The sequence below is a fragment of the Fictibacillus aquaticus genome (assembly GCF_002245695.1).
GTDB lineage: Bacteria > Bacillota > Bacilli > Bacillales > Fictibacillaceae > Fictibacillus > Fictibacillus aquaticus.
The window spans coordinates 339,636-397,306 of the sequence record NZ_NOII01000002.1 but is presented as its reverse complement, the minus strand read 5'-3'; the positions used below and the strand labels follow the sequence as shown (position 1 = coordinate 397,306).

Here is a 57,671-nt window from a genome sequence, read left to right as displayed (position 1 = left end):
CAAGAAAAGGAGAGATAGCCATGACAGCAACAAGAGGTTTAGAGGGAGTAGTCGCTACAACGTCTTCGGTCAGCTCCATTATTGATGATGTGCTGACTTATCGCGGATACAGCATCGACGACCTTGCAGAGCATGCAACATTCGAAGAAGTAATTTACTTGCTCTGGAACGGAAAACTTCCGAATGAACAAGAATTGAACAGCTTAAAAGAGGAACTATCAAAAGCATCAGCATTGCCGGCAGAATTGCTTCAACAAATGAAATCGCTTCCTTTGTCTGAAGCTCATCCGATGACAGTTCTTCGTACAATCGTATCCATGCTTGCTATGTATGATGAAGATTCAGAGGACATGTCAGTCGAAGGCAATTACAGAAAGGCTGTTCGTTTGCAGGCCCAGATGTCCACTCTTGTCACAGCGTTCTCAAGAATAAGAGATGGCAAAGAACCAGTCGCTCCTAAAAAGGAACTTGGTTTTGCCGCTAACTTCTTATATATGCTGACAGGCAGCGAACCTGACGAGATTTCTGAAAACGCTTTTAATCAGGCGCTTGTCCTGCACGCAGACCACGAACTGAATGCTTCTACGTTCACGGCACGTGTTTGTGTAGCGACACTTTCTGATATGTACTCCGGCATTACGGCCGCGATTGGTGCACTAAAAGGACCGCTGCACGGGGGCGCAAACGAGCAAGTAATGAAGATGCTTTCTGAAATCGGATCTGAAGAAAATGTGGAAAGCTACTTAAAGAATGCTATAGAAAACAAAAAGAAAATTATGGGCTTCGGCCACAGAGTATATAAAAACGGAGACCCGCGCGCTAAGCATCTTCGTGAAATGTCGAAGCAGCTGACGACTATCACAGGCGAAGAAAAATGGTACACGATGAGTGTCCAGCTTGAAGAAACATTGAAAGCAGAAAAAGGTCTGCTTCCAAACGTGGATTTCTATTCAGCAAGTGTGTACCACAGCCTTGGCATTCCTCATGATCTGTTCACACCGATCTTCGCTGTGTCCCGCGTTTCCGGCTGGATCGCACATATTCTTGAGCAGTATGAGAACAACCGCCTGATCCGTCCGCGCGCCGATTACATCGGGCCAGACATGCAGACATTCGTACCGCTTGAACAGCGTTAATTTGAAATAGGGAAGTGATTTGCTTCTCTTCCTGTATGTTTTTTTAGTAGACTGATAAAGTAAGTGTGCAGTGCCAATAGAGATAGGAGGAAATCATAATGACAGTAAATGGAGAGCGTATTACAGTTGACAACGGTGTATTAAACGTGCCGAACAATCCGGTAATCCCTTTTATCGAAGGTGACGGAACAGGCCCTGATATTTGGGCAGCAGCATCCCGCGTATTGGAAGCAGCGGTTGAGAAAGCTTATAACGGTGAAAAATCAATCGTCTGGAAGGAAGTATTGGCTGGGGAAAAAGCGTTTAACCAGACAGGAGAATGGCTTCCGGAAGAGACACTTGATGTAATCCGTGATTATATCATCGCGATCAAGGGACCTCTTACAACTCCGGTCGGCGGCGGAATCCGTTCATTGAACGTTGCACTTCGTCAGGAGCTGGATCTTTTCACGTGTCTTCGCCCGGTTCGTTACTTCCAAGGAGTACCTTCACCGGTTAAGCGTCCGGAAGACACAGATATGGTGATTTTCCGTGAAAATACAGAAGACATCTACGCTGGTATCGAGTACGCGAGCGGTTCTGATGAAGTAAAGAAAGTGATTCAATTCCTTCAGGAAGAAATGGGTGTAAAGAAAATACGATTCCCTGAAACGTCTGGAATCGGTATCAAACCTGTATCTTCTGAAGGTACAAAGCGTCTTGTACGTGCAGCTCTTGAATATACGATCAATGAAGGGCGCAAGAGCTTAACGCTTGTACACAAAGGAAACATCATGAAATTTACAGAAGGCGCATTTAAAAACTGGGGCTATGAGCTTGCAGAAGAAGAGTTCGGCGACAAAGTATTTACTTGGGCACAATATGACCGTATTGCTGAGCAGGAAGGCAAGGATGCTGCGAATAAAGCGCAGGCTGAAGCAGAAGCTGCTGGCAAGATCATTGTAAAAGATTCTATCGCTGATATCTTCCTTCAGCAGATCCTGACACGTCCAGCTGAATTTGATGTTGTTGCGACAATGAACCTGAATGGTGATTACATCTCAGATGCACTTGCTGCACAAGTAGGCGGTATCGGAATCGCACCAGGAGCAAACATCAACTACGAGACTGGCCACGCGATCTTTGAAGCGACTCACGGAACAGCTCCGAAATATGCAGGACTTGATAAAGTAAACCCATCATCTGTTATCCTTTCAGGCGTATTAATGCTTGAGCACTTAGGATGGCATGAAGCGGCTAAACTTGTCGTATCTTCTATGGAAAAATCGATCTCAAGCAAGGTCGTAACTTATGACTTCGCACGCCTCATGGATGGCGCTACTGAAGTGAAATGCTCTGAATTTGCAGATGAACTGATCAAAAATATGTAATAGCTGCACTATAAAGGAACTGTTGACCCCAGTTCCTTTAGTTTTAATAGACCTTCACAGCAACCAATACGTTACATCTCAAAACAGGAGGCGTTTTATATGGCTAACAAGCGAAAAAAAATCTCCGTAATCGGTGCGGGATTCACTGGAGCAACAACGGCATTTATCATAGGACAAAAAGAACTTGGTGATGTAGTGCTTGTCGACATTCCGCAGCTAGAGAATCCTACAAAAGGCAAAGCACTCGACATGCTTGAAGCAAGCCCTGTTCAAGGGTTTGATGCAAACATCCTCGGAACAAGTGATTATGCGGATACTGCTGATTCTGATGTTGTTGTAATTACTGCCGGTATCGCTCGTAAACCTGGTATGAGCCGTGATGATCTAGTTAACACAAATGCTGGCATCATGAAAAGTGTAACGAAAGAAATCGCGAAATATTCTCCAAACAGTACGATTATCGTACTTACAAACCCGGTAGATGCGATGACCTATACGGTGCTAAAGGAATCAGGTTTCCCGAAAAACCGTGTTATCGGACAGTCCGGCATCCTGGATACAGCCCGCTTCCGTACGTTTGTTGCACAAGAACTGAACCTTTCAGTTAAAGATGTTACAGGCTTCGTTCTCGGCGGTCACGGAGATGACATGGTACCGCTTGTGCGCTATTCTTATGCTGGCGGTATCCCGCTTGAAAAGCTTATCTCTAAAGACCGTCTTGATGCGATTGTAGAACGCACACGCAAAGGCGGCGGTGAGATTGTGAACCTGCTTGGAAACGGAAGCGCGTATTATGCTCCTGCAGCATCACTCGTTGAAATGGTAGAAGCTGTTCTTAAGGATCAGCGCCGAGTATTGCCAAGTATCGCTTATCTTGAGGGTGAGTATGGCTATGATGGGATCTGCCTTGGTGTTCCAACGATTGTTGGAGGAAACGGGCTTGAAGAGATTATCATCCTTGATCTAACAGAAGAAGAAAAAGCAGCGCTTGATCAGTCGGCAGCCGCTGTCAAAAATGTAATGAATGTTTTAGCGTAATAATAAATCGAAGGGAAGATTCGGGGGACGCCCCGGATTTTTTCTTCTATATAATATGTAAGCGCTTACTAAAAAGGGGTGGCCTTCATGCTAATCGGAAAGAAACGAAAGCTTGGAAGAAAAATCAATGAAATCCAGCCAGGCGAGAAACTGGAGTTTACGGAAACCATTGAAGACAAGGACCTTCTGCTATACCTGGGACTTTCAAATGATAATAACCCTTTATTTATACAGCATGATTACGCATCGTTGACGCCATATAAAAAACCGATCGTTCCACAAGTCATGGTCATCGGCATGATCACTTCCGCTGTTTCGAAATATTTGCCTGGACCAGGCAGTTCGGTACTAAAGACAGACCTGTCTTTTCCGAATCCTGTCTATCATTATGAAAAACTCTCTTTTTATTTAGAGGTTCAGGAAGTGAAAAAAGATAAGCACACTATCGGCATAAGTGTCTCTGTATTAAACCCTGACGGAAAAACGGTTGCTGAAGGCAGACTCGAAGTTTGTCCGCCGTATCCTCCAAAACCAATCACAACAAGAACGATGGAAAACTTTTAACTCGTATTAAAAACACGTTTCTAAAAATGGAAACGTGTTTTTTTGTTGTCCAAAAATCTTCAAAGTTAATTTTTTGTAAATCAAAAGTAAAAGAAGTGTAAAATATATCAAAGAAGAGTAAGCAGCTTTTGTGTACACCTGCAAAAAATAGTATGATTTATATAAGAGCCGAAATGAAAGCAGGGATTGTATGAGCCAAAAAATTCTAGTAGTAGAAGACGAACTATCTATTATGACACTGCTTCAATTTAACCTTGAACAGGCAGGTTTTCAAGTCGTTACAGCGATGGACGGCAGGGAAGGTCTTGAAAAGGCAGAATCTGAACAGCCTGATTTATTGATTCTTGACTTGATGCTTCCTGAACTTGACGGCCTGGAAGTATGTAAATCACTTCGGCAAAAACAACTGTTTATCCCTATCCTTATGCTCACAGCAAAGGATGATGAATTTGACAAAGTGCTCGGACTTGAGCTGGGTGCTGATGATTACATGACAAAACCTTTCAGCCCAAGAGAGGTGGTAGCGAGGGTGAAAGCCATCCTGCGAAGAAGCCAGCAGCAAGCTCATGCGCTTGAAACGAAAACAAAAAGTGACAGTGAACATCTTGGGGTAGGAGAAGTAGAGGTATATCCAGAAAACTATGAGGCCTATTTTCAGGGAAATGCGCTTGAACTGACGCCAAAGGAGTTTGAGCTTCTCGTATACCTTGTGCGACATAAAAACAGAGTGCTGACGAGAGAACAGCTCCTTTCTGCTGTATGGAACTATGATTTTGTAGGAGATACAAGGATCGTTGATGTTCATATCAGCCATCTGCGGGAAAAGATTGAAGAGAATACACGAAAGCCAATCTATATTAAAACCATACGAGGCCTCGGTTATAAGCTTGAGGAACCCGCTATAAATGGCTGATTTTAAAAACAGGGTCCTGACACTTTTCCTGTTCGGGATCATGCTTGTCTTTACACTTCTTGCCTTGATTGTCGGAAACATCATTCACCATAATGTAAAAGAAAATAGAATCAGCACGTACGAAAAGAATTTGAATTTAATCGCCTATGTCTTAAGGGTAGATAGCGGCAGTATAGCTGTCAAAGGGCTGCTGGAACAAACAGCAGATGATCTGGGTGTGACGGTTTCTATATTGAACCCAAAAGGTGAAACGGTAGAAACCTCTTCAAAATCGGAAGAAGCGGAAAGATTTCCTGTTCAGGTGCTGAAAAATAAATTAAGCGGCACGTCAATTTATGGATCAACGATCAGCGGAAAAGATTATTATACGATTCCTGTACGGGAAACAAGAGCAGGCGGGTACGTGCAGCTATCTGTTAAAGCAGGTGCTGATGAAGATGCCGAGCGATCACTTTGGCTGATGATGGCTGCGGGATTCCTTGTCTGCTTTATGATTATATTGATCGTGTCGGTAAAAATCATTCAAAGGATCGTCCGGCCGGTGGATGAGGCAACATTTACTGCGAAAGAACTGGCAAGAGGAAACTTCAAGGTGAGGACTTATGAATATAGGGGAGAAGATATCGGCGAACTGAATTATTCTCTGAATGTACTCGCACGCAATCTAGAAAAGATGACTAAATCCCACGAATCACAGCAGGACAGGCTGAAAACTCTCATAGAAAACATGGGCAGCGGCCTCATACTGATTGATTCTAACGGATATATCAATCTTGTAAACAGAGCATTTAAAGAATATTTTAAAGAGCATGCTGACTCGTGGACAGGACATTTGTTTTATGAAGTTTTTCCTCATGCCGTCATTAAAGAAGTTGTAAAAGAAACATATCTGACAGAAAAAAATGTACGGAGAAACGTGCTTCTCCCCATCCATATCGAACGGAAGCATTTCAGCGTAGATAGTGTCCCGATCCTTGATGTTAATGGCAAGCTAAGAGGGATAGTCTTAGTGTTTCATGATATAACTGAGCTGAAAAAACTGGAGCAGATGAGGAAAGACTTTGTAGCGAATGTCTCTCATGAGCTGAAGACACCGATTACGTCATTAAAAGGGTTTGCGGAGACGCTCCTTGACGGTGCAGGAGAAAACCCTGAATACAGACGGAAATTCCTTTCCATTATACTCAATGAAAGCGAAAGGCTTCAGAGCCTCATTCAGGACCTGCTGGATCTTTCTAAAACAGAGCAGGGATTTAACCTCGATTGGCAGAAACTTGAACTATCACAGCTCGTCCAAGAAACAATGGAGATGCTAGAGAAAAAAGCGAGGGATAAGGATATACAGCTTTCGCTTGATATCTCCGGGAGCACGTTGATGGATGGGGACGCGCCGCGGCTGAAGCAGATTATTATTAACCTGATCAGCAACAGTTTAACCTATACTCCGGCCGGCGGGAACGTATCCATTAAAGTGGAAGAAGATAAAAAGAACGTGCTGCTCAGTGTGACAGATACAGGTATTGGCATATCAAAAGAAGAAATTCCAAGGATTTTTGAACGCTTCTATCGTGTAGACAAAGCACGAAGCCGAAATTCAGGCGGGACCGGACTGGGGCTTGCAATCGTTAAGCATCTAGTAGAAGCACATCATGGAACGATTAATGTGAAGAGCAAGGTCGGCAAGGGTTCGGAGTTTACTATCCGGTTCAAGAAAAAACAGGAAGAAGTGTGAATTTTACAAATCCTTTACACAACATACGAATTAGCTTAATAGTCTTTGGCTAATATAAAGATATCCTTTTTCAGTACCCCCTTTACACGAGAGCAATATGTTCTCGTGCTTTTTTTTGTATTCTTTTAAGCCTTCTCTGAATTTCTCATTCAAACAGCCGCATGATACAATATGGAGAGATATTTGGACTTCAGGAGGTCATATTGTGACAAAAAAACTCGTTCTCATCGACGGAAACAGTATTGCGTACCGCGCATTTTTTGCGCTTCCGCTTTTAAACAATGATAAAGGCGTATATACGAATGCGGTTTACGGATTTACGATGATGCTTATGAAAATACTTGAAGATGAAAAGCCCTCACATATGCTCGTGGCTTTTGATGCGGGCAAGACAACGTTCCGCCATAAAACTTTTACCGAATATAAAGGAGGGCGTCAGAAAACTCCGCCTGAACTGTCTGAGCAGTTCCCTTTCATCCGCCAGCTCCTTGACGCATTTGGCATTAAAAGGTACGAGCTTGAGAACTTTGAAGCGGATGATATTATCGGCACGCTGTCAAAGAGCGCTGCAGGCGGCGACTGGGAAGTAAAGGTATTTACAGGTGATAAGGATCTGCTGCAGCTCGTCACAGAAGACGTTGAAGTCGTTCTTACAAGAAAAGGAATTACCGAAGTAGAGTCTTATAATTTAGAAAAGGTGGAAGAACGCTACGGCCTGACACCCGATCAAATCATTGATATGAAAGGACTCATGGGAGACCCTTCCGATAATATCCCTGGTGTGCCGGGAGTCGGCGAAAAGACGGCAATCAAATTGATCAAACAGTTTGGAACTCTTGAACAGGTGCTCGAACAGATTGACAACGTTTCAGGTGCTAAGCTTAAAGAAAAATTGAGCGACAACAAACAGCAGGCTATTATGAGCAAGGAACTGGCTACCATCACACACGAAGCGCCTATCGAGATTACCATCGAGGATACAGGTTACGCTGGTTATGAAGCAGCATCAGTTCTCCCGCTGTTTAAAGAACTTGGTTTCACGACACTTATTGAGCGTGTCGGCGGCGAGCCTATGGAGCAATCGGAAGAAGAGAAAGAAGAAGTTCCGTTTGTACATGCCTCCAGCATCACGGAAGAAATGCTGTCTTCAACTTCAGCACTTATTGTAGAAACATCGCACGACTCATACCGCCGTCCAGCTATTCTTGGCATCGGTATTGCAAATGACAGCGGCATCTATTATGTGCCGGGAGAAGCAGCTCTGCAGTCTGATTTGTTCAAAAAATGGGCATCTTCACAAGACAAATCGAAGATATTATTTGATGCCAAAAGGGCATATACCGCTTTGGCTGGATCTGGCGTCATTCTCGAAGGCGTTATCTTTGATGCGATGATTGCGTCCTACATTCTCAATCCATCTGACTCTTCTGAAGAAATTGCAGGAGTAGCTTCTATATACGGGCTGCCGCCTCTTGACAGTGACGAGATTGTTTACGGCAAAGGGGCTAAGAGGAAAGTCCCTTCGGAAGACGAGCTAGCCGAGCATCTGGCAAGAAAAGCGCAAACTGTCTTTAAGCTAGAGAAGCTTCTGAGCAGAAAACTGGAAGAAAATGAGCAGAAAGAGCTTTTTTATGAGCTGGAGCTGCCGTTGTCGCTCGTGCTGGGGAAGATGGAAACAACGGGAATAAAAGTAGACCCGGAAAGGCTTCGTAAAATGGGAGCTGAACTTCAAGCGCAGCTGGAGCTTCTGGAAACTGACATTCATGAGCTTGCGGGTACTTCTTTTAATATCAATTCTCCAAAACAGCTTGGCGAAATTTTATTTGAAAAACTGGGGCTGCCAGCTGTTAAAAAAACAAAAACAGGTTATTCCACTTCTGTTGATGTGCTGGAAAAACTTGAGAGCAAGCATGAGATTATCAGCAAAATCCTAATCTACCGCCAGCTTGGAAAGCTGAACTCGACATATATTGAAGGCCTGTTGAAAGTAATTGATAATGAAACTGAAAGAATTCATACCCGCTTCAATCAGGCGCTTACTCAAACAGGAAGATTAAGCTCAACTGAACCGAATCTGCAAAACATACCAATCAGGCTTGAAGCAGGAAGAAAGATCAGAGAGGCATTCGTTCCTACTAAGCCAGGGTGGAAAATTCTTGCGGCGGACTATTCGCAGATCGAGCTTCGCGTGCTCGCTCATATTTCCCGGGATGAAAACTTGATGGAAGCGTTCAGAAACGAGATGGATGTCCACACGAAGACAGCAAGCGATGTATTTGGTGTAGAGCCCGCTGATGTGACTTCTGAAATGAGGCGCCGGGCAAAGGCGGTAAACTTCGGCATCGTGTATGGCATCTCAGATTATGGACTGTCTCAAAGTCTGAACATTACTAGAAAAGAAGCGGCTGAATTTATTGATGCGTATTTAGAAAGCTTCCCTGGAGTCAAAGAATATATGGACTCCATCGTCCAGCAGGCGAAGCAAGATGGTTTTGTATCCACACTGCTGCACAGAAGAAGGTATTTGCCGGAAATTACTAGCCGGAATTTTAATCTTAGAAGCTTCGCAGAGCGGACCGCGATGAACACACCAATCCAGGGAACAGCTGCTGATATTATAAAAAAAGCGATGGTAGACATGGATGAGAGGCTAGAGAAAGAAAACATGCAGTGCAAGATGCTTCTGCAGGTACACGATGAATTGATTTTTGAGGCGCCTGAAGAGGAGATTGACAAGCTTTGCACGATAGTTGCAGAAGTGATGGAAGGTGCTGTGTCCTTGGATGTACCGCTGAAAGTCGATGTGAATTACGGCAGAACATGGTATGAGGCAAAATAAACACGGCAGCCTGTTAAGGGCTGTCTTTCTTTAATGGGTTTTAAAGGCTTTTTTCTAAAAGTTTTAGTTGAATAAGTAAGTAAAAAGAAAGCACTCTTGATAAGCTATTTAAGGCGGCTCTTTGCTTGAAAGTGTGAGATGAAAGGAGGACTGCTAAAGTGCCTGAACTACCAGAAGTAGAAAACGTGAAAAATACACTCTCAAGACTAATAATTGGAAAAACAATTAAACAGGTAGAAATAAGATGGGAAAACATTATAAAGCTGCCGGAACCTGAAGAATTTATTACCCGTCTTAAAGGACAGACTGTAGAAAGAATCGAACGGCGGGGCAAATTTTTAAAAATCATTTGCAGCGAGGACACGATCGTATCCCATCTGAGAATGGAAGGGAGATACGGTTTATTTCAAAAAGAGGAGCCAGCGGATAAGCATACGCATGTTTTCTTTGAATTTGAAGATGGCACAGAGCTGAGGTATCGTGATGTCAGGAAGTTCGGAACGATGCATCTGTTTCCAAAAGGAACAGAAGATCAGTTCTTGCCGCTGTCCAAGCTGGGAGCGGAGCCTTTGTCTGAAGAATTTACGCCAAAGCTCATGAAACAGTCATTTCAAAAAACGAACCGTTCAATTAAAGCAGTTCTGCTCGATCAGCAATATATTACGGGTCTTGGGAACATTTATGTGGATGAAGCGCTCCATCGGGCAGGTATTCACCCTGAAACGCCTGCGTCCAAACTTTCTCTTCACCGCCTGAAAAAGCTGCATCATTATATTGTGGCTATTTTAAGCGAAGCGGTTGAAAAAGGAGGAAGCACGATCCGCTCCTACGTTAATTCCGTTGGAGAGCAAGGAAGTTTTCAGCTGACACTCTATGTATACGGCCGTGCCGGACAGAGCTGCAGGAGCTGCGGGAGAGAAATTGTCAGAACTGTTGTAGCAGGAAGAGGAACTCATATTTGCCAAGCCTGCCAGAAATAACGCTTTAAGCGTCCTTTTCATATACTACGTTACCTTGTATATGGAAAGGAGATAAACGCCATGCCATCTGCATCATTATGGCTGCTCGGACTGGCGGTGAGCCTTGACAGTTTTGGGGCAGGTTTGACTTATGGAATAAAAGAAATCAAGATTCCGTTCCGTTCCATCTTTATCATTTCAATCTGCTCGGCAGCTACTCTCTTTTTTTCAATGGCTGTCGGCCACGGAATCGAGCAATTTCTTTCACCTGATACTGGCCAGCTGCTTGGAGGGTTTATATTAATAGCGATCGGAATCTGTTTTTTATGGCAGGTCATGTTTAAAAAAGAGGAAAAGGCTGAAACGGAAACTAAATCTGTATTAAATCTTGAAATTAAGTCGATTGGCCTAGTCATTAAAATTTTAAAAAAGCCTGTGATCGCAGACTTTGACAGGTCAGGCAGCATTACAGGCATTGAAGCGGTCTTGCTGGGCATCGCATTATCACTAGATGCGTTCGGTGCAGGAGTAGGGGCAGCACTGATTGATCTGCCGCCTGTACTGACCGCGGGCGTCTCTGCTGCGATGAGCTGCTTGTTTTTATGGTCCGGAATGGCGTGCGGCATGCTCGTTTCAAAGTATAGATGGATGCAAAAACTCTCTCTTTTGCCAGGCATGCTCCTGATAATTATCGGGCTTATGAAATTGTAAGGAGGAAATTGGGTTGAAAATCGGATTAACCGGAGGAATCGCAAGTGGAAAGAGCACGGCCTCCAACTATTTAAGAGAAAAAGGAATTCCGGTCGTAGATGCCGATTTAATTGCACGGCAGGCTGTGGAAAAAGGGATGCCTGCTTATACTGAAATAATAAAGGCTTTTGGTGAAAGTATCCTGAATCCGGATCATACCATCAACCGTTCATACTTAGGAGATATCATCTTTAAGGATGAAGAAAAAAGAAAAGTATTAAACAGCATCGTCCATCCTGCAGTACGTAAGGAAATGAACCGGCAGGCGGAAACCTATCTTAATGGAGGAAGTCGTTCAGTTGTACTGGATATACCTTTGCTGTTTGAAAGCCAGCTCACCCACATGGTAGATAAAACCCTTCTTGTATTTGTTTCTCCGCAAGTACAGATGCAAAGGCTGATCAGCCGAGATCCTTTAACGGAGGAGCAAGCTGCAGCGAGAATTTCTTCCCAGATGCCTCTGGAAGATAAAATAAAACTTTCAGATGCTGTCATTCGCAATGACGGTACAAAAGATGAACTTTACCGGCAAATCGACGGCATTTTAAGAGAATGGAACATAATATAAGGCACGCCAGTAATGGCAGATGCCTTTTTTTGCGCCTTTTTTCACAAAAATATGTTCTTTTCGAACTCAATTATGATATACTAATTACAGATAAACACAGTAATAAGTATAACATAATTGGAAGGGGCAGCTTCATGAAGGCTAAAGTAGCGATTAACGGATTAGGACGTATCGGAAGAATGGTATTCCGTAAAATAATGGAGAGCGGTGAAATGGACGTTGTGGCGATCAACGCCAGTTATTCTCCTGAAACGCTCGCGCATATGATAAAATACGACAGCATCCATGGTGTATTTATGGGGGAAGTTGTTCCACAAGAAGATTCGCTGCTTGTGAACGGAAAGAAAGTTTTGCTCGTAAACTCCAGAGACCCGAGAGAATTGCCATGGAAAGAGCTTGGAATTGATATTGTGATCGAAGCCACCGGCAAGTTTAAAACAAAGGAAACAGCTGGCTACCATCTTGAAGCTGGCGCTAAAAAGGTAATCATAACAGCACCTGGGAAAGACGAAGACTTAACGATTGTTATGGGTGTAAATGAAAGCGAATACAATCCGGATCAGCATCATATTCTGTCCAATGCATCTTGTACAACAAACTGTCTTGCACCAGTTGTGAAAGTTCTTGATGACCAGTTCGGTGTCGTTTCAGGCATGATGACAACCATTCACGCATATACAAATGATCAGAAAAATATTGATAATCCGCATAAAGATCTTAGAAGAGCACGTGCCTGCGGCCAGTCAATCATCCCGACCTCTACTGGAGCCGCAAAAGCAATCGCGAAGGTTCTGCCGCATCTTGAAGGGAAATTGAACGGAATGGCGTTAAGGGTTCCGACTCCTAACGTTTCATTGGTCGATTTAGTGGTAGAGCTAAAGTCAGACGTAACGGTCGATCAAGTGAACCATGCCTTCATGTCAGCATCAGAAGGATCTATGAACGGTGTTCTTGCATACAGCGATCTTCCGCTTGTGTCTATTGATTACAACCATAACGAGAATTCCTCGATCGTTGACGGTCTTTCTACGATGGTCATGGAAGACAGGAAAGTAAAAGTGCTTGCATGGTATGACAACGAGTGGGGCTACTCATGCCGAGTAGTAGACCTTGCGAAGCTTGTGGCTACCCAGTTGAACGTTTCAGCAAACATTTCAGCTTAAGCTTAATAGAAGAATGCCGGCTGTTCCCGATCCAGGGACAGCCGTTTTTTTATTGTGTATCGCTGGGGGTCCGGTACAACAGAAACAGTCTGCTGCTGCAGCGCAAAAATTTCTTATTGGTACCGGACCCCATAGAAGATCTCGCTAAGTAAAAAGGTTTAAATTATGCCTAATTTTTTTTCAAAGTATTTATTGCAAAAAAAAATCAAAAGAAGTATACTATGATTCGTGAACTTCAATTAAAGCAAACCAAGGCGTTGGATACTACTTAAAGGGTTAGGACCTCTCTGGACTAACTTTCCCCCGTGGTAGATGTTCAATACCGCATGCTTGAAGGCATGACATTTTTATAAGGGGGACTATGCTAATGGATACAATGGGAAGACACGTTATTGCTGAATTATGGGGTTGTGACTCTGAAAAGTTAAACGATATGAAGTTTATTGAAGAAACGTTTGTGGATGCTGCACTAAAAGCTGGTGCTGAAATCCGTGAAGTTGCTTTTCATAAGTTTGCACCGCATGGAGTAAGCGGTGTGGTTATCATTTCTGAATCACACTTAACGATTCACAGCTTTCCTGAGCATGGTTATGCCAGCATCGATGTTTATACTTGCGGCGATCGTATTGATCCAAATGTAGCTGCTGATTACATTTCTGAAGCACTTGGCGCAAAAACGCGTGAAAACCTTGAAGTGCCTCGCGGAATGGGTCCAATTAAAGCAGTGGCTAAAACTAAAGTTTCAGCTCAATAATAACGGTATGAAGAAGGAGGTGTGCATACACCTCCTTTAATTGTGTTTATAGAGAGAAATATAGAGTAACCTCCTATGAAAGGGTATAATAACGGCATCAAGATATTTCGGAGGTAGATTATGTTTAGCAAGCTTCAGAGTTTAATGAACAGTCAGGCCGAGACAAGCGAAGACCATTCCAATCCTCTGCTCCGTACACATTATTTCAAAGGTTCAAAAGAGGCGATCATTGCGTATCTTGCCGAAATAGTGAAAGAAGATAAAAATTACCGTGCTCTTGGAGATTCTGCCGAACGCGGAGAAATTACCTTTGACATTCTTTACCCGAAAAAGGCGTTTGCTGTCATCACCGCTGTAACGTTTCAGGGCCGCCACACTGCGGTTGACATCAACGTTACGGCAGAATCAGCCCTTCCATTTCAGTACGCACACTGCGAAAGAATGGCCGTCACCATTTATCAATTGCTCAAAGAAAAATTTGAGCTCATCGGCACAGGGTTAGCCGAAAATTATCAATAAACTGCTTGTCACATCCTCCCCTTTTCTTTAAGATATTATTAGGATTAAAAATAACGTACGGGGTTGATTGATTTGCGCTGTCCTTCTTGCCAGCATAACGGAACAAAAGTGCTCGATTCGCGGCCTGTCCACACAGGACGCTCTATAAGACGAAGACGAGAATGCGAATCATGCAACTACCGTTTTACGACGTTTGAAACGGTTGAGCAGACACCGCTCATTATTGTAAAAAAGGATGGCACGAGAGAAGAGTTCTCGCGTGAGAAAATCCTTCGAGGCTTGATCCGGGCTTGTGAAAAGCGGCCTGTTGCGCTTGAAAAGCTTGAGCACATTGTAGACAGCATCGAAAAAGATCTGCGTAATTCTGGTGTTCCTGAAGTGCCGAGCACTGAAGTCGGAGAAAAAGTGATGGAGTACCTTTCCATGACAGATGAAGTGGCATACGTCCGCTTTGCGTCTGTATATCGCCAGTTTAAAGACATCAATGTGTTTATACAGGAATTGAAAGAGCTAATTAAAAAAGAAGAGCGTTAAGCGGATCGGACACATGCTTAGACGCTCTTTCCTTTTTTGAAGAATATATTTTTTTATAATCAATCTTGGGAATTTGGTGAGTAGCATGAACGGTCATTTTAAAGAAGTGATACCAGTAGATATGTATGCTGTGCAAGTCAACGGGCTCTTGCAGGAACATGATAAGAAAGTGATGACCCTCTTGTATCAGCCGCTTGTCGGTGCATTCGCCTATAGTCTATACATGACCTGGTGGCAAGAAGCGGACGGCTATAAAAGAAGCAGCCATCAGCATCTCATGAACATCACTCAGTTTTCTCTTAAGGACATTTGGCAGGCAAGAAAGAAGCTTGAGGCAATCGGGCTGCTGAAAGTGTTTAAGAAAGAGACAGAGCATGCGAGAGAATTTCTTTATGAATTGCAGCGGCCGCTGAACCCGCATGATTTTTTTACGGACGGCTTTCTTAATATCTATTTGTTTAACCGGCTTGGACATAAAAAGTTTATGGAGATTAAACAGTCTTTCCTCATGAGCAAAGAAGAAACAGAAGGGTTTGAAGAAATAACTGCTTCATTCAGTGATGTGTTTACTTCTCTTCATCCTTCTGAAATGGTGGCGAAAAGCTACTCTGAAATTTCGGAGAGCTCGGCTGACCATCTTCTTGAAGGAAGCCATGAGCATCACGAGCTTAATCTTGGTTCCTTCTCGTTTGATATGGACCTATTGATGGCTGACTTATCTTCCATCATTATGCCGAAAAATGAGATTACCCCTGAACTAAGGGAAGCGATACTTAAAATAGCCTACATCTACAGGATGAACCCGCTTGAAATGAGCGCACAGGTACAGAACGCCTATCACCTTCACGGGAAGCTGACGGCAGAAAATATCCGTAAAGAAGTGCAGAAATGGTACCGTTTTGAGCATCAAGACGGTCTTCCATCACTGGCGATGCGGACACAGCCTTTGCCTCTTAAAGCACTGCATGGGAAAGAGCCGGCGACCGAAGAAGAGAAAACAATTAAATTCTTTGAGGAAGTTTCGCCTTATCAGATGCTCGAACTGTACAGCGGGACGAAGCCGATTGAAGCTGATCTTGGAATTGTTGTGTACTTAATGGTGGATCAGAAACTTCCGTCCGGAGTGGTGAATGTACTGCTAGATTATGTAATGCGAATCAATGATCTGAACCTTGCAAAAGGACTCGTCGAAAAGATCGCGTCACACTGGGCGCGAAAAAAGATCAAGACGGTTCCTGAAGCGATAAGTCTCGCCAAGTCTGAGAAAAAGAAGTACAGTGAATGGCAGGAAAAGAAGACCTCTGCTCCAAGTAAGGGAAGGCGTAGGATGGCTAATGACAGCAAACGGCTGCCCGACTGGCTGAACGATGAGCAAAAAAGCTCAGCCGAAAAAGCAGGACAGCCAGAAGAGCATGAAAATAAAAAATGGCTCAGCGAGCTTTTAAAAGGATTATAGAGAGGAGGATCACCGATGGAATCAATTCAGGATGCGATGAAACAATGGCAGGGCAGCAAAAACTTTCAGGAACAGTTCGACACATTGAAAAACAAGGTGCTAAACGACAAGTATGTGTCAGAGTTCCTTTCTCTTCATCCGGAAGTTACCGAGAACGCAGCCATCAAATCGCTTTCTTCTCTTTATTCATTCTGCAATGAAAGAAAAACGTGTGACGCATGCCCTGGTCTGGAAGCCTGTCCGAATATGATGCAAGGCTACCAGCCGTCATTGAACCTTGTGAGAGGGACGATTGAAGTTACTTACGGAAAATGTCCGCTGAAGCTGAAAGAAGACCGGCAAAAGGCGCTGACCACTCTCATGAAAAGCTATTTTATTCCGCAAGAAATTCTGCAGGCGAGCTTTGAAAGACTTTATACAGTGGACAGCGGACGTAATGAAGCGATCCAGCATGCCGTTGATTTTGTGAAAGCTGTATCGTCAGGACTTCCTGCGAAGGGACTATATTTTCACGGTAAGTTCGGCACCGGAAAAACGTATCTGCTTGGAGCGATCGCGAACTCACTTGCAGAAAAGGGAGTAGAATCTCTGCTCGTGCATACACCAGAATTTTTGCATGAAATGAAAAGCTCACTGAATAATGGAACATTTTCGCAAAAAATGGATATGCTCAAAAAAGTACCGGTGCTTATGCTTGATGATATTGGGGCTGAGCATCTGACACACTGGGTGCGCGACGAGATAATCGGTGTTATACTTCAGCACCGTATGATGGAGAAGCTTCCGACTCTCTACAGTTCAAACTATACGCTGGATCTTCTGGCCGAACATCTTGCTTTTGATCAGAAGGGCGGCATGGAAAAAATGAAGGCGCTGCGCATCATGGAGAGAATCCGGCATTTAAGCATTCCTGTTTTTATGGGCGGCGAGATCAACTATCGTTTATAGGATCTTCTAAATGCGGACAGGCAGTGAGCCTGTCCGTTAATTGTGAATTGTGGTACGATAGATTCATAACCGCAAGAAGTTGGACGACTGGAGGTTTAGGCAATGAGCATTGATTCTATTCTTAAAAAAGCGATTGATGGTGAACGGCTTACGACTGAAGATGCTGTTAAGCTGTATGAAAGCGATGAAGTAGAACGAATGGGAGAAGCTGCTGATATTATCATGAAAAGGTGGCACCCTGATCCGGTTACAACATTTGTTATCGGAAGAAATGTCAATTATACGAACGTGTGTGATACATACTGCCGCTTTTGCGCATTTTACAGAGCGCCAGGCAGTAATGAAGGTTACGTGCTGGATAACGATATTATTTTTCAAAAGATACAGGAAACCATTGATGTCGGCGGCACTGAAATCTTGATGCAAGGCGGAACTAATCCGAATCTTCCATTCTCATACTATACGGATTTGCTGCGAGCCATTAAAGAACGCTTTGACATTACGATGCATTCCTTCTCTCCAGCCGAGATATGGAAGATGGTCGAAGTATCTGGTCTGTCATTGCAGCAAGTTCTGCGTGAGCTGAAAGAAGCTGGACTCGACTCCCTTCCAGGCGGAGGGGCTGAGATTCTAGATGACCGTACAAGAAAGCGCATCAGCCGTCTGAAAGGATCTTGGACTGAATGGATTGAATGCATGAAGGAAGCAAAAAAAGCGGGGCTGCATTCTACGGCGACAATGGTAATCGGCTTTGGAGAGACATTTGAAGAGCGCGCTTTGCACCTTCAGCGAGTCAGGGATGCCCAAGATGAAACAAATTGTTTCCTGGCGTTCATCTCGTGGACGTTCCAGCCTGACAACACGAACATGAAGGCGGAAAAAACAACTCCAAGAGAATATTTGAAGAACGTTGCGATCTCTCGCCTGTTCTTAGATAACATCCCGAACTTCCAATCTTCATGGGTAACGATGGGCCCGGAAGTAGGAAAAAAATCCCTTCATTATGGATGCAATGATTTTGGCAGCACAATGATGGAGGAAAACGTCGTTTCAGCCGCTGGAACGACACATAAAGTCAATACAAACCTTACGCTGCGTCTTATCCGTGAAGCAGGAAAGATTCCTGCACAGCGCAATACGAAATACGAAGTGCTTCGTGTCTTTGACAATGAAGAAACTGCAGAAAAAGATTTTGTCATGCAAAACTAAAAGTAACAGCCGTCTGCACCGGGCAGGCGGCTGTTTTTTATGCGGTCTCTCCTTAAAGGGGTCCGGTACCATTCTCGAACAGTGCTGCTATGGCAGCCGTCATGGAAAATGGTACCGGACCCCAATTTTTTTTCTATATGATTAATGTCACAGCGAAGCGAAGGTACGAGGGCGTATGATTCAGTTGTAGACATTGAAGGAGGGGATCTAAAGATGCCTCAGCTTGAAACAAACAAGCCGAAGAAGCTGAAAAAAGCTGAAAAGGAACAAGATTTAAAAGGGACGCTTCTGTCTGTCATGCTGCTAGGGTTATTTATCATTTTATCTTGGGGTGCTGTTTACGCATTATATTTATCCCGATAAGGAGGATTCACGATGCACATTCACAAATATGAAAAAATTTGGCTATGGTTTGGGGCTGTCTGCCTTGTAGGGTTTCTTTCAATCGTAGGGGTGTCAGCGTACGCCATGGGCAACCAGCCGCCGAGCCATATGGAAACACTGGATCCTAAGACTGCGACTGCCACAGCGCCATTTGATAAGCCTGGTCTTTTCAAAAAAGGCAGCAAAGAATACGAGGCAGTCATGCTGGCACAAGCCTTTACTTTCACACCGCAGAAATTGTCAGTACCGGTTGGGTCGACAGTTACATTTAAAGTGACAAGCACAGATGTGGTGCACGGTTTCCAGATTCCCGCGACAAATGTAAACATGATGATTACGCCAGGCTATGTTAGCACGATCACACAGACCTTCACGAAGCCGGGGAAATATTTAATTCTTTGCAATGAATATTGCGGAACAGGCCACCAGGTCATGGCGGTCACGCTGGAGGTGACAGCATGATTAATGAAAAGGATACACGTTTAAGCAAAGCTTTTATTACAGTAAGTTTTATCGCTTTATTTTTAGGCGCTACCGCGGGATTGCTGCAGACCCTCGTACGAGGAGGAGTTATTGAACTTCCCGCAGGAATCGGATATTATCAGCTGCTGACAGCTCATGGAGTGTTGCTTGCACTTATTTTTACGACTTATTTTATTATGGGCTTCCTGTATGCTGGAATCAGCAAAACGCTCGGAACTTTGTATGAAGTGCCGCTTAAAACCGGCTGGCTCGGCTTCTGGATGATGACGTTCGGCACCGGACTTGCAACAGTGTTTATCCTGCTGAATAAAGCGACCGTCCTTTACACATTTTATGCTCCTCTGCAGGCGTCGCCTTGGTTTTATATCGCTCTCGTACATGTAATTGTTGGCAGCTGGATGTGCGCTTTCTCAATGTGGAGGCAGTATTATATCTGGAAACAGATCACAAAGAAAAAACTATCGCCGCTGTTCAGTTTCATGGCTGTCATGACGATGGCGATGTGGTTCATCGCAACTCTAGGTGTGGCTGCAGCCGTTATCTTTCAATTCATTCCTTGGTCATTCGGGTGGGTCGAGAAGATCGATATCTTGATCAGCCGTACATTGTTTTGGTACTTCGGACATCCGCTCGTGTATTTTTGGCTGCTTCCTGCCTATATGTGCTGGTATGTGGTCATCCCTAAGATTATCGGAGGAAAAATATTCAGCGATGCGCTGGCGAGACTTTCGTTTGTTCTATTCCTTCTTTTTAGTATTCCAGTCGGCTTCCACCATCAGCTGCTTGAGCCGGGTATCTCACACTCTTGGAAGTTCTTTCAGGTAGTGCTCACGTTCATGGTCATCATTCCATCTCTCATGACAGCGTTCTCTATGTTTGCCGTCTTTGAAACGACAGGAAGAAGAAAAGGGGCTAAAGGACTTCTTGGCTGGCTGAAAGTTCTCCCATGGAGTGACGTCCGTTTCTTTGCACCGATGGTAGGGATGCTGATTTTTATTCCTGCAGGAGCAGGCGGGATCATCAACGCAAGTCATCAGCTGAACCAAGTTGTCCATAACACACTGTGGGTGACAGGGCATTTCCATTTAACAGTTGCTTCTTCTGTTACGTTGACATTCTTCGGCATCAGCTACTGGCTGATCCCTTATCTGTCTGGCCGAACACTGACTAAAAAAATGCATAAACTCGGCATCATCCAGACAGTAATGTGGGCAGTCGGCATGTTCCTGATGTCAGGGGCGATGCACCTTGTGGGCTTGTTTGGAGCACCGCGCCGGACAGCATACACGACATACAGCGATCATCCGCAGGCGGCAGAATGGATTCCTTATCAAGCTGTTATGGCTGTAGGAGGCACAATCCTGTTTCTAGCTATCTTGCTCGTACTATATATCGCTTACTATCTAGCGTTCAGGGCACCTAAAGGAGAGACCGAGTTTCCTATAGGAGAAGTGGAGGCTGCGGCTGTACAGACTCCTATAATTCTCGAAAACTGGAAGCTATGGGTCGGCATTAGTGCCATGCTGATCTTGATCGCCTACACATTGCCGTTCTGGCATATGATCGAGCATGCTCCTCCAGGTTCACAAGGCTATAAATTCTGGTAGTTAAGAAATGGGGTACGGTACCTTTTTCGGCTTCCGCTGCTATAGCAGGCAGGAAGGAAAAAGGTACCGTACCCCTTAATAATTATGCTGCCGGCGATCATCGCCGGCAGCATAATTTTTGTCTATTCAACTGCATGAGAGTTTTGGGCTTGCTTTCGGCGGTATGTTGGCTGCGCAAAGCAGGCAACCCGCAGGAGATCATTGATTCGTGAGTTCGTGTAATGAGCCTCTGCAATCATCGGAAGAAGCATTTTATCATATATTCCATAATAAGGAGAGCTGCAGCTTCCAAAAGGCAGGATGAGATTCGGGTTTCGCAATTTCCGTTTTTCATGCTGCAGGTGTTTTAGAAGCCTTAGAGGCGGCAGCTTAATATTTTCGTGAAGAAGCCATATATCTTTTTCTTTGCAGAGTGTAAGTGCAGTGTGCAGCCCAGAGAGCACACTGCCTTCATGCTTGTAATAGCTGAGGATCCGCGCCGATGATTTTACGAAAGGCAAGTAGTCCATCGGCGAGTCGGAAATAATGATGATTTCAGGTGTGATTTTTTTTAATTGCTGAACATAGTTCAGGATGACAGGCTTGTTGTTTTCAAGCGCGACACCCGCGTGACGGTCAGTCAAAATGACAGCAGAAGTCATGAAATTCACCTCCTTGTTTTTATCTTACTGAAGGAGGAAAGAACAGGCTGTATCATTTCTCACACGTTTGACACATTATGTGTGATAAAAATCACACCAAGAATGGGGAACGTGGATTATAATGGAAACATGAAAGCGGGGAGGGAAACTCAAATGGGTGCCTGCAAAGAACAAAATTACTGTGCGTATCAAAACACAGATGTTTTTACAGATGAAACATTTCAGCTGTTGAAAGACATTATGTACAGCCAGAAGATAGAAAAAGACCAATACCTTTTTCTTGATGATGATACAGCCAATAAGCTATATTACGTAAAGCATGGACAGATAAAAATAACAAAAATGAATGAAGAGGGAAAAGAACTTGTCCTGTACATCTTTCAGGATGGAGATCTGATCGGGGAGCTTGCAAACAGCGGAGAGGCTCGATACAGCTTCAGTGCTAAAGCAGCGCGTGATACTGAAGTCGGCGTCATCCAGCAGAAGGACCTTGAAACACTCATATGGCAGCACGGCAATGTAGCAGTGGAGTTCATGCGCTGGATGGGCATCATGCACAAAATTACAAGATCTAAGTTTCGCGACCTTATGCTGTACGGTAAGAACGGAGCACTATGCTCGACGCTTATCAGGCTTTCCAACTCTTACGGCAGGATGACCGCGGACGGCATCGTACTTTCCAATAAATTCACAAATACAGAGCTGGCTGAACTTGTCGGTACTTCAAGAGAGACCGTCAACCGTATGCTGAGCCAGCTCAAAAAAGAGAACGTTATTAAGACGAATAAAGACGGCACTATCGTGATCGCAGATTTAGCGTTTTTGAAGGAAGCTTGCCATTGCGAGGATTGTCCTAAAGAAATTTGCCGGGTTTAATAGAGTGTTAAAGTCCGTTCAAAAACAAGCGCTGAAAAAGTGCTTGTTTTTTTTATCATAAAATATTTTTAGAATTTTCTTATTTTACAGAAAAGTTATGTATAATGTTAATAGATTCTAAAAAAGAGGGGGATACATATGAGAAAAAAGAAAGTATTCACATTAATGACGGTCCTGGCCATGCTCCTTCTGGCAGCATGCTCGGACAGCGGAAGCGGAAAAGTAATTGTTGCAACGGACGCAGCTTACGCCCCGTTTGAGTACTTGAAGGATGGGAAAATGACGGGCTTTGACATCGAACTGCTCGAAGCGGTCATGAAAGAAGCGGGAGTAGAATATGAAGTGAAGAACACAGGCTGGGAACCGCTCTTTACCTCATTGAACAATGAAGAAGTACAAGCTGGTATTTCTGCCATCACTATTAATGACAAACGCAAGAAAACGTATGACTTTTCTGATCCTTATTTTGAATCAGTTAACATGATCATGACAAAAGAAGAATCAAGTGTTGCATCCGCTAAAGATCTTGATGGCAAAAAAGTAGGCGTGCAGACGGGTACGACCGGTCAGGAAGCGCTTGAGAAATTGTTCGGTAAAAACAATGAAAATATCAAGAAGTATGAAAGCAATGTCCTGGCGATCCAGGCGCTTTTGAACGGAGAAGTAGAAGCCGTCGTAGCTGATAATGGGGTGCTTCAGGAATACGTGAAGAACAATCCTGATAAGAAGGTCAAGGCTATCGAGGATAAAGAAAACTTTGAAAGCGAGTATTACGGCATCATTTTCCCGAAAAAGTCAGAGCATGTTAAAGACATAAACAAAGGCTTGAAAAAGGTAATCGACAGCGGAAAATACGCAGAAATCTACAAAAAATGGTTCGGTGAAGAGCCGAATGTTGACGTACTGAAGCAATAAGGCGATAGGGGGAACAACATGGAAGAGTCATTTAAGCTGATCGCCAATTATTTGCCGTTCTTTTTAAAAGGGGCAGGCTATACAATCATCATTTCGCTGTTAAGCATCATTTTCGGAACAATTCTCGGCCTCTTTATCGGTCTGGGTAAAATGTCTCCGAAATGGCACATAAGGACTCCGTTCAACTGGTATGTTACGTTTTTCAGAGGGACGCCGCTGCTTGTGCAGATCCTGCTGATTCATGCGGCTGTAATGCCGATATTCATCAGCCCGCCGAATGTTTTCCTTTCTGTTGTTGTTGCATTGTCACTCAATGCAGGAGCTTATATTGCAGAAATTTTCCGTGCGGGTATCCAATCGATTGATAAAGGACAGATGGAAGCAGCGAGAACTCTTGGGATGACACACCGCCAGGCGATGAGGCATATCATCCTCCCGCAGGCGTCAAAGAGGATGATCCCTCCGCTTGGAAATGAATTTATTGTGTTAATAAAAGAGTCTTCTCTTGCATCTGTGCTTGCTCTTCCTGAACTTATGTACTGGGGAAGAGCCATGATGGCAGAATACTATAAGCCTTGGGAGCCTTATTTAACTGTTGCGTTCATCTATTTGCTCCTTACGCTTGGACTTGCCTTTATATTGGGCAAAGTGGAAAGAAAATTTGTGGCTGAATAAGCAGCTTCACCCAGGACTTTTAACAGTCCTGGGTGTTTTTTTATGGCTCGGACAAGAATCATTCATGTTTCAGGACCAGGTCCCATATATTGTAGCAGAAGCGGTTGGGAGGGACTTGAGTGACGATTACGATTTATTTCCATCAATACGAAGAAGCAGAATCTGCTATCTATACAATCAATGGCAATATGAGAAGGCTTTCGATAAAGCCGGCTGCAGTCATAAAGCAAGGTTATCCTCCTTGGAGCATTTCAATTCCCATGACAATGAAAACGGAAATAGAGAGTCTGGCTCAAAAAATGGCTGCGGCAACACGTGATATCGTGGAAAAAAAGAAACTGATGCATATTATTAAGCATCACTTTTTGTACGATGAGGAAGAGTCACAGCTGATCGCAGCGGTTGCAGCAAGCCTGATTTCTGGGGAAATTGCCGGAGTACCTGAAGTTCAGCAGCTGCCTTGTCTTGATGAGCATGTGCTTCACGCCTGGCGCAGCTTTTTCAGACAGCCCCCGGAGGAGTTCAGCTTTGAATCCTTTGTGACGTTCCGGCTGAAGCACTATGAACATATTTTAAAAAATTATGTTGAATGCGCCATCGATGAGTATAAAATGGAGTTGGAGTATCAGATGTTTATCGATCATATCCGGCGCTGTGTGGACAGACAGCCGCCTGCAGCGGATCATGTGACGGTGGTTTATAATGGAGAGTTCATATTATTTGACAGCATGATGCAGCCTTTTACGAAGGAACAGATCGGCGGGCTTTACGAAAAATCGCTCCTGATTACTAAAGAAATTGATCTTGATGAGCGGGTACTTGGGCCGCTTGTAGCGTTATCGCCGGAAAAAATCTCCGTTTATACAGAAACGTTCGATCATGCCTTGCTTCACACCATCCAGAATATCTTTGAAGAAAAGATATCACTCAACCACCTTTCTAGCCTTCCAAAAAAGAAAAAGCGTATAAACATCAGAAAAAAGTCATAAACTGTCATCCATACACTTGATTTTCTTACTTTTCGTGCATATAATGTTTGTATCAATCTAATCTTTTATCAGTTTAGATAAGGACATGAAGCATTTTTACGGTTCATAGAGAGGGAAGCCTTGGCTGAAAGCTTCCTAACACGAAAAATGACTTTACCCCCTTTGAACTTCAGCGGTGAACGTATGATTAGTAATCGCTGACGGATGCAGGCCGTTATCCTGTCCGAGTGCCGCACAGTATTATACTTGCGGAACAAGGGTGGAACCGCGAGATTTACACTCGTCCCTTCTTTTGGGACGGGTGTTTTTTATTTTTAGGAGAAAAAGGAGAGAGCAAAGATGTCAATTCAATTGACTTTCCCGGACAACTCAGTCCGTGAATTCCCTGCAGGCGTAACGCCTGAACAAGTGGCTGAAAGCATCAGCCCGAGCTTAAAAAAGAAAGCTGTAGCCGGCAAGATTGATGGTGAACTGTATGATTTCGCCCGTCCGATTGAGCGTGATGCAGCTATTGAGATCGTGATGCACGATTCTAAAGAAGGACTTGAGATGACACGCCATACGAACGCACACGTGCTGGCGCAGGCATTAAAACGCCTGTATCCTGATGTGAAGCTCGGCATCGGCCCAGTCATCGAAAACGGCTTCTATTATGATGTAGATATGGAGCACACATTAACACCTGAGGATCTGCCGTTAATTGAAAAAGAGATGAAGAAAATCGTAAACGAGAACCTTCCACTGCAGCGTAAGGAAGTGAGCCGTGATGAAGCGATTGCCATATTCGAAGGAATCAATGACCACTTAAAGCTTGAACTGATCCGCGATCTTCCTGAAGATGCAGTGATCACGATTTATGAGCAAGGAGAATTCTTTGACCTTTGCCGCGGACCGCACGTTCCGTCAACAGGAAAAGTAAAAGCGTTCAAGCTGATGAGCACTTCTGGTGCATATTGGAGAGGCAGCAGCGACAACCAGATGCTGCAGCGCATTTATGGCATCTCATTCTTGAACCAGAAAGAACTGGATGAGCATCTTCATTTTATTGAAGAAGCGCAAAAACGCGACCATCGCAAACTCGGAAAAGAACTTGAACTTTTCATGTTCTCTGAGGAAGCGCCTGGAATGCCTTTCTACCTTCCTAACGGTCAGATCATCCGTACAGAACTTGAAAGCTTCTCCCGCAAGCTGCAAATGAAAGCAGACTATGACGAGGTTCGTACACCGTTCATGATGAACCAGCGTTTGTGGGAGCAGTCGGGACACTGGGATCACTACCATGAAAACATGTACTTCTCAGAAGTTGACGATACTAAATTCGCGATGAAGCCGATGAACTGCCCAGGCCACATGCTAATCTTCAAGAACAAGCTTCATTCATACCGTGATCTGCCTGTAAGGATGGCTGAGTTCGGGCAGGTGCACCGCCACGAGTATTCTGGCGCACTGAACGGTATGATCCGTGTACGTACATTCTGTCAGGATGACGCGCACATTTTCGTGACACCGTCTCAGATCGAAAGCGAGATCAAGAGCGTGTTCAGGCTTATCGATAAAATCTACAGCACGTTCGGCTTCGAGTATTCTGTTGAACTTTCAACTCGCCCAGAAGATTCTATGGGAGACGACAGGCTATGGGATCAGGCAGAGGGAGCTCTCAAGAACGTACTTGAAGACCTTGGCATGAACTATCACCTGAACGAAGGCGATGGCGCGTTCTACGGGCCAAAGATCGACTTCCACATCAAGGATGCGCTTAAGCGCAGCCACCAGTGTGCGACAATCCAGCTTGATTTCCAGATGCCTGAGAAGTTTGACCTTACGTATGTGGATGAAAACAACCAAAAAGTCCGTCCGGTCGTTATCCACCGTGCGATCTACGGTTCGATCGACCGTTTCCTTGGCATTCTTGTTGAGCACTTTGCTGGAGCATTCCCAGCATGGCTTGCACCAGTTCAAGTGAAGCTGATCCCTGTATCAGACGTGCACAATGAATATGCTGAGAAGCTTCAAGCTGAACTCAAGGAAGCTGGCATCCGTGTGGACATTGATCAACGCAACGAGAAAATGGGGTACAAGATCCGTGAAGCACAGATGAAAAAAATACCTTATATGCTCGTCCTTGGCGACCAGGAAATCGCTGATAACGCTGTAAACGTAAGAAAATACGGCGAGCAGAAATCCGAAACAATGTCTTTCGATCAGTTCAAGAACATGGTAATGGAAGTTATTGCACAGAAAAAATAAATAATTATGGGACCGCCATTCATTGAATGGCGGTTTTTTTTTTGGTTGGTTTGGTTCTTGGGCTTAGTTTTGGCTAACATCTTCTTTGAAGCATACGAGTGCTGAGCGGCAAAAAAAAAGTATTGCATTATCGAAAGAAGTTTCGTACAATTAATCTCGTTGTGAAAGTAATGTATTGTTCCATTGACAGGTTGCCATTCCAAATGGTATAGTATGTTTTGTTATAAATAAAATAAGCAACTGTTTCAAGCAGAAGCACCCGCTTCTCACCTGATTGGCGCCATTTATGGCAGCTGCCGGGTAAGATAACGTTAAAAGGCTATTGAGGCCGATTATTCGTGTGGGTGGATTATGCGCCGACGCTTTTTTTATTTGCATACATTGGATGCTTACGTATCCAGGAAATAATTTGGAGGTGACTTACTATTAGTAAGGACATGTCTGTCAATGATGGAATTCGTGCACGCGAAGTCAGACTAATTGGTGCGGATGGAAGCCAGCTTGGCATCAAATCCCGCCAGGAAGCTCTTGAGATAGCGGCAAACGCAAATCTTGACCTTGTACTTGTGGCAGCTGCCGCAAAGCCGCCTGTATGCCGTATCATGGACTATGGAAAGTTCAAGTACGAGCAGCAGCGTAAAGATCGTGAAGCGCGTAAAAATCAGAAAATCATTACGACAAAAGAAATTCGTCTAAGCCCGACAATCGAAGATAACGATTTTAATACGAAGCTTAGAAACGCCCGCAAGTTCCTTGAAAAAGGGGACAAAGTGAAGGCGAGCATCCGTTTCCGCGGACGTGCGATCACGCACTCGCAGATCGGGAAAACGGTTTTGGAAAAATTAGCGAAGGAATGCGGAGATATTTCGACGGTGGAACAGCACCCGAAAATGGAAGGCCGCAGCATGTTCCTAATACTAGCACCTAAAGCCGAAAAATAATTTTACCAGGGAGGAATCCAATCATGCCTAAAATGAAAACTCATAAAGGTGCTGCTAAGCGCTTTAAAAAGACAGGATCAGGTAAATTGAAGCGTGCGCGTGCGTACACTTCCCACTTGTTTGCGAACAAGTCTACAAAAGCAAAGCGTAAGCTTCGTAAAGCGAAACTTGTGCACAGCGGTGACTACAAGCGCATCCGCACATTGCTTACTTACAAGAAAAGATAATCGTACTTAAATAATAGGAGGTTTTCACTATGCCAAGAGTAAAAGGTGGCTACGTAACACGCCGTCGTCGTAAAAAAGTATTGAAATTAGCTAAAGGTTATTTCGGTTCCAAGCATAAATTATTTAAAGTTGCTCAACAGCAAGTTTTCAAATCATTAATGTATGCTTACCGTGACCGCCGCCAGAAGAAGCGCGACTTCCGCAAGCTTTGGATCACGCGTATCAACGCTGCTGCACGCACAAACGGTCTTTCTTACAGCCGTCTAATGCACGGTCTTAAGGTTGCTGGGATCGACATCAACCGTAAGATGCTTTCTGAAATCGCTATTTCTGACAGCAAAGCTTTCGCTGAACTTGCTTCTAAAGCAAAAGAAAGCCTAAAAGCTTAAGTATTATTAAAAAAGAGATCATTCATAAGAATGGTCTCTTTTTTTCCACTAAAATGTATCCGATAAAAGATGGAGTGATACGATGCGGCCGCCTGACACGGTGGATCCTCACTTTACACTCTAATCAGCTTTATCAAGGATATATTTTAAGCAACAGAGAATGCAATCCGGAAAACTCGGTTCAAGTGCTGTCAATCCGGCACGTAAGTAGCCGTTGCCGGAGCTTTTAACGATGAAGGGAAATGAAATTGTGCTGTACCTTTACTTGATTATCATTAACACTCTATCTTACCGGATTATGAAAAAAGATAAAGAAGCCGCCCAGAACGGTGAATGGAGAACCCCTGAAGCGGCTTTGTGGATGTTTGCTTTGATTGGCGGTGCACCTGGGATGTGGCTTTGCATGAAAAAGCGGCGCCACAAGACAAAACACGCTTCTTTCAAGACGGGGATCCCGCTGCTTAGTTTTATTACTGCATTCGTGGCTGGCTTATTTTTATAAATTATTCCTGCTGCAAATAACGCTTGTCCTTAAGGAACAGGCGCCAGAAGATATAAAAGCCTGGTGTGAGAATCGCTAAGCCCACTCCATACATAATCATCAATGAATAAAACGTTTCTTTTGCGGTGAAAGCTTCATAAATGGTCAAATCGGGATACACGATATATGGCAGGTGAGCCATTCCGTATCCATAGCTCGCAAGACCATACTGAAGAACAACACCGAGAAGCGCGAATCGAGGCCGGCCTATGCCCGGCCTTTTTCCTTTTGGCCACCATAAGGAGCCGTAGGATATGAGAAAAACAATAAAAGATAAAATAAACCATATTTTCTGCTTGTACAGGTTATCCACGAGCCATTTTGCTTCCGGACTCATGAATAAAAGGGTGATGACTGCGGCGATAAGGGTGAGGGGTCCGAGAAGGATTGCGTTTTCCCGGTAAAGACGGTAAGCTTTTTCGTTGTTGGAAACACGTGAATAGTCAGCAAGAAACAGTGATGATAAAAAAAGCTCAGAAGCAAGGCCGAACAGAACGTACATGTACAGGGAGGGGCTGGAGAATAGTTCAGCCAGCATTAAAGATTCCTTGCCTCCGGATCGTTCGATGAAACCACCCTGGCTGATCGGCAGCACAGCGATCAGCAGGGAGGGGATTAGAAGGCCCGATATTCCTGAAATGATAAACATCGCCCTTCTGTAGCCTTGAACGGAATAAGAGAACACCATAAACGCACTGCGTATGGCAAGAAAAAACAAAATCAAGCTGACCGGCACAAGCATAACTGTTCCAAGCGTGTAGGCACCTTTAGGGAAAAAACCGACAAACGCCACGACAAGCAGGACGAGAAAAACATTCGTTACCTCCCATGTTGGAGATAAAAACCGGTTGGCGATTTTTCCGGCCATGCTCGAATGCCTGTTATAAACCATCGCCCAAAATCCTGAGCCAAAGTCAATAGATCCGAAGATGCTGTAAACAAAAATAAAGGTCCACATGATCAGGATGGCTAAAACTTGTTCACTCATAGAGCTGCCTCCTTTCTAATAAGAACTTAGCTTCTCCAGGTCCTTTGATACCGGGTTCCGCTTAAAATACGCTTTAAGAATCAATATGGTAAGGATGCCTAAAGTAATATACAAAAGGAGAAATAGTGCAAAAAGCGGACCAAGATCGGAAGCTTTAGTGGCTGCTTCCCCAGTTGTCTGAACCCTGTAAATGGTCCACGGCTGTCTCCCGCTGCAGCTGAATACCCAGCCAAACTCTATGCACAGCATAGAGAGCGGTCCCGAAAACACAAGTGTCCACAGCATCCATTTCGGAAAGCGGCTCCCTTTTTTACGGACAAAAAACCACCAATACAGCAGGACGGCACCTGCAACTGCAAGCAGCAGGCTTCCGATCCCGACCATCAGGTTAAACAAGGTGTGCACGTAAAAAGGAGGCCAAGTTTCACGAGGGAACTCATAAAGCCCCTTTACTTCTGTATCAAAAGTACCGCCAGCAAGCCAGCTGAGAAGCCAAGGGATCTCGATGCCGTACTTGACTTCCTCTGTTTCAGGGTCTGTATAGCCGCCGATTGCGAGCGGTGCGTACGTGGTAGTCTCGAACAGCCCTTCTGCAGCTGCAAGCTTCTCAGGTGAGTATTCATGCAGGATTTGAGCTGAATGATGACCAGTTATGCTCGACAGGAAACTCATAGAAAAAGCGACCATAAGAGAAAGCAGAAGTCCTTTCCGGTGATAAGCTGCTTCATCCTCACTCTGCTTTTTCATCAGCTTAAAAGCTGCGACAGATGCAACAGCAAACGCGCCTGTCATGTAGGCGGTTATGGCAACATGCATTGCTGATGATACAAAACTTGGATTGAAGAATGCATCCCACGGTCTCACATCGTAAATGGTTCCATCAGGTTTGATCTTAAAGCCATCCGGTGTATTCATCCAAGTGTTGACTGCAGTAATAAGGATGGCAGATGCCACAGCACCAAAGGCTACGAAAATAACGGTTATAATCCGGAAATAGCGAGGAAGCCGGTCAGCTGCATACACATAGATGGACATGAAAAGTGCTTCAATGAAAAAGGCGAAGATTTCGATTTGAAACGGCAGAGAGATTACTTTTCCGACGATCTCCATAAAACCTGGCCAAAGAAGGGAAAGCTGCACTCCAACAATCGTACCGGAGGGGATAGCGACTCCAAGAAGAACAGCAAATGCTTTTGTCCATCTTTTTGCCATAATGGAATAATGTTTGTCTTTTTTAGTAAGATGAAGGATTTCAGCGATGACAATCATCAATGGCAGACCGACCCCAAGAGTAGCAAAAATAATGTGAAAACCGAGAGATGTCCCGAAAAAAGATCGTGCTAATATGACAGTATCCATATGTATCCTCCAGCATGGCAGCGTTTTGCTGTATTGTTAACCTATGTATAACTTGTCAAAAGAAGGTATTTATTATTCGTTTTATTTTGCATATACTGCCCGTCTGCTGTCATAAAATCACGTAAAGGGGTGAGTGATTTGATGCATGAAGCGATGGACAGCATCATGCATGCTGTCAAGTGGAGCGGAGTTTTTGCTCCGGCAGTTTTTATACTTATTCAGGCATTTCGCCAGTTCTTCTTCATCCCGGTGGGAGTTCTCTGTCTTGCAGGGGGATTGGTTTTCGGCGCAGCCCAAGGGACGCTTTATTCCATCATAGGAATCAGCTTATCGAGCCTGTTATTCTATATCATGCTGCAATGCCTGCCTGCGTGGCTGAAGAAAGTAAGAACTCTCAGGGTAAAGTGGGTAGGAAAGCAGGTGCCTTTTTCGGTAAGCCAGATTGCTATATTAAAGCTGGTGCCGTTCGTGCATTTTCACTTACTGTCGTTATGTTTGTTCGAGATGACGGGGAATGTTAAGGAATATACGAAAGTGAGTATATTGTCCAACATCCCGCTTGCTGTCCTTTATTCTTCGATGGGCACGGTTATCGCTTCTTTATCGGTATTGACCGCTGCAGCATTGCTCATATTTCTCGCCGTCTTGTTCTATATGGTCCGAAAAAAAGAGTGGGTCATGAAGTGGGAAGAATTCTTTGAAAAGGAAGCTGCCTAAGAAGTAAGCAGGAGGAAAAAGATAAAGGGGGGTCCGGTACCCTCTTAGGAACACCGCCTATTGGCAGTGTTCCTAAGAGCATGGTACCGGACCCCCTGTTTGCTTCTTTTATTTAACTGAGAGGACAGCTTTATAGGCGTTTACATAGCCAGAGCCTGTTTCGTGATACTCGTATCCCGCCATCGGGTCTGCTGTGCTCTGCAAGGATTGTAATACTTGATCAGGAGTCAGTGAGCTGTTAGCTTCAAGCATCAGAGCGGCTACGCCTGAGATATGAGGAGTCGCCATGCTTGTCCCGCTTGCTGTCGTATAATACGGAAGATGCTCAGGTGCAATATAGTCTGCGTCTGAGACGGTTCCAAGTGCATTCATCACTAGACCTGTCTTAGACTTTGTCGACACGATATCCTGTCCTGGGGCTGTGATATCAGGATGCAGAAGAGGATCTCCCTTTACACCACGCGATGAGAAATCTGCGAGCTGTCTATCTTTTGTGCCTGCAGCGACCGAGATAACCCATGGTGCAGCAGAATAGGGGTTAAGGGTGTTGTCATCGGGTCCTTCGTTGCCTGCCGCGAATGTGACGACCATGCCGGCGTCGTGAGCTGTTTTTGAGGCCACATTAATCGGGTCTTTAGCGGAATACTCACCCGTTGTCCCCCATGAATTGCTGATTACATCGATGCCGTACTTATCCTGATTTTCGATGGCGTAATCGAATGCTTCCAGCGCCCAAAAGATATTGATCCCCTCGCCTGTGCTTAGACCGACGAGCTTCGCATCAGGAGCCACGCCTTTATAAAGTCCGTCACTGGACGTGCCGAGTCCTGCAATAGTCCCTGCTACATGTGTTCCGTGGCCGGAGGAGGTATCTGTATTCTGGACGTTTTCGAGGAACAGCGCATCAGAAGAAGATTCCGAGAAAATTGAAGAGCCGACAAGGAACTTGACGTTTTGGATGACCTTTTCTCCGAATGGAAGGTCAGTATGTGTCGCATCAATCCCGGAATCTATAACAGCCACAGTCGTTCCTTTGCCAGTATAGCCAAGTTCATTCCAGACTCTTTCGGCACCGATCAAAGCGCGGGTATCCTTCATCTTATATTGAAGATCTTTGTTTAAGTATATGGACTCCGCTCCAAGAGACGCTCCAAGTAAAGAAAGTATCTCCAGTTTTGTTCCTCTGACGGCGGCCATTGGAAGCTCATCAAATGTTTTTGTTTGAACGCCCAGTTCTTTCAGCTGTGATATGTTCTGCAAAGATGGCATTGATGGATAGGTGACAACTGCCTCGATAGTATTGGTGTCTCCCACCTTTGATAAAACGGATTGTAAAGCTGGGTCTACTTCAAGTGTTGAGGCGGCAGAAGCTTGCTGTCCGGGCGGAGCGCCGGCAATAATTGAAGATGCAATAGTAAAAGCAAGTACAGCTGACCAAATTTTTTTCATAATCATTCCCCTTCGCTGAAAATTCTGACTTTTTATTAGTGTAAAGAATAAAAACGCTGTTGAATATCAAGCGATAGGAGTATTTTAACGAGTGAATAGTCTATAGGGTGATGACGTAAAGGCGTATAACCATACAACTTTTGTTATAGCGCAGATAAGCTGGTGATCCCGCAAATGCTGGACTGGTTTTGTTATAATACGGAGGAAAGGATGTGGGAGAAGTGGATGTAAAAAAACTGCTGTACATGCAGCGTCAACTAAACGAGCGGATCGTAAGGGAACATACATTGAACAATGAGGAACTTTATAATAAAAGGCTGCTCGCTTTCTTAGTGGAGCTAGGTGAACTTGCAAATGAGACAAGAAGTTTTAAATATTGGAGTACAAAAGGGCCTTCACCGGATGAAGTGATTCTTGAAGAATATGTGGATGGACTTCATTTTGTCCTTTCCATCTGCCTCGATCTGGGGGCAGAAGAGCTGCAGGTCCCCTTGGAAAAACTTGAACAAGAGGATAGTGACAGTATAACAAGTCGGTTTATCACGCTTTGCCGGCAAGCGTCCTCTCTGGCAGACGACCGTAAACGTGAAAGAGTGATGCTGCTGTTTGAAGAATATTTACTGCTTGGACAGGCTCTCGGGTTTACATTCAGCCAGATTGAAGAAGGGTATTTAAAGAAAAACGAAGTGAACCACACAAGGCAGGACAGCGGTTATTAAATAAAAGATGGGGTCCGGTACCCTTTTCGTACAGGAAGCTGTTTGCCGCCTGTTTTCGAAAAGGGTACCGGACCCCGTGTCTTATTCCTTCAGCCCGTCAGACATGATTCCGAGCATTTCATCTTTTTTCTTTTCGTCTGCATTATTCCAAAGGACTTCGAAAAGAACGCCAAGTCCAGGAAGCATTTTTTCTTCCCCGCTTTGAATGGCGTCGACGATGGTATCTTGAAGCTGCTGTTTATCGTTGCCTGATACGTTATGAAGTACTGCTTTTCTCAAATTAAGATCCATTTCATTCACTCCTCGAATATCGTTACACTTTAAGATGTGCTATCCTTTATTTTTTAATACCGTCTCTTGGTTTATGCACCATTTTGCAGATATAATAAGAAAAGCATGAAAAAGGAGTAACGATAATAATGAAACGAATTGAATCAGACTCAAATCCTTCCGTAAAACAGTGGAAAAAACTGCTGACTAAAAAGGAACGAGAAAAGACCGGCACATTTTTAATAGAGGGACCTCATCTAGTGGAAGAAGCCCTTTCTTATAACGCAGACATTCATCACCTGATCATTGAAGAAAACTTTCAGATCCCAGGCAGCTGGGACAAAGGCCGCATTCCTGTCTGGCAAGTGACAGAAAAAATCATGAAGTCATTAAGCGAGACAGAAAAGCCTCAAGGTGTTATGGCTGTCTGTGGAATGGCAGACAGTGATTCGGTCGTTTTTGCACCGGGAAAAAAGTTTGTTTTGATCGATGGCGTTCAGGACCCAGGCAACCTCGGGACAATAATACGCACAGCAGACAGCGCGGGTGTGGATGCTGTTATTTTAGGCGAAGGTACAGTAGATGTTTATAACGGAAAAGTAATGCGCTCTGCACAAGGATCTGTCTTTCACTTGCCTGTTGTGAAGATGGACCTTAAAGAGGCAGTTGAAGGGTGCAAAAATAACGGCATTACTCTTTATGCAACTTCGTTAAAAGAAGCTTCAGACATGAGAGAAGCAAGCCCGAATCATGGTTTTGCCCTTTTGGTCGGGAATGAAGGAAGCGGTGTAAAAGAAGAGTGGCTGAAAGCGGCAGACGAAAAGCTGATCATCCCTATTTTCGGCAAAGCGGAGTCGCTGAACGTTGCGGTTGCGACAGGGATTCTTTTATATGAGCTGCAGAGAACTCGAAAATAACGAGGGAAATTCTCTTATAGCGTTGCATTTGACAAATATATTCATATATAATAAATACGCAAATAAATATTGTAAACAAGCTGAGATGGAGAGCAGTACACAGCCTGCATAAGCCAATACAGGGATGAGATGCCATGACTGGAAGCATTTCTTTGGCCGAGCTGTCGAATTCACTCCTGAGCTGATGCCTGAACTCATAGTAGGGCAGACCGGCTGAACGCCGTTAACGCATGAAAGTGAACAGTGAATGCTTAGCTGTTAATTTGGGTGGTACCGCGATATCCTCGTCCCTTAGCCGGACGGGGATTTTTTATGTTCTTCGCCAGATAACAGCAGCGCCAAAAGGAGGATTTTACAGATGAAAGACCGGTTAGAGGCTTTAAAGGTTGAGGCACTTGAAAAGATCAGTGCGGCAGCAGACTTAAAAGAGCTGCAGAACATTAAAGTAGCCTATCTAGGAAAAAAAGGACCCATCACAGAGGTTCTGAAAGGAATGGGCAAGCTTTCAGCAGAAGAGAGGCCTGTTGTAGGCGCTTTTGCCAATGAAGTGAGAGATGGAATCCAGCAGGGACTTGATGCAAAAAGTACACAGCTGGAAGAAGCTGAGATCAGCAAGCGTCTTGCCGAGGAAACGATCGATGTGTCACTTCCTGGACGCCCAGCGAAGAAGGGAAGCGCTCATCCGCTGACAAGTGTTGTTGAAGAAATCGAGGATCTGTTCTTAAGTATGGGCTTCACCATTGCAGAAGGACCAGAGGTAGAAACGGACTTTTATAACTTTGAAGCACTAAACCTGCCGAAAGACCATCCGGCAAGGGATATGCAGGATTCTTTCTTCATCACCGAGGAATTTTTGCTCCGCACACAGACTTCTCCAGTCCAGGCAAGAACGATGGAAAAGCATGAAGGACAAGGACCGGTCAAGATCATCTCGCCGGGGAAAGTTTACAGACGCGATAACGATGACGCGACACACTCTCACCAGTTCATGCAGATCGAAGGACTTGTCGTTGACAAAAACGTCCGCCTCAGCGATTTGAAAGGTGTTCTTGAAACCTTTGCGAAAAAGATGTTCGGCGAGGAACGTAAAATCCGCCTTCGTCCTAGCTTTTTCCCGTTCACTGAACCGTCAGTAGAGATGGACATCTCATGTTTCAAATGCAGCGGAAAAGGCTGCTCGATCTGTAAACATACTGGCTGGATCGAGATTCTAGGCGCAGGAATGGTCCATCCAAACGTGCTCGAGATGGCAGGCTTTGATTCAAAAGAATATACAGGCTTTGCGTTCGGGATGGGTCCAGAACGAATAGCGATGCTTAAGTATGGAATAGATGATATCCGTCATTTTTATGCGAACGATATCCGGTTTTTAAAGCAGTTCAGAAATGTTTAAGGAGGGTGCAGCATGCTGTTATCGTATAATTGGCTGAAAGATTATGTAAACGTGACGGTATCTCCATCAGAACTTGGAGATAAGATCACAAAGAGCGGAATAGAAGTGGAAATCGTTGAAAACTTGAATAAAGGCGTTTCAGGTGTGATTGTCGGACATGTGAAAGAATGTGTCCAGCATCCTAATGCAGATAAGCTAAGAGTGTGCCAGGTAGACATCGGTGCTGGTGAGTTGTCTCAAATTGTCTGCGGCGCACCAAATGTAGCCGCTGGCCAAAAAGTGGCTGTTGCTGCACCAGGAGCCGTACTGCCGGGTAATTTCAAAATCAAAAAAGCAAAGCTTCGCGGTGAAGAATCCAACGGAATGATCTGCTCGCTGCAAGAACTCGGTGTTGAGACAAAGCTTGTGCCAAAAGAGTATCAGAGCGGTATATTCGTGATGCCTTCGGATGCAGTGCCTGGATCAGATGCGCTTGAATACTTAAATTTACATGACCATGTACTTGAGTTGGGGCTGACGCCAAACCGCGCTGACTGCCTTAACATGATCGGCATCGCTTATGAAGTGGCTGCAATCCTGCAGGAAGACATCAAGATTCCTGAAGTTTCTTACACAGTAAGTGAAAAAAGCGCTGCAGATTTTGTTTCAGTAAACATTGAAAGCAAAGAAGATAACCCGTATTATGCAGCTTACGTTATCGAGAATGTAACGGTTGCACCGTCTCCTCTCTGGATGCAGAACAGGCTGATGGCAGCAGGAATTCGCCCGATCAACAACGTGGTTGATATTACGAACTATGTGCTGCTAGAATACGGCCAGCCATTGCATGCGTTCGATTATGACCGTTTTGATTCAAAAGAAGTTCTTATCCGCAGAGCGCATGAAGGGGAGACCATTAAAACTCTTGATGAACAGACACGCACGTTAAAGGACACGCATCTTGTGATCACAAACGGCACTGTGCCTGTTGCGGTTGCAGGAGTGATGGGCGGGGCGGATTCAGAAGTGCAGGATGATACGAAAACAATCTTGCTTGAGGCCGCTTATTTTGACGGCAAACGTGTACGTGCCGCTTCAAAAGATCTTGGCCTTCGAAGCGAAGCGAGCAGCCGATATGAGAAAGGAATCGACCGCAACCGTGTCGTTCAGGCAGCTGAGCGGGCAGTTGCGTTAATGTCCCAATATGCTGGCGGAACACCAGCTGGCGGAAAAGCCGAAGCAGGAGAAAAAACTGCTCCGCTGTACCATGTCAGTGTCACTTTGGAACGCATCAACAAATTGCTCGGAACGGCTATTACAACTGAGGAAACATGCAAGATTTTCAGCAGGCTTGGATTTGAGTACGAGGAGAATGGCGGAACATTCACTGTGACCGTTCCGTCAAGACGGCCAGATATCACGATCGACGCTGATCTCGTGGAAGAAGTCGGCCGAATTTATGGATATGACCGCATTCCAACAACATTTCTTATGTCAGAAGCGCGTCCTGGCGGTTTAACTCCTCTCCAGTCAGGCCGCCGAAAGATTCGTGCTTACATGGAAGGTGCAGGGCTTTATCAAGCGATCACCTATTCTTTAACGACGCTTGAAAAATCAACAGGATTTTCAATGAATAAAGAAGAGGTTTATCCAGTTTCTGTTGCTCATCCGATGAGCGAGGAACGCAGTACGCTTCGAATGACGCTGATTCCACAGCTGCTAGAGGTTATCCAATACAATCAAAACCGGAACATGACAGATGTGGCAGTTTATGAAACGGGCTCTGTCTATATCAATAAACAGGAATCTTTAACCGTCCTGCCAGAAGAAAAACTATTTTTGTCCGGTGCGATGACTGGAGTTTACCAGGAACATTTGTGGCAGGGCGAGAAAAAGAAAACAGACTTTTATCTTGTAAAAGGAATCTTAGAGGGTCTGTTTGAAGAGCTAGGGCTCGAAAGCAGAATTACCTATGAGCAGGAAACTGTCGATGGGATGCATCCTGGAAGGACTGCCGCAGTAAAGCTGGACGGAATCGTGATCGGTTTTGTTGGACAGATTCATCCTGCAGTGCAAAAAGAGAGAGATCTGGCAGAAACTTTTGTGTTTGAATTAAACGCGACGGCACTGCTGACAGCAGAAACAGAACAGATGGTGTATCAGTCTCTGCCGCGCTATCCATCTATCACAAGAGATATTGCTCTTTTAGTAGATGAGAAAATGCCGGCGGGAGACTTGTATACAGTAATCCAGGAGTCAGGCGGAGCTTTGCTGAAGGAAGTCACGCTGTTTGACCTGTATCAAGGTGACAGAATGGAAGAAGGAAAGAAATCACTCGCCTTCTCGCTTAAATTCTTCGATCCAGAACGTACGCTTACAGACGAAGAAGTGACGAAAAGCTATGAGCGCGTTCTCAAGAGCCTTGAAGAAAGATTCGGCGCTGAGCTAAGGAAATAGTCTAAAGTAAATCCAACTGCTATCAGCGAGGGATTGAAAAAGTTGTTTATCACAAGTTTGGTGCGGTGATCTCCGCTCCAGGGTGCTGAGCTTTCCGCGGGGCGTGCGGTGAGCCCCTTTGCCGCTGCGCGACCTAAAGGGTCTCACCTTCCCGCTCGTCCCGCTGGACAAGGAAGGCTCCGGCAGCGATATATCGCACGAGGAAAATGTGTAGTTCATTTTCGAGGAGTCTCGCACCCTTCCGCTCCAATCACAACAAATTCTGCTTGCAAATGAATAGAATCCAAGAACAAAAAAGGGTAAAACCAACTCGTGTTGCCGAGGCGGTTTTACCCTTTCTTATGTATAATAAAGCATTAAATACTCGTCGGTGATTTAAAGGAATCAAAAAGGACATCGCATTCCCTTGAACATCTTGAATCCATCATTGATAAGGTTGATCGGAGTGTAAGGTGCCGACTCCGGCGGGATGAGTGAGAAGGTGAGACCTTCCAATGGCGCGTGCGACGGAAGGGCTCACTTGTCCAGCAGAGAACAGCTAGCCACTCGAGGTCAAAAGTTCAAGAGTCCAATAAGTCAAAGAGCGACTTACCGGCCTCTTGCCCTTTTGCTTGTCGTGGCTGAGCGAGCCGTTTCTGCTTTTCGCTATCACCCCGCGGAAAGCGTGCACTTGAAACGGAGATCAACCTCTTCTCTGATTTCTAATAGCAGCAGTGTGTATTGTTGCATCAGCCTTTTTTCTTCTGAAGAAGAGCCTGTGCTTTTTTAGTATTGGCGAAGTGGGTTTTGGCTAGATTGTTTAATACAGCCGAACCGTGCTTTTGTAGCAGTTCTGCTGCTTTTACGTCGACCAATGCACCAGCGCCTTTAGGCAGCACCGTATTGATAGAAGCTCCAAGCTTATCCATCTCTTTTAAAAAGCTGTACCGTGCCAAAATGGAAGCAGCGGCTACAGCAAGATGGACAGACTCGCCTTTTGTAGAAAAGTAAATTTTGTCCCTGAGCTGATCTCGTTCGTTTCTTATATGAGAAAAATAGATATCTGGCTCACAAAACTGGTCAATGAGGATGCCGTCATAAGCTCCCCCTTCTAGCTTGTTCAACACGTTTTGGAGTGCTCTGTTATGGAGAATCGCCTTCATTTTGCCTTGAGTCATGCCTTTGCTTTGCATTTGATTGTATTTATCATTATGCAGAATAAGAAGGCTGTATGGGATGCTATGTATTAGATCCTTAGCAATGGCGATGATCTGCTTGTCGTTCAGGTTTTTAGAATCCTTCACGCCTATTTCTTTTAAAAGTGCGAATTGGTCTGGGTGGACAAAGGCAGCAGCGACAGTTATCGGTCCAAAATAATCGCCCGTGCCTACTTCATCGCTTCCAATGATCGCCAGATCGGCAATGTTTGATGGCGGAGCGAATCGGTGAGGTTTTTTCGGAGCGGACGATTTTTTAGCTGCAGGTGATGCTGTGCCGTCCCATTTAACTGCTTCAGCTTCTGCATTTTTCCCTTGAAAAAGTACTTTTCCCGATTTGTAGGCGGTAATCGTGCAGCCTGGAATCTTTGCTGAAAAAACGCTTCCAGCCGGAGCGGTAGGGGTGAGCGAAGACTTAAGCGAAAGTTCCATTTTTTTAATGGTGTCCACAGACATCATTTTTACAACATGTGACATGATTCGTTCCTCCTGGCTTAGTTCCATATTTTTCTTTTTTTAAGAAAATGATCATAACAAATATTTTCAAGATAGCGCAGTTTTTGATAAGATAGGAAATAGGTTTCCCTGACCAATAAAGGGCAGGAAAAAGATTGGAGGTTTTTTACGTGGCGGAAGATAAAAAGAAAACCCGTACCACGGTCGAGATTTACGGGCACCCTTATACGATATCAGGGACCGAAACTTCCACTCACATACGCCTGGTGGCTCACAAGGTTGATGAGAAAATGCGGGAAATTCAGATGCATAACCGTTTTCTCGACACAAAACAAATCGCTGTACTGGCAGCCGTCAATACAATGAACGAATACTTAAAGATTAAAGAAGAGCTAAAAAAATTGCAACAGCACTTAAGAAATGAGGAAGATTGAAGATGCTTGATATCATTTTGCTATTTTTGTTAGCAGCAGGATTCCTGATTGGCCTCAAGCGCGGGCTGATTATGCAGATTGTGCACCTCGCTGGATTTATTGCCGCTTATATTGTTGCATATCTTTATTATGATGACTTAACTCCTCATGTGAAGCTTTGGGTGCCTTATCCCTCTCCTTCTGGCGACAGCCCGGTAGGCCTCCTGCTTAGCTCTATTCCGCTTGAGGATGCATATTACCGCGCTATCGCATTCGCTATTTTATTTTTTGCGACTAAAATCATCCTTCAAATATTTGGCTCTATGCTCGATTTTCTTGCCCGGCTTCCGCTGCTTAACTCAGCAAATCGGATTCTCGGGGGCTTTTTCGGGTTCGTCGAGGTGTATTTGATTGCATTTATACTTTTGTTTATCGCATCTCTAGTGCCTGCGGAAAACATTCAGGCATATTATAAAGATTCATGGCTGGCGCAGGGAATGGTAGAGAACACTCCTGTCTTTTCGGAAGCTGTAAAAGATTTGTGGATGAAGAATAACACGTAAACTTCTCCTTTAAGGAGAGGTTTTTCTTCATTATTAAGAAAATGCGAGCGGAGGTGTATTGTATGGTCAATAAAAAGCAGGTCGTTAAAACATTGGAATGGATCGCCCTCTATTTAGAGATAAAAGGGGAGAACAGTTTCAAGGTATCCGCCTATCGCAAAGCGGCTAATGCTCTCGAGTCTGATGACCGCCCCATGCATGAAATTGATGATCCATCAAAGATCAGCGGCATCGGAAAAGGTACTGCACAGGTGATTACGGAAATGACTGATACCGGGAAATCCACACTGCTCGAGGAGCTGCAATCTTCTCTGCCAGAAGGTTTATTTACGTTGCTGGATGTGCCGAACCTAGGCGGAAAAAAGATCGCCAAGCTATACAGCGAGCTAGGTGTTACTGATATCGACAGCTTGAAAGAAGCATGTGAAAAAGGGGATGTACGCAAGCTGGCCGGTTTCGGAGCAAAAACGGAAGAAAAAATATTAAAATCGCTCGAAAGCATCGGAAAGCGGCCTGACCGTCTTCCGATCGCTTATATGCTTCCAGTAGCAGAAAGCATTGAACAACAGCTCTCTCAAATAAAGGTGATTGAAAAATACTCAAGAGCAGGCAGCCTGCGAAGAGCAAGCGAAACAATTAAAGACCTTGATTTTATCGTTTCTACGAACTCTCCGGAAAAAGTGAAAGAACAGCTCATTGCGCTTCCGGACATAACGGAAATCATCGCACAAGGTCCTACAAAAGTCTCGGTAGTGATTGAAAGGGACTTGTCCATCTCTGTTGATTTCCGCCTTGTAAAACCGGAGGAATTTGCGACTACTCTTCATCATTTTACAGGGTCGATGGAGCATAACGTGAAGATGAGGCAGCTAGCCAAAGAACGCGGTGAAAAAATCAGCGAGTATGGTGTTGAGGTTCTTGAAACAGGGGAAATGCTGACTTTTGAAACAGAAGAAGAATTTTATAAACATTTTGGACTCGAATGGATTCCGCCTGAAATCCGTGATGGAACGGAAGAAATCAGCTCGTTCAGAGAGCCGCATATATTAATAGAAAACGATGACATAAAAGGTGATCTTCATATGCACTCCACATGGAGCGACGGTGCACACTCTATCGAAGAAATGGCTCAGGAAGCAATAAGCAGGGGCTATGAATACATCGCGATCACAGACCACTCTCAATACTTAAAAGTCGCAAACGGACTGACAGCGGAAAGGCTGAGGATGCAGCGAAAAGAAATAGACCGGCTGAACAAAAAGTTTGATGGGTTTAAGATTTTGGCAGGCATTGAGATGGACATCCTTCCTGATGGCTCTTTGGATTTTGAAGATGACGTGCTCAAAGAACTTGACTTTGTTATCGCGAGCATACACAGCTCTTTTTCTCAGAGCAGAGAAAAGATTATGAGCAGGCTCGAGACAGCTCTCCGGAACAAACATGTGGATTTGATTGCACATCCTACCGGAAGGCTGATCGGGAGGCGTGATGGATATGATGCGGATGTGGAAGAACTGATCCGCATAGCCTCTGAAACGGGAACTGCTCTGGAACTTAACGCCAATCCGAACCGCTTGGATCTTGCATCACACTGGCTTAAGCTCGCTCAGGAAAATGGGGTAAAGCTGTCTATTAACACGGACGCTCATTATAAAGAAACAATGAAACATATGGAAATAGGTGTTTCAGCAGCACGGAGAGGCTGGGTGTCTCCAGACAGTGTACTGAACACAATGAATCTTTCTCAGCTGGAAAAGTACTTGCAGCGAAACAAGTAAACTTTTTCCTCAAAAAGGGGGAACTATGCATGCACGAAAAAGTTATCCGCGTGCTTGAACTGTCAAAAATACTAGATAAATTAAAAAAACACGCCAGTTGTTCACTGGGCGCCGGAAAAATAGAAAAATTAGCCCCTGCAATCACACTTGAAGAAGTTAACAGCCAGCAGGAAAGAACTGACGAAGGCGTAAAAGTCTTGAGGCTGAAAGGACAGGCGCCTCTTGGCGGAATAAGGGATATCCGTTCATCTGTGAAGCGCTCTGAGATCGGAGGCATGCTGAGTCCTGATGAACTGCTGGATATCGCTACGACTATACATGGCGGCAGAAGGTTCAAGCGGTTTGTAGAAGGAATGATAGAAGACGGGATAGAGCTTCCGGTACTAGACAGTATCGTTGAACTGATCGACCCTCTGCAGCAGCTGGAGCAGGAGATCACGCTGTGCATCGATGACAATGGAAGAGTTGCAGATGATGCCAGCGCTGCGCTAAAAACGGTCAGACAGCAGCTGCGGACTCTAGAATCTAGGGTGCGGGAGAAGCTCGAATCGTATATCCGATCATCGAGCTATCAGAAGATGCTTTCAGATGCCATTATCACGATCCGAAACGACCGTTTTGTCCTCCCTGTAAAACAAGAATACAGAGGAAGTTTCGGCGGTATGGTCCACGACCAGTCATCAAGCGGTGCTACGCTATTTATTGAGCCGCAGGCAATCGTTGCATTGAACAACCAGATCAGAGAAGAAAAAGCTAAAGAAGCGCGTGAGGTCGAACGTATCTTACGGGAACTTTCTGCGAGAACAGGAGAGCACGCACAAGAACTTTTGCTGAATGTCGAACAGCTTGCAGAAATCGATTTTATTTTTGCTAAAGCCAGGTTTGCCAATGAGCTGAAAGCTTCTCGTCCCATCATGAATGATAAAGGCTTGATTAAACTGCGGAGCGGAAGGCATCCATTGCTTGATCAAGAAACAGTCGTCCCGATCAGTGTAGAGCTTGGCGGCGATTTTCAGTCGCTTGTTATAACTGGTCCGAATACTGGAGGAAAAACCGTCACACTTAAAACGATCGGGCTGCTTTCGCTTATGGCTCAGTGCGGATTGCACATACCGGCAGAGGAAGAATCTGAGATGGCCGTTTTTGAAGCCATTTACGCAGATATTGGCGATGAACAGTCAATTGAACAGTCATTAAGTACATTTTCTTCGCACATGGTCAACATTGTAGAGATATTAAAGCATGTAAACCGTGAAAGCCTTGTACTTTTCGATGAATTAGGGGCAGGAACCGATCCGCAGGAAGGCGCAGCACTTGCCATCTCAATCCTTGACTATGCATTTGCGAGAGGAGCGAGAATTGTTGCGACAACTCATTACAGTGAGCTGAAAGCGTATGCTTACAACCGCGACGGGGTTATGAATGCCAGCGTGGAGTTTGACGTTCAGACACTAAGACCGACATACCGGCTTCTAGTCGGCGTACCTGGCAGGAGCAACGCATTTGAGATCTCCAGGAGGCTAGGCCTTGAACCAGCCATCATTGATTCAGCAAAAGCGCAGATATCAGATGAAGACAATCAGATCGATAACATGATCCGATCGCTTGAAGATAACCAAAAGCGTGCTGAAAAAGAGATGGCTGAAGCAAAGGAAATCCGGAAAGAATCGGAAAAACTCAAAGCCGATCTTGAGAATGAACTGCACAAATTAGAAGCCGAAAAGAGCAGATTGCTAGATAAAGCAAGAGAAGAAGCACAGCGATCCGTCGCAGAGGCACAGAGAACAGCAGAAGAAGTTATACGTGAATTAAGGGAGCTGCAAAAGGCCGGGGGTTCAGTGAAGGAGCATAAGCTCATAGAGGCAAAAAAACGTCTTGAGAAGGCTGTTCCTGAAAAGAAGAGCAATGCACAAGCTCAAAAGGCGAAAAAAGCGAACGCGGAATTTGTGCCTGGCGAAGAAGTGAAAGTTCTGACGTTCGGTCAAAAGGGGTTCATTATTGAAAAGGTAAGCAGTAAAGAATACCAAGTTCAGATCGGCATCATGAAGATGAACGTTGCAGCAACGGCACTTGAGAAAATTAAGCAGGAAAAAGCGAAACCTGAACCTCGTTCGTTCGTAAAAATGTCTGGAGGCGGTCAAACGGCTCGTCCAGAGCTGGACCTTCGCGGAAAACGGTTTGAGGATGCGATGATTGAGGTTGACCGATATCTGGATGAGGCTGTTATGGCAGGTTTTCATCAAGTTTCCATCATTCATGGAAAAGGTACGGGGGCGCTGCGGGGCGGAGTGCAGGATCTGCTTAAAAATCATCGGAGCGTCAAATCAACCCGGATGGGTGAAGCTGGTGAAGGCGGAAGCGGCGTTACAGTCGCAGTGCTTAAATAACAGCTTTTAAGACACAAATAGTGAAGGGAACCGGCCTATGGATTTCATGTCAAATCCGTTTGTTAAAACGGCGGCCAATTACAGTGTGGTCGTTTTATGTTTGATTTTATTTCTTGCCGTTTTTGAACTCGTTACCCGATATAAGAACTGGCATGAAATTAAAAAAGGAAATATGGCCGTTGCGATGGCAACCGGAGGAAAGATTTTCGGGATCGCGAATATTTTCAGATTTTCGATTATGCAGAATGATTCGCTCATGATGATGGTCGCATGGGGAATCTTTGGTTTTGTGCTGTTATTGGCAAGCTATTTTATTTTTGAGTTCTTAACTCCCCGGTTTCAAGTGGATGCGGAAATCGAGAAAGATAACCGAGCGGTCGGTTTTATTTCGATGGCGATCTCGATCGGCCTATCGTATGTCATCGGGGCTGGAATCGAATAGGAGCAGAGCATGGAAACGTTAATGAAGGTTCTTTTTGTATGCAGCGGTGTTTTTATTGCTGCAGGCATGGTTTATTTATTATTTTTCACTTAAAAGGCGAAAGGCACGTTTTAGGAAGGGAAAAAGAGATTATTCCGCTTCTGTCCGCGTGCCTTTCGTTTTTTACATTTTCGTTTTGTATAGAAAAGACAATCCTTTAATATTCAATTTCGTCATAGTCAGCTGGCTGCGCGTCAGGAGTCTGGTTTTTCACACCGTCCGTGAGCTCTTGAAAAGATTTAACTTTTCCATGAGGCTGCTGGTTTTCTTTCCTTGCGCGGTCTTCGCCTTCTCTTCTGCTTTTAGAATGTGTCATGTTTCATTCCTCCTTTCATATACATTAACATTCCTCCAACTTCGGTCATGATATTCATTTTTGGTATAGGCAGCATGAACTAAATAGGATGCAAAACTCGACAAAATATCTTAAAAACAAATTAATTTTTTAAATTTTTAAAAAAATATATTAAAATGAATGCGGTTTCAATATAATAGGGGAAAGAGAAGAGAATTTTTTAGGCAGTCGTGAATAGAAGGGAGAGATGAGGATGGAAAGACGCTGGCTTAACAGCTATCCAAACGAAGTTTCCAGTCATCTTGATTACGGCAGTAAACCTTTATTCGCGTATTTAAGTGAGGCAGCCGCACAAAAACCAGAAAAAACGGCGCTTCACTTCTTAGGCATGGAACTGAGCTACAAGGAGCTGTACGAACAATCGGTACAGTTCGCGAACGCACTTGCATCAATGGGCGTTTCAAAGGGCGACAGGGTGGCAGTAATGCTCCCAAACTGCCCGCAGGCGGTAATCGCATATTATGGCACATTGTTTTTAGGAGGGATAGTAGTCCAGACGAACCCGCTCTATACAGAACGGGAACTGAAGCATCAGCTGAGTGACAGCGGAGCAGAGACGATAATCTGCCTCGATCTTCTTTTCGGCAGAGTTTCTGCGGCAAGAGAGGTTTCCTCACTAAAAAATGTGATTGTCACTTCCATCAAGGATTACCTTCCTTTTCCAAAAAACCTGCTTTATCCGTTCGTGCAAAAAAGGCAAAACCCATCTGTTACTGTGGACATCACGTATGGCGGAGACGTGCATGCCTTTAAGCAAGTGTTGAAAAAGGGCGGTAAAACAGAGCCTCAAACTGAGATCGATATTGCGAAAGATCTGGCCCTGCTGCAATACACCGGCGGTACGACAGGACCGGCGAAAGGTGTTATGCTGACACACCGTAACCTTGTTGTTAACGCCAAACAATGCGGTGCTTGGCTTTACAGAACATCTGACGGAAAAGAAGTCGTTCTAGGCGCACTTCCATTCTTCCATGTGTATGGTATGACCGTCGTGATGAACTTCGGGATCATGACGAAGGCAAAGCTTGTCATTCTGCCGCGTTTTGATCCTGAACAAGTGCTTAAGACGATTCATAAGCATAAGCCGACTCTTTTTCCAGGGGCGCCGACGATGTATATCGCCTTGCTTAACCATCCCGACATAAAGAAATATGACCTATCATCGATTCAAGCCTGCATCAGCGGATCGGCTCCGCTGCCAGTGGAGGTTCAGGAAAAATTCCAGAGTGTTATTTCGGGATCGCTTGTAGAAGGATACGGTCTTACAGAAGCATCGCCGGTCACCCATGCAAACTTAATTTATGGCAAACAGATCAGAGGAAGTATCGGTTTGCCTTGGCCAGACACCGAGTGCGCTATCCTTTCAGCTGAGACAGGTGAGATGGCAGAGCCAGGAGAGATCGGCGAGCTTGCAGTAAAAGGGCCGCAAGTGATGCAGGGCTATTGGAATCAGCCTGAAGAAACAGCTGCTGTGCTTAGAGACGGCTGGCTGCTGACAGGTGACATGGGCTATATGGACGAAAACGGATATTTCTATATCGTGGACCGGAAAAAAGACCTTATCATCGCTGGAGGTTTTAACATTTATCCGCGTGAAGTTGAAGAAGTACTTTATGAACATCCAGCTGTTAAAGAAGCAGTAGTGATTGGGGTTCCAGATCCTTATCGTGGAGAAACCGTAAAAGCATATTTGGTGCTGAAAGAAGGAGCGTCATGCAAAGAAGAAGATCTCAACACCTTCTGTCGTGAACGGCTTGCCGCCTTTAAAGCTCCAAGACTGTATGAGTTCCGCAGTGAGCTGCCGAAAACGATGGTTGGCAAAATACTTCGGCGCGTGCTGGTCGAAGAAGAAAAAGAAAAACAGGCAGCCGAAGAAGTGAAGAAAGCATAAGAAATGACCCACTCGTTGCTTCATGGCACCGAGTGGGTTGTTTTTTTAAGCTCTTTTCGCAACGGAAATCTACAGCTACCATGAATCCTTAATTAGCAACAATGTTCGCGAAAAAAGCCTTTTATTAAGAACTAGATTTTTTTGTCTGAGTTTTAACTTATTAGTTTTTGGGGTCGGTTTAGTTCTTGGACTGAGTTTTGATTCTAGAATTGGTCGATTTTTTAGCTATTAAGTTCCGGCTTGTATTTTAAACTTGTTATTAGTACTCTTGTTGTGCGAAAATAAATTGACAGAAAACAGAGACTTATTTTACAATTATGAATGAACAATCATTCATTTTACAAATAAGCAGGTTGGACCGCAAGCAAATGGGGAGATTACATGAAAAGGAAAGGGCCTAAATACGAAAAGATAATAGACGCTGCCGTTACGGTGATTGCGATGCATGGCTATCATCAGTCTCAAGTTTCCAAGATTGCCAAGGAAGCGGGAGTAGCGGACGGTACCATCTATCTTTATTTTAAAAATAAAGAAGATCTTCTCGTGTCCGTATTCAATGAAAAAATGGGTTCTTTCATTGAAAAAACAGAGAATGAACTGAAAGGCAGACAATCTGCAGTGGAAAAGCTTCATACGCTGATTGAAATGCATTTCAAGCAGCTTGAGGCCGACCATGAGCTTTCAATCGTAACACAGCTTGAGCTGCGCCAGACGAACAGGGATCTGAGGGTGAAAATCGGCGAGGTGCTGAAGCGCTATCTGACACTGATCGACCATATCCTAAAAGACGGAATGGAATCTGGTACGTTTAACTCTGATATGGATTACAGGCTCGCACGCCAGATGATTTTCGGAACCATTGATGAAACGGCAACCAACTGGGTGATGAATGACCATCGTTATGGACTGCGAAGGCTTGCCGATCCGATCCACAAGATGCTCATTAACGGTCTATGCGGCCATCATCCGCATGTTGAATAAGGAGGAGAGAAATGGAATACTTGCTTCTGGAAAAGAAAGAACGGCTAGCGGTGATCACTTTGAACCGTGCTCCTGCTAATGCCCTGTCATCGGGTTTGATCAAGGAACTGGGAGAGGCATTCGACGAGATTGAAGGAGATGCTGAGGTCAAGGCTGTACTGATCCATGGCGAAGGGCGATTTTTCTCTGCCGGCGCGGATATAAAAGAGTTTACAACAGTTAAAGATGAAAAAGAGTTCTCTGAGCTCGGGCAATTTGGACAAGAACTGTTCGACCGCATCGAGAACTTTAATAAGCCAGTGATTGCTGCTATTCATGGTGCTGCGCTTGGCGGAGGGCTTGAACTGGCTATGGCATGTCATATCCGCTATGTGGCGGAAGATGCTAAACTGGGTCTTCCGGAACTAACACTTGGATTGATCCCTGGCTTTGCCGGGTCTCAGCGCTTGCCTTATTATGTCGGTACAGCTAAAGCTGCAGAGATGCTGCTCACAAGCGAGCCAATTTCAGGTAAGGAAGCAGTATCTTGGGGATTGGCTGCGGCTGCATATCCTGCTGAAGATGTTTATGAAAAGGCTTACAATTTAGCGTCGAAATCAGCAGAGAAAAGTGCTGTCTCAGTCAGGTATACACTAGAACTTCTGAAATATGCACGTGAAGGCAGGTACAGTGAAGGTGCAGTCAAGGAACGGGAGCTTTTTGGCAAAGCGTTCATGTCTGCAGACGGGCAGGAAGGTATTGCCGCATTTATTGAAAAAAGAAAGCCAGTTTTTAAAGACCAATAAACGGAGGGAAAACGATGAATATCTATGTCATCTTAAAGCGTACGTTTGATACGGAAGAAAAGATTGTCATTAACGGCGGTAAGATTTCTGAGGACAGTGCTGAATTTATTATCAATCCTTACGATGAGTATGCAATTGAAGAAGCCATTACACTTAAAGACGCTCATGGCGGTAACGTGACTGTGGTAACAGTAGGAAGCGAGGATGCTGAAAAAGAGCTTCGCACCGCTCTTGCAATGGGTGCTGATCAGGCTGTGCTCATTTCAGACGAAGATCTTGAAAGCCGTGACCAGTATACTACATCAACGATTCTTGCGGCATACTTCAACGATAAAGAATACGATCTTATTCTTGGCGGAAATGTTGCGATCGACAATGGTACAGGACAAGTAGGCCCTCGCCTTGCTGAGCTTTTGAATATCCCGTATGTGACGACAATAACAAAGATCGATGTCTCTGGCAGTGACGTAACAATCGAGCGCGATGTTGAAGGTGATGTGGAGACGATTCAAACGACACTTCCATTGCTCGTAACGGCACAGCAAGGATTGAACGAGCCGCGCTACCCTTCCCTTCCTGGAATCATGAAGGCGAAGAAAAAGCCGCTTGAAACATTGGAACTTGATGATATCGATATTGATGAAGATGAACTCGAAGCAAAAACAAAAACGGTAGAGATCTACCTGCCGCCGAAAAAAGAAGCCGGAAAGATTTTATCCGGAGATACACAAGACCAAGTAAAAGAACTAGTTTCCTTGCTCCGCTCGGAAGCGAAAGTCATATAAGGGGGAGATCATCATGGCAAAGAAGGTATTGGTTCTTGCGGAAGTTCGTGACGGAGAATTAAGGAACGTTTCTTATGAGGCAATCGCTGCTGGCAAACAGATCGCTGATGGCGGAGAAGTGCTTGCCCTGCTTTGCGGAAAGAACGTGAAAGACCTTGGTGCATCACTTTACAATTATGGCGCAGACCGTGTTGTTGCTGTTGAAGATGAAAAGCTGGAGTTTTATACGCCGGACGGCTATTTTCAGGCCGTAAAGCATGTAATTGATACAGAGTCACCGGATGGCATCGTGTTTGGTCATACTGCGCTTGGAAAAGACCTCGCACCGCGTCTTGCAGCCAGACTGGAATCTGGACTGATTTCAGATGTTACGGGTCTTGAGCAGGCGGGAGACAACGTCGTTTTCACTCGTCCGATTTTTTCAGGAAAAGCATTTGAAAAGAAGTTGATTCAAGACGGAAAATTGTTCGTCACGATTCGTCCGAACAACATTGAGCCTTTGGAAAAAGATGATAGCAGAACAGGGGAAACAGCTGTTGTTTCAGCTGAAATCAAAGATCTGCGTACAATCGTGAAAGACGTTGTCCGCAAAGCATCTACAGGGGTTGACTTGTCAGAGGCAAAAATTATTGTTGCCGGCGGACGCGGTGTAAAATCGACTGATGGATTCAAGCCTTTGCAGGAGCTTGCGGATGTTCTTGGAGCAGCAGTCGGAGCATCACGAGGTGCATGTGATGCTGATTATTGCGATTATTCACTCCAAATCGGACAGACTGGTAAAGTAGTAACGCCAGACCTGTATATCGCGTGCGGTATTTCAGGAGCCATTCAGCATCTTGCTGGTATGTCGAACTCCAAGGTCATCGTGGCGATCAACAAAGATCCTGAAGCGAGCATCTTCTCCATCGCCGATTACGGCATCGTTGGAGATTTGTTTGAGGTTGTTCCTCTTCTTACAGAAGAGTTTAAGAAAGTGCTCGTTAAGTCCTAATATCACATAACGGAAAAATGAAGAGGCCAGTGAGCTGCTGGCCTCTTTCTTTTGAGATTAATAATGTTACTAGCGATGTTTTACAGCAATGCCAGTTGGGTACGATAATCATGTAAGCAAAGTGTTAGGTATTTCAGAAATACAGATGATATACTCTCTGTAGATTCATTAAAGGAGGATTTTTTATATGGCGATTGTAAACGCAACAGACCAAACATTTAATACAGAAACTTCTGAAGGCTTAGTGCTGGCTGACTTCTGGGCGCCATGGTGCGGACCTTGTAAAATGATTGCACCAGTGCTTGAAGAACTGGATCAGGAAAACGAAGCTGTTAAGATCGTAAAGCTTGATGTAGATGAAAATCAGGAAACAGCAGGCAAATACGGTGTAATGAGCATCCCGACACTTATGGTGTTTAAGGATGGCGAACTGGTTGAGCAGGTGGTTGGTTTCCAGCCGAAAGAAGCGTTAGCTCAGCTCCTTGAAAAGCATAAGTAAGTGTAAGAACCCGGCCAAGATGCCGGGTTTATTTTTTTTCTATTACTTCCCAGATGCAAAAAAGGGATTGACGCTGATAATCATTCTCGCTATAATACGAAATGGAAATGAAAATCATTATCAATACCTTAAAAATAATTTTACATATTTCAGGGGGAAGAGATCAGATGAAGAATAAGGCAGCATGGCTATCAGCGTTTTTGTTAACAGCAGGCATTCTTTCAGGATGCGGTAAAGAAGAAAAGGCAGACAAGCCGGAACAGAAGAAAACGGAGCAATCCACTCAAGATACGAAAACGGAAAGCGCTTCTGTTGAGAAATCAGAAACTGCTGTTCAAGTAACCGCTTATGAAGAAATGAAAGCGGAAATGGAAAAAGCAAAAGAAGGCCAAGAGGTTGATTGGGAGAAAGTTTCTGGAATCTATACTGATAAGCTGCAAAAGCATGTAACTGAAGTAGATGAGAGCGGCGAGATGGATCAGGCGATCACTGCAGCTATTGAAGGTGCAAAGAACAAAGAAATGGACAATAACATTGCACGCCAGCTTACTGACAAAGTGACTCAGTCTTATTTTTATCAAAAGCAAAAGCGTCTGCACAAGGACGCTGCAGCGGCACTAGAAGGCAAGAAAGAGAGTGAAGCGAATCTGGCGTTCGGTGAACTGAAGCTTCTTGCTGAAAAGATTTTTGTCCCGACAGCTGTTAAACGTGATGATTATTATAAGCTGCAAGGAGAAGCCAGCATCGTTGAAGGAATTAACAACGGTCTTGCAGCTCAGGAAAAAGCATTAAAAGAAGGCAATGTAGAAGACTTTAAAGTATTTGTTCAGCTGACTGATAAATCGGTTTACCGAAGCTACTATCTCGCTTCAAACTCGTATGCTGAGAAAATAGCGGCGGGTGTAAAAGAAGGCAAACCAAAAGAGGAGCTTCTTCAGGAGCAGGCAGAAGCATGGGGCTTCTTCCAGGCCATTAAAGGATCCCTCAGCGGCGGTGACGAAGCTGCAGCAGCTGAAATCAACAAGCTGTTCACATTGAACGAAACAAAACCAGAAGCTATTGATCCGCAACAAGTTAACCAGTTGTTTACTAAGGCGTTTGCTGGAAAAATCAGCGGATACCTTGAAAAGGCTCCAAAAGCCCTCGAAGATGGGGAAGCAACGGAAGCTAAAGTCGGAGCGCTTGAAGGAATCGTTTTCTTAAAAGCTATTGAAATGGACCTTCAGAAAAAGCTTGGACAGGAAGAAGCAAAGTTACTTCTTGATGACAGCCAAAAGTGGTTTGAAGCAATCTCTTCTGACAACAAAGAGGAAGCGAGCAAGCTTGGCGAAAAGCTGAACGCAGGTTTAACAAAGCTTTCAAAATAATAAATTGGAAAAAAGCCGCAGCATGTGCGGCTTTTTCCTATGTGGTAAAATGCTTGGTAGAGGTGAGACCGTGAGTATATTAATTACCGGCGGGGCCGGATTTATAGGAAGCCATCTGACGAAAAGACTGGTGAAGGAAGGCTTCGACATTACAGTGATTGATTCTTTCCATAACTATTATAGTGTAAAGCAAAAGAAGGATCAGCTTGAGGAAGCGAAGTCATCCGGTGCTTTTGAATTCTATGAACTGGATCTTCTTGATGAAGGAAGGCTGAACAAATGGTTCCAAGAAAAACGTTTTAAAACAGTTATACATTTGGCTGCCATACCGGGAGTGCCAGCTTCAATAGCAGATCCGCATTTGTATATTGATTATGATATAAAAGCAACAGTTAACCTTCTTCGGGCAGCTGGAGAGTCTGGAGTTTCTCATTTCGTTTTTGCTTCATCTTCTTCGGTTTATGGAAATGCAAGCGGAATCGCTAAAGCATCTAAGGAAGAAGATGCTGCAGGAAGCGTTGTCTCACCATATGCAGCAGCCAAATGGGGAGCAGAATCGTTCTGTAAAGCTTACAGCAGCCTATATGGGTTTGATCTTACTGTTCTTCGTTTCTTTACTGTATACGGTCCTTGGGTCAGGCCTGATATGGCGATCCCCATTTTCATAAACAAGCTGATGAGAAAAGAAAAACTTTACCTTTTTAACGAACATAGCGCACGGGATTACACGTATATAGATGATATTACAGAGGGCATTTTCCTTTCACTTTTCGGACATCGAGGTGAGAGGACCTATAACTTGGGCAGCGGTACTCCTGTAACACTGAACACTTTAACGGACGCTCTGGCGCATCATTTTCCTCATCTTGAAAAAGAGTACACCTCCAGACGAAAAGGGGATGTGGAGAGAACATGGGCGGATATAGGGAAAGCTTCTGCAGATCTAGGCTATAAGCCGAAATTCTCTATACAAGAAGGGCTGGAAAGGACCGTTGCATGGGCAACAGCTTATTTTCATTAAGTAACGTCATTCGAGCAGGAACCAGCATCCTGATGCTGTTCTTAGTCCTTTATTTCATTGGCCACCTGCTGCCCGAACAGGCCGTTTATAACCTGCTCGCTCGATTTATAAGCGAACCTGGCATCACCATGGCTATAATTGTTGCCTATTCAGCTGCGTTTGTTTTAAGGGCGCTTGTATGGAAGCTGTATATTGGGCATGCAGCCATCCCTTTTCGAATCTTTCTGAATGGCCTGCTATATAGTCTGTTCTTAAACCATGTTTTGCCGGTAAAAGTTGGAGATGCAGCAAGGGCCGGCTATTTGGCCCATCATTCTGGAGGAACGGTCAGCTACATATCATCTTTTCAGTCCGTCGCGGTCCTGAGGATTCTCGACATGCTCTTTCTAGGTGGTGTTGCGGCTGCAGGTTCTCTTTACGCTGGCTACAGTCTTTATACTGGCTGGTGGGAACTTTTTGCTTTGATCATTTTCATTTTCATACCCGTTTTATATTTTCTGCAAAGAAAGTTTGCGAAAATACGGGATTTTGCAGCGTCAGCTTTTTCCTTGTTTACGAGTATAAGAGGGGCAATAGCAGTGCTGCTCACTGGGCTGAGCTGGGTGCTCGAATCGTTTGTACTATACGGGACAGCAGCCATGATCATAAGCGGCCTGTCATTTCCTGCTGCATGGTGGACGACGAGCGTAACGATTGCAGGGCAAGTATTTCACTTTTCTCCTGGGGGAATCGGAACGTATGAAACAGTGATGACAGGCACGCTGAAGCTGCTTGATCTGCCTGTAGCGTCTGCTTATGAGATTGCGATTGCCAGCCATGCATTTAAATTTATTTACTCATATGCAGCAGGACTCTATTTATGGCTGGCTGCACCAGTTTCGTTTGTAATAATAAAAAAATGGCTTAAAAAGGAACGTGTCTAACATGAAGAGAGCGTCAAAATTTGAGAAGGTCGCAGCAAGATGCTGGAATCTATTAAATGAAGGAAAGCCCTTCACTCCTATTTTCACAGCAGGTGTCATGCTGCTGTTTACGTTTACTAGGTGGGGAGAAGCTGATTTTTGGCCAGCGTTCGGAACTGGCTTTTTAATCGTATTGCCATTTCTAATTCTTTATTTTGTGTACGATTTTCCGCTGTTTTTAAGAAATTATCTTTATTTTCCTCTCATTGCCTGCCTAATGCTTGGTTATCAAGCGGATCTTAAACTATGGCTTACAGCAGCAGGACTTTATTTCTTTTTTACTGTATTTTTCTGGGGAACAATCTATTATTATCTGCGGATTGGGACGACATTGTTGAATTTCACACGCTTTTGGAAGCTTGTTTTGAAAAACAGCGACTCAACAAGCGGGAATGCGCAGGAACAGCTCCCTAAAGTGCTGCTGCTACTGACGATTTGGCACCAGCCTTTGTCAGGAACGGCAATTGATCAAAATTTTTTAATCGGATTAGGGATATTCTTCCTCGGTCTGCTGTTGTACACTTTCATCCTTCACCGTTATTTATTTGACTGGAAGCCTGCACCTTATACGGCAAGAACCTCTAACGCTGAGATTCCTGAGGAACCGGTAAGCGACCGAGTAGTCGTCATCGTGATTGACGGAATGAGAAAAGACCGGTTTGAAGCGGCGGACACGCCTTTCCTTGACAAGCTAAGAAAAGAAGGAACAGAATACACGCAGATGGAGACAGTCTACCCGGCGAGAACGGTTGTATGTTTTTCTTCAATGTTTACAGGAACTTACCCTAGCGACCACGGCATCACATCAAATATGGTATGGAAACTGGGCATTAAAACAGAGAGTATTTTTGATTCATTAAGAAAGATTAATAAAAAAGGAAAGCTGCTTGGCATTGCTCATCTAGTAGATGCGATGGGAAGCGATGTTGAAACGGTAACAGCTGTCATGCATAACGATGAAGCCGACCCGAACATCATGAAACGGGCAAAACAAATTATGCTCGAACAAAATCCCGATTTTTTTGCTGTCCAGATGATCGCTACAGACCAGACGGGGCACAGCCGCGGTGTGCTGTATGATGAGTATCTTCAAAAGATTGCTGAAGCGGACAGACTTGTTGAGGATTTTGTCTCGTTTTTAGAAG

At 44.6% G+C, this 57,671-nt stretch carries 56 protein-coding genes and 3 other annotated features (1 of these 59 only partly in view); of the genes, 49 read left to right on the top strand and 7 right to left on the bottom strand.

The genetic code is table 11. The features are described from left to right. Nucleotides 1-20: 20 nt before the first annotated feature. From citZ to CGZ90_RS09770, 20 genes are all read left to right on the top strand, one after another. A complete protein-coding gene (gene citZ / locus CGZ90_RS09865) occupies nucleotides 21-1,136 on the top strand; it encodes a citrate synthase (RefSeq protein WP_094252462.1) in 1,116 nt (371 codons plus the stop codon). A 98-nt stretch (nucleotides 1,137-1,234) separates the two neighbouring features. After that, nucleotides 1,235-2,506, top strand: a complete 1,272-nt coding sequence (icd, locus tag CGZ90_RS09860; RefSeq protein WP_094252299.1) for an NADP-dependent isocitrate dehydrogenase — start codon at nucleotides 1,235-1,237, stop codon at nucleotides 2,504-2,506. Nucleotides 2,507-2,605: 99 nt separating this feature from the next. Then, on the top strand, nucleotides 2,606-3,544 hold the full coding sequence (gene mdh / locus CGZ90_RS09855; RefSeq protein ID WP_094252297.1) for a malate dehydrogenase: 939 nt from the start codon (nucleotides 2,606-2,608) through the stop codon (nucleotides 3,542-3,544). Nucleotides 3,545-3,631: 87 nt separating this feature from the next. Beyond that, nucleotides 3,632-4,108, top strand: a complete 477-nt coding sequence (locus tag CGZ90_RS09850) for a MaoC/PaaZ C-terminal domain-containing protein (RefSeq protein ID WP_094252296.1) — start codon at nucleotides 3,632-3,634, stop codon at nucleotides 4,106-4,108. Nucleotides 4,109-4,298: 190 nt separating this feature from the next. Beyond that, nucleotides 4,299-5,021 (top strand): response regulator transcription factor, encoded by a 723-nt coding sequence (locus CGZ90_RS09845; protein ID WP_094252295.1) that lies wholly within the window; start codon nucleotides 4,299-4,301, stop codon nucleotides 5,019-5,021. Then, complete coding sequence (gene pnpS / locus CGZ90_RS09840; RefSeq protein WP_094252293.1) at nucleotides 5,014-6,753, top strand: two-component system histidine kinase PnpS; 1,740 nt, start codon at nucleotides 5,014-5,016, stop codon at nucleotides 6,751-6,753. Before CGZ90_RS09845 ends, pnpS begins: the two co-directional genes overlap by 8 nt. A gap of 202 nt (nucleotides 6,754-6,955) precedes the next feature. Beyond that, complete coding sequence (gene polA, locus CGZ90_RS09835) at nucleotides 6,956-9,592, top strand: DNA polymerase I (protein ID WP_240515409.1); 2,637 nt, start codon at nucleotides 6,956-6,958, stop codon at nucleotides 9,590-9,592. Between the two features lie 158 nt (nucleotides 9,593-9,750). Further along, the gene (gene mutM / locus CGZ90_RS09830; protein ID WP_094252289.1) at nucleotides 9,751-10,572 is read left to right on the top strand and encodes a DNA-formamidopyrimidine glycosylase; all 822 of its coding nucleotides are present in this window, start codon (nucleotides 9,751-9,753) and stop codon (nucleotides 10,570-10,572) included. Nucleotides 10,573-10,632: 60 nt separating this feature from the next. Next, nucleotides 10,633-11,262: a sporulation membrane protein YtaF gene (gene ytaF / locus CGZ90_RS09825; RefSeq protein ID WP_094252287.1), complete on the top strand. Its 630-nt coding sequence runs from the start codon at nucleotides 10,633-10,635 to the stop codon at nucleotides 11,260-11,262. Between the two features lie 7 nt (nucleotides 11,263-11,269). Beyond that, entirely contained in the window at nucleotides 11,270-11,869 is a 600-nt protein-coding gene (coaE, locus tag CGZ90_RS09820; RefSeq protein WP_094252285.1) for a dephospho-CoA kinase, read from the top strand. A 134-nt stretch (nucleotides 11,870-12,003) separates the two neighbouring features. Beyond that, a complete protein-coding gene (locus CGZ90_RS09815) occupies nucleotides 12,004-13,032 on the top strand; it encodes a glyceraldehyde-3-phosphate dehydrogenase (protein WP_094252284.1) in 1,029 nt (342 codons plus the stop codon). A gap of 367 nt (nucleotides 13,033-13,399) precedes the next feature. Further along, nucleotides 13,400-13,786 carry an adenosylmethionine decarboxylase gene (gene speD, locus CGZ90_RS09810; RefSeq protein ID WP_094252282.1) on the top strand — a complete coding sequence of 129 codons (387 nt, stop codon included), beginning with the start codon at nucleotides 13,400-13,402 and terminating at the stop codon, nucleotides 13,784-13,786. A gap of 120 nt (nucleotides 13,787-13,906) precedes the next feature. Next, nucleotides 13,907-14,305 (top strand): hypothetical protein, encoded by a 399-nt coding sequence (locus tag CGZ90_RS09805; protein ID WP_094252280.1) that lies wholly within the window; start codon nucleotides 13,907-13,909, stop codon nucleotides 14,303-14,305. Nucleotides 14,306-14,377: 72 nt separating this feature from the next. Continuing rightward, the gene (nrdR, locus tag CGZ90_RS09800) at nucleotides 14,378-14,839 is read left to right on the top strand and encodes a transcriptional regulator NrdR (protein ID WP_094252278.1); all 462 of its coding nucleotides are present in this window, start codon (nucleotides 14,378-14,380) and stop codon (nucleotides 14,837-14,839) included. A gap of 85 nt (nucleotides 14,840-14,924) precedes the next feature. After that, nucleotides 14,925-16,295, top strand: coding sequence for a replication initiation and membrane attachment family protein (locus CGZ90_RS09795; RefSeq protein ID WP_094252277.1), 1,371 nt, complete (start codon nucleotides 14,925-14,927; stop codon nucleotides 16,293-16,295). A gap of 15 nt (nucleotides 16,296-16,310) precedes the next feature. Then, nucleotides 16,311-17,243 carry a primosomal protein DnaI gene (dnaI, locus tag CGZ90_RS09790; protein ID WP_094252276.1) on the top strand — a complete coding sequence of 311 codons (933 nt, stop codon included), beginning with the start codon at nucleotides 16,311-16,313 and terminating at the stop codon, nucleotides 17,241-17,243. Nucleotides 17,244-17,345: 102 nt separating this feature from the next. Next, nucleotides 17,346-18,452 carry a cyclic dehypoxanthinyl futalosine synthase gene (mqnC, locus tag CGZ90_RS09785; RefSeq protein ID WP_094252275.1) on the top strand — a complete coding sequence of 369 codons (1,107 nt, stop codon included), beginning with the start codon at nucleotides 17,346-17,348 and terminating at the stop codon, nucleotides 18,450-18,452. A 213-nt stretch (nucleotides 18,453-18,665) separates the two neighbouring features. Next, nucleotides 18,666-18,815: a cytochrome c oxidase subunit 2A gene (locus CGZ90_RS09780; protein WP_094252274.1), complete on the top strand. Its 150-nt coding sequence runs from the start codon at nucleotides 18,666-18,668 to the stop codon at nucleotides 18,813-18,815. A gap of 12 nt (nucleotides 18,816-18,827) precedes the next feature. Further along, nucleotides 18,828-19,298 carry a cytochrome c oxidase subunit II gene (locus tag CGZ90_RS09775; RefSeq protein WP_094252272.1) on the top strand — a complete coding sequence of 157 codons (471 nt, stop codon included), beginning with the start codon at nucleotides 18,828-18,830 and terminating at the stop codon, nucleotides 19,296-19,298. Beyond that, nucleotides 19,295-20,926: a b(o/a)3-type cytochrome-c oxidase subunit 1 gene (locus CGZ90_RS09770; protein ID WP_094252270.1), complete on the top strand. Its 1,632-nt coding sequence runs from the start codon at nucleotides 19,295-19,297 to the stop codon at nucleotides 20,924-20,926. The genes CGZ90_RS09775 and CGZ90_RS09770 overlap by 4 nt, the downstream gene beginning before the upstream one ends. A 122-nt stretch (nucleotides 20,927-21,048) precedes the next feature. On the opposite strand, the gene CGZ90_RS09765 is transcribed toward CGZ90_RS09770, so the two are convergent. Next, nucleotides 21,049-21,567, bottom strand: a complete 519-nt coding sequence (locus tag CGZ90_RS09765) for a hypothetical protein (RefSeq protein WP_094252268.1) — start codon at nucleotides 21,565-21,567, stop codon at nucleotides 21,049-21,051. Between the two features lie 153 nt (nucleotides 21,568-21,720). On the opposite strand from CGZ90_RS09765, the gene CGZ90_RS09760 reads away from it, so the two are divergent. The 9 genes from CGZ90_RS09760 (at nucleotide 21,721) to CGZ90_RS09720 (ending at nucleotide 29,328) form a co-directional block, all read left to right on the top strand. Then, on the top strand, nucleotides 21,721-22,443 hold the full coding sequence (locus tag CGZ90_RS09760; RefSeq protein ID WP_094252266.1) for a Crp/Fnr family transcriptional regulator: 723 nt from the start codon (nucleotides 21,721-21,723) through the stop codon (nucleotides 22,441-22,443). A gap of 138 nt (nucleotides 22,444-22,581) precedes the next feature. Next, entirely contained in the window at nucleotides 22,582-23,358 is a 777-nt protein-coding gene (locus CGZ90_RS09755; protein WP_094252264.1) for a basic amino acid ABC transporter substrate-binding protein, read from the top strand. Nucleotides 23,359-23,376: 18 nt separating this feature from the next. Continuing rightward, a complete protein-coding gene (locus CGZ90_RS09750; protein ID WP_094252262.1) occupies nucleotides 23,377-24,033 on the top strand; it encodes an amino acid ABC transporter permease in 657 nt (218 codons plus the stop codon). Nucleotides 24,034-24,152: 119 nt separating this feature from the next. After that, complete coding sequence (locus CGZ90_RS09745) at nucleotides 24,153-25,022, top strand: putative sporulation protein YtxC (protein WP_094252260.1); 870 nt, start codon at nucleotides 24,153-24,155, stop codon at nucleotides 25,020-25,022. A 65-nt stretch (nucleotides 25,023-25,087) separates the two neighbouring features. Continuing rightward, nucleotides 25,088-25,313 (top strand) — a binding site (T-box leader). Between the two features lie 48 nt (nucleotides 25,314-25,361). Continuing rightward, the gene (gene thrS / locus CGZ90_RS09740) at nucleotides 25,362-27,269 is read left to right on the top strand and encodes a threonine--tRNA ligase (protein WP_094252259.1); all 1,908 of its coding nucleotides are present in this window, start codon (nucleotides 25,362-25,364) and stop codon (nucleotides 27,267-27,269) included. Between the two features lie 241 nt (nucleotides 27,270-27,510). Further along, nucleotides 27,511-27,644, top strand: a sequence feature (ribosomal protein L20 leader region). A 62-nt stretch (nucleotides 27,645-27,706) separates the two neighbouring features. Further along, a complete protein-coding gene (gene infC, locus CGZ90_RS09735) occupies nucleotides 27,707-28,210 on the top strand; it encodes a translation initiation factor IF-3 (protein ID WP_094252257.1) in 504 nt (167 codons plus the stop codon). Between the two features lie 23 nt (nucleotides 28,211-28,233). Continuing rightward, nucleotides 28,234-28,437: a 50S ribosomal protein L35 gene (gene rpmI, locus CGZ90_RS09730; RefSeq protein WP_094252255.1), complete on the top strand. Its 204-nt coding sequence runs from the start codon at nucleotides 28,234-28,236 to the stop codon at nucleotides 28,435-28,437. Between the two features lie 29 nt (nucleotides 28,438-28,466). After that, on the top strand, nucleotides 28,467-28,826 hold the full coding sequence (gene rplT / locus CGZ90_RS09725) for a 50S ribosomal protein L20 (RefSeq protein WP_094252253.1): 360 nt from the start codon (nucleotides 28,467-28,469) through the stop codon (nucleotides 28,824-28,826). A 232-nt stretch (nucleotides 28,827-29,058) separates the two neighbouring features. Beyond that, a complete protein-coding gene (locus CGZ90_RS09720) occupies nucleotides 29,059-29,328 on the top strand; it encodes a DUF1294 domain-containing protein (protein WP_094252251.1) in 270 nt (89 codons plus the stop codon). 1 nt (nucleotide 29,329) lies between these two features. On the opposite strand, the gene CGZ90_RS09715 is transcribed toward CGZ90_RS09720, so the two are convergent. Both CGZ90_RS09715 and CGZ90_RS09710 read right to left on the bottom strand, forming a co-directional pair. Beyond that, a complete protein-coding gene (locus tag CGZ90_RS09715) occupies nucleotides 29,330-30,355 on the bottom strand; it encodes a cytochrome d ubiquinol oxidase subunit II (protein ID WP_094252249.1) in 1,026 nt (341 codons plus the stop codon). Between the two features lie 15 nt (nucleotides 30,356-30,370). Next, entirely contained in the window at nucleotides 30,371-31,714 is a 1,344-nt protein-coding gene (locus CGZ90_RS09710; RefSeq protein WP_094252248.1) for a cytochrome ubiquinol oxidase subunit I, read from the bottom strand. A gap of 141 nt (nucleotides 31,715-31,855) precedes the next feature. Between CGZ90_RS09710 and CGZ90_RS09705 the strand changes: the two genes are divergently transcribed. After that, entirely contained in the window at nucleotides 31,856-32,431 is a 576-nt protein-coding gene (locus CGZ90_RS09705; protein WP_094252246.1) for a TVP38/TMEM64 family protein, read from the top strand. Nucleotides 32,432-32,539: 108 nt separating this feature from the next. Here the strand turns inward: CGZ90_RS09705 and CGZ90_RS09700 are convergent, their stop codons facing one another. Beyond that, on the bottom strand, nucleotides 32,540-33,880 hold the full coding sequence (locus CGZ90_RS09700; protein WP_165766826.1) for a S8 family serine peptidase: 1,341 nt from the start codon (nucleotides 33,878-33,880) through the stop codon (nucleotides 32,540-32,542). Nucleotides 33,881-34,125: 245 nt separating this feature from the next. On the opposite strand from CGZ90_RS09700, the gene CGZ90_RS09695 reads away from it, so the two are divergent. Further along, complete coding sequence (locus CGZ90_RS09695; protein ID WP_379675175.1) at nucleotides 34,126-34,599, top strand: dUTP diphosphatase; 474 nt, start codon at nucleotides 34,126-34,128, stop codon at nucleotides 34,597-34,599. An 81-nt stretch (nucleotides 34,600-34,680) separates the two neighbouring features. Here the strand turns inward: CGZ90_RS09695 and sspI are convergent, their stop codons facing one another. Then, nucleotides 34,681-34,890, bottom strand: coding sequence for a small acid-soluble spore protein SspI (gene sspI, locus CGZ90_RS09690; protein WP_094252244.1), 210 nt, complete (start codon nucleotides 34,888-34,890; stop codon nucleotides 34,681-34,683). Between the two features lie 128 nt (nucleotides 34,891-35,018). On the opposite strand from sspI, the gene CGZ90_RS09685 reads away from it, so the two are divergent. The 3 genes from CGZ90_RS09685 to pheT all read left to right on the top strand — a co-directional run bounded on the left by CGZ90_RS09685 (nucleotide 35,019) and on the right by pheT (nucleotide 39,615). Next, entirely contained in the window at nucleotides 35,019-35,786 is a 768-nt protein-coding gene (locus CGZ90_RS09685; RefSeq protein WP_094252243.1) for a TrmH family RNA methyltransferase, read from the top strand. 73 nt (nucleotides 35,787-35,859) lie between these two features. Then, nucleotides 35,860-36,081: a binding site (T-box leader), on the top strand. 63 nt (nucleotides 36,082-36,144) lie between these two features. After that, nucleotides 36,145-37,179, top strand: a complete 1,035-nt coding sequence (pheS, locus tag CGZ90_RS09680; RefSeq protein WP_094252242.1) for a phenylalanine--tRNA ligase subunit alpha — start codon at nucleotides 36,145-36,147, stop codon at nucleotides 37,177-37,179. A 12-nt stretch (nucleotides 37,180-37,191) separates the two neighbouring features. Further along, entirely contained in the window at nucleotides 37,192-39,615 is a 2,424-nt protein-coding gene (pheT, locus tag CGZ90_RS09675) for a phenylalanine--tRNA ligase subunit beta (RefSeq protein ID WP_094252241.1), read from the top strand. Nucleotides 39,616-40,343: 728 nt separating this feature from the next. Here pheT and rnhC read toward each other — a convergent pair. After that, nucleotides 40,344-41,288 carry a ribonuclease HIII gene (gene rnhC, locus CGZ90_RS09670; protein ID WP_094252240.1) on the bottom strand — a complete coding sequence of 315 codons (945 nt, stop codon included), beginning with the start codon at nucleotides 41,286-41,288 and terminating at the stop codon, nucleotides 40,344-40,346. Nucleotides 41,289-41,437: 149 nt separating this feature from the next. On the opposite strand from rnhC, the gene zapA reads away from it, so the two are divergent. From zapA to CGZ90_RS09645, 5 genes are all read left to right on the top strand, one after another. After that, a complete protein-coding gene (gene zapA / locus CGZ90_RS09665; RefSeq protein ID WP_094252238.1) occupies nucleotides 41,438-41,701 on the top strand; it encodes a cell division protein ZapA in 264 nt (87 codons plus the stop codon). Nucleotides 41,702-41,703: 2 nt separating this feature from the next. Next, entirely contained in the window at nucleotides 41,704-42,243 is a 540-nt protein-coding gene (locus CGZ90_RS09660) for a CvpA family protein (RefSeq protein ID WP_094252236.1), read from the top strand. 62 nt (nucleotides 42,244-42,305) lie between these two features. Next, on the top strand, nucleotides 42,306-44,021 hold the full coding sequence (polX, locus tag CGZ90_RS09655) for a DNA polymerase/3'-5' exonuclease PolX (RefSeq protein WP_094252234.1): 1,716 nt from the start codon (nucleotides 42,306-42,308) through the stop codon (nucleotides 44,019-44,021). Between the two features lie 29 nt (nucleotides 44,022-44,050). Beyond that, a complete protein-coding gene (locus tag CGZ90_RS09650; RefSeq protein WP_094252232.1) occupies nucleotides 44,051-46,408 on the top strand; it encodes an endonuclease MutS2 in 2,358 nt (785 codons plus the stop codon). Nucleotides 46,409-46,445: 37 nt separating this feature from the next. Next, the gene (locus CGZ90_RS09645; protein WP_094252230.1) at nucleotides 46,446-46,850 is read left to right on the top strand and encodes a DUF350 domain-containing protein; all 405 of its coding nucleotides are present in this window, start codon (nucleotides 46,446-46,448) and stop codon (nucleotides 46,848-46,850) included. 196 nt (nucleotides 46,851-47,046) lie between these two features. On the opposite strand, the gene CGZ90_RS20730 is transcribed toward CGZ90_RS09645, so the two are convergent. Then, nucleotides 47,047-47,205 carry a DUF6254 family protein gene (locus tag CGZ90_RS20730; protein ID WP_165766825.1) on the bottom strand — a complete coding sequence of 53 codons (159 nt, stop codon included), beginning with the start codon at nucleotides 47,203-47,205 and terminating at the stop codon, nucleotides 47,047-47,049. Between the two features lie 232 nt (nucleotides 47,206-47,437). Between CGZ90_RS20730 and CGZ90_RS09640 the strand changes: the two genes are divergently transcribed. From CGZ90_RS09640 to CGZ90_RS09595, 10 genes are all read left to right on the top strand, one after another. Next, complete coding sequence (locus CGZ90_RS09640; RefSeq protein WP_094252228.1) at nucleotides 47,438-49,135, top strand: AMP-binding protein; 1,698 nt, start codon at nucleotides 47,438-47,440, stop codon at nucleotides 49,133-49,135. Between the two features lie 381 nt (nucleotides 49,136-49,516). Further along, on the top strand, nucleotides 49,517-50,116 hold the full coding sequence (gene fadR / locus CGZ90_RS09635; protein WP_094252226.1) for a fatty acid metabolism transcriptional regulator FadR: 600 nt from the start codon (nucleotides 49,517-49,519) through the stop codon (nucleotides 50,114-50,116). Between the two features lie 11 nt (nucleotides 50,117-50,127). After that, nucleotides 50,128-50,901, top strand: coding sequence for an enoyl-CoA hydratase (locus CGZ90_RS09630; protein ID WP_094252224.1), 774 nt, complete (start codon nucleotides 50,128-50,130; stop codon nucleotides 50,899-50,901). A gap of 14 nt (nucleotides 50,902-50,915) precedes the next feature. Continuing rightward, nucleotides 50,916-51,686 (top strand): electron transfer flavoprotein subunit beta/FixA family protein, encoded by a 771-nt coding sequence (locus CGZ90_RS09625; RefSeq protein ID WP_094252222.1) that lies wholly within the window; start codon nucleotides 50,916-50,918, stop codon nucleotides 51,684-51,686. Between the two features lie 13 nt (nucleotides 51,687-51,699). Next, complete coding sequence (locus tag CGZ90_RS09620; RefSeq protein ID WP_094252220.1) at nucleotides 51,700-52,677, top strand: electron transfer flavoprotein subunit alpha/FixB family protein; 978 nt, start codon at nucleotides 51,700-51,702, stop codon at nucleotides 52,675-52,677. 187 nt (nucleotides 52,678-52,864) lie between these two features. Continuing rightward, entirely contained in the window at nucleotides 52,865-53,176 is a 312-nt protein-coding gene (gene trxA, locus CGZ90_RS09615; protein WP_094252218.1) for a thioredoxin, read from the top strand. Between the two features lie 167 nt (nucleotides 53,177-53,343). Beyond that, on the top strand, nucleotides 53,344-54,543 hold the full coding sequence (locus CGZ90_RS09610; RefSeq protein ID WP_094252216.1) for a hypothetical protein: 1,200 nt from the start codon (nucleotides 53,344-53,346) through the stop codon (nucleotides 54,541-54,543). 70 nt (nucleotides 54,544-54,613) lie between these two features. After that, complete coding sequence (locus CGZ90_RS09605) at nucleotides 54,614-55,564, top strand: SDR family NAD(P)-dependent oxidoreductase (protein WP_240515402.1); 951 nt, start codon at nucleotides 54,614-54,616, stop codon at nucleotides 55,562-55,564. Beyond that, the gene (locus CGZ90_RS09600) at nucleotides 55,540-56,487 is read left to right on the top strand and encodes a lysylphosphatidylglycerol synthase transmembrane domain-containing protein (protein ID WP_094252212.1); all 948 of its coding nucleotides are present in this window, start codon (nucleotides 55,540-55,542) and stop codon (nucleotides 56,485-56,487) included. The genes CGZ90_RS09605 and CGZ90_RS09600 overlap by 25 nt, the downstream gene beginning before the upstream one ends. A gap of 1 nt (nucleotide 56,488) precedes the next feature. Further along, nucleotides 56,489-57,671, top strand: partial view of an alkaline phosphatase family protein gene (locus CGZ90_RS09595; RefSeq protein WP_094252210.1) — the 5' portion only. 278 nt of this gene lie beyond the right edge of the window; 1,183 of the gene's 1,461 nt are visible here — the first part of the coding sequence; the start codon lies at nucleotides 56,489-56,491; its stop codon lies beyond the right edge, outside the window.

Bases quoted from the DNA above. Each gene is read 5' to 3' on its own strand.
- citZ (WP_094252462.1), top strand. From the start codon at position 21: ATGACAGCAACAAGAGGTTTAGAGGGAGTAGTCGCTACAACGTCTTCG.
- icd (WP_094252299.1), top strand. From the start codon at position 1,235: ATGACAGTAAATGGAGAGCGTATTACAGTTGACAACGGTGTATTAAAC.
- mdh (WP_094252297.1), top strand. From the start codon at position 2,606: ATGGCTAACAAGCGAAAAAAAATCTCCGTAATCGGTGCGGGATTCACT.
- CGZ90_RS09850 (WP_094252296.1), top strand. From the start codon at position 3,632: ATGCTAATCGGAAAGAAACGAAAGCTTGGAAGAAAAATCAATGAAATC.
- CGZ90_RS09845 (WP_094252295.1), top strand. From the start codon at position 4,299: ATGAGCCAAAAAATTCTAGTAGTAGAAGACGAACTATCTATTATGACA.
- pnpS (WP_094252293.1), top strand. From the start codon at position 5,014: ATGGCTGATTTTAAAAACAGGGTCCTGACACTTTTCCTGTTCGGGATC.
- ytaF (WP_094252287.1), top strand. From the start codon at position 10,633: ATGCCATCTGCATCATTATGGCTGCTCGGACTGGCGGTGAGCCTTGAC.
- CGZ90_RS09815 (WP_094252284.1), top strand. From the start codon at position 12,004: ATGAAGGCTAAAGTAGCGATTAACGGATTAGGACGTATCGGAAGAATG.
- speD (WP_094252282.1), top strand. From the start codon at position 13,400: ATGGATACAATGGGAAGACACGTTATTGCTGAATTATGGGGTTGTGAC.
- CGZ90_RS09805 (WP_094252280.1), top strand. From the start codon at position 13,907: ATGTTTAGCAAGCTTCAGAGTTTAATGAACAGTCAGGCCGAGACAAGC.
- CGZ90_RS09795 (WP_094252277.1), top strand. From the start codon at position 14,925: ATGAACGGTCATTTTAAAGAAGTGATACCAGTAGATATGTATGCTGTG.
- dnaI (WP_094252276.1), top strand. From the start codon at position 16,311: ATGGAATCAATTCAGGATGCGATGAAACAATGGCAGGGCAGCAAAAAC.
- mqnC (WP_094252275.1), top strand. From the start codon at position 17,346: ATGAGCATTGATTCTATTCTTAAAAAAGCGATTGATGGTGAACGGCTT.
- CGZ90_RS09780 (WP_094252274.1), top strand. From the start codon at position 18,666: ATGCCTCAGCTTGAAACAAACAAGCCGAAGAAGCTGAAAAAAGCTGAA.
- CGZ90_RS09775 (WP_094252272.1), top strand. From the start codon at position 18,828: ATGCACATTCACAAATATGAAAAAATTTGGCTATGGTTTGGGGCTGTC.
- CGZ90_RS09770 (WP_094252270.1), top strand. From the start codon at position 19,295: ATGATTAATGAAAAGGATACACGTTTAAGCAAAGCTTTTATTACAGTA.
- CGZ90_RS09765 (WP_094252268.1), bottom strand. From the start codon at position 21,567: ATGACTTCTGCTGTCATTTTGACTGACCGTCACGCGGGTGTCGCGCTT.
- CGZ90_RS09760 (WP_094252266.1), top strand. From the start codon at position 21,721: ATGGGTGCCTGCAAAGAACAAAATTACTGTGCGTATCAAAACACAGAT.
- CGZ90_RS09755 (WP_094252264.1), top strand. From the start codon at position 22,582: ATGAGAAAAAAGAAAGTATTCACATTAATGACGGTCCTGGCCATGCTC.
- CGZ90_RS09750 (WP_094252262.1), top strand. From the start codon at position 23,377: ATGGAAGAGTCATTTAAGCTGATCGCCAATTATTTGCCGTTCTTTTTA.
- thrS (WP_094252259.1), top strand. From the start codon at position 25,362: ATGTCAATTCAATTGACTTTCCCGGACAACTCAGTCCGTGAATTCCCT.
- infC (WP_094252257.1), top strand. From the start codon at position 27,707: ATGTCTGTCAATGATGGAATTCGTGCACGCGAAGTCAGACTAATTGGT.
- rpmI (WP_094252255.1), top strand. From the start codon at position 28,234: ATGCCTAAAATGAAAACTCATAAAGGTGCTGCTAAGCGCTTTAAAAAG.
- rplT (WP_094252253.1), top strand. From the start codon at position 28,467: ATGCCAAGAGTAAAAGGTGGCTACGTAACACGCCGTCGTCGTAAAAAA.
- CGZ90_RS09720 (WP_094252251.1), top strand. From the start codon at position 29,059: ATGAAGGGAAATGAAATTGTGCTGTACCTTTACTTGATTATCATTAAC.
- CGZ90_RS09715 (WP_094252249.1), bottom strand. From the start codon at position 30,355: ATGAGTGAACAAGTTTTAGCCATCCTGATCATGTGGACCTTTATTTTT.
- CGZ90_RS09710 (WP_094252248.1), bottom strand. From the start codon at position 31,714: ATGGATACTGTCATATTAGCACGATCTTTTTTCGGGACATCTCTCGGT.
- CGZ90_RS09705 (WP_094252246.1), top strand. From the start codon at position 31,856: ATGCATGAAGCGATGGACAGCATCATGCATGCTGTCAAGTGGAGCGGA.
- CGZ90_RS09700 (WP_165766826.1), bottom strand. From the start codon at position 33,880: ATGAAAAAAATTTGGTCAGCTGTACTTGCTTTTACTATTGCATCTTCA.
- CGZ90_RS09695 (WP_379675175.1), top strand. From the start codon at position 34,126: ATGCAGCGTCAACTAAACGAGCGGATCGTAAGGGAACATACATTGAAC.
- sspI (WP_094252244.1), bottom strand. From the start codon at position 34,890: ATGGATCTTAATTTGAGAAAAGCAGTACTTCATAACGTATCAGGCAAC.
- CGZ90_RS09685 (WP_094252243.1), top strand. From the start codon at position 35,019: ATGAAACGAATTGAATCAGACTCAAATCCTTCCGTAAAACAGTGGAAA.
- pheS (WP_094252242.1), top strand. From the start codon at position 36,145: ATGAAAGACCGGTTAGAGGCTTTAAAGGTTGAGGCACTTGAAAAGATC.
- pheT (WP_094252241.1), top strand. From the start codon at position 37,192: ATGCTGTTATCGTATAATTGGCTGAAAGATTATGTAAACGTGACGGTA.
- rnhC (WP_094252240.1), bottom strand. From the start codon at position 41,288: ATGTCACATGTTGTAAAAATGATGTCTGTGGACACCATTAAAAAAATG.
- CGZ90_RS09660 (WP_094252236.1), top strand. From the start codon at position 41,704: ATGCTTGATATCATTTTGCTATTTTTGTTAGCAGCAGGATTCCTGATT.
- polX (WP_094252234.1), top strand. From the start codon at position 42,306: ATGGTCAATAAAAAGCAGGTCGTTAAAACATTGGAATGGATCGCCCTC.
- CGZ90_RS09650 (WP_094252232.1), top strand. From the start codon at position 44,051: ATGCACGAAAAAGTTATCCGCGTGCTTGAACTGTCAAAAATACTAGAT.
- CGZ90_RS09645 (WP_094252230.1), top strand. From the start codon at position 46,446: ATGGATTTCATGTCAAATCCGTTTGTTAAAACGGCGGCCAATTACAGT.
- CGZ90_RS20730 (WP_165766825.1), bottom strand. From the start codon at position 47,205: ATGACACATTCTAAAAGCAGAAGAGAAGGCGAAGACCGCGCAAGGAAA.
- CGZ90_RS09640 (WP_094252228.1), top strand. From the start codon at position 47,438: ATGGAAAGACGCTGGCTTAACAGCTATCCAAACGAAGTTTCCAGTCAT.
- fadR (WP_094252226.1), top strand. From the start codon at position 49,517: ATGAAAAGGAAAGGGCCTAAATACGAAAAGATAATAGACGCTGCCGTT.
- CGZ90_RS09630 (WP_094252224.1), top strand. From the start codon at position 50,128: ATGGAATACTTGCTTCTGGAAAAGAAAGAACGGCTAGCGGTGATCACT.
- CGZ90_RS09625 (WP_094252222.1), top strand. From the start codon at position 50,916: ATGAATATCTATGTCATCTTAAAGCGTACGTTTGATACGGAAGAAAAG.
- CGZ90_RS09620 (WP_094252220.1), top strand. From the start codon at position 51,700: ATGGCAAAGAAGGTATTGGTTCTTGCGGAAGTTCGTGACGGAGAATTA.
- trxA (WP_094252218.1), top strand. From the start codon at position 52,865: ATGGCGATTGTAAACGCAACAGACCAAACATTTAATACAGAAACTTCT.
- CGZ90_RS09610 (WP_094252216.1), top strand. From the start codon at position 53,344: ATGAAGAATAAGGCAGCATGGCTATCAGCGTTTTTGTTAACAGCAGGC.
- CGZ90_RS09600 (WP_094252212.1), top strand. From the start codon at position 55,540: ATGGGCAACAGCTTATTTTCATTAAGTAACGTCATTCGAGCAGGAACC.